This window comes from Deltaproteobacteria bacterium (assembly GCA_005879535.1).
In the GTDB taxonomy this organism is placed as follows: domain Bacteria; phylum Myxococcota; class Myxococcia; order Myxococcales; family 40CM-4-68-19; genus 40CM-4-68-19.
Window position 1 is genome coordinate 1 of record VBKI01000089.1, and the last position, 53,690, is coordinate 53,690.

Genomic DNA, 53,690 nt, shown 5'->3' on the forward strand with positions numbered 1-53,690 from the left:
AGCTGCTCGGTGCGGGCGCGGTCGATGATGAGGTTGTCGAAAGGCGAGAGCAGCGTCGTCCGCTCTTCCCAGCGGTCGCGGATCGCGACGTCCGCCGGAGCGTAATGCGGTCCCTTCCAGGCGGCGTCGGCGATCTCGACCGGCGCCGCTGCGCCCTCGCGCACCAGCGCGTCGAGCGCGCGCTGCGTAACGTATCGCGCGAAGGCGTAGTGCGAGCGCAATTGTTTCAGCGTCGCCACGCCCGTCGCGCGCAACGCCCGCAATGTCGCCTCGCGCTCGAGCGCGCGCATGGAGAGCGGCACCGTCTCCGGCAGCCAGCCATCTGCCAGCGTCCACAGCTTGCGTCCGCGGTTGCGTCCCGCGACGACGATCTCGCCGCGCCGCTGGAGGATCGCGAGCATCATCGTAACGTTCCGCTCGTCGTTCCATCCGCCCGAAGTCCAACTGACCAGGGCGCGATCCTCGAACGCGGTCAACGGCAGCGGGCCATCGCGCCGCAGACGCGCCAGGACGCTGCGCCGCAACTGCGGGTTGTGCGCGAGGAACCTCGCCGCGCGCAACGGCCAGGTGCCGCCACCCGCACCAGCAAGGCTGCCATGAGGCGACGGAGCGGCGCCGGCGTTCGTCGCACGGCGGTAGGCGCGCATCGTGGCGCGGTGAATCGCCAGGTCGCTGGTCGGGACGATCAGCGAGACCGTCTCGAACAACTGCCGCTTCGCGAGCAGGCCCTCGAGAAGCGTCGGATCATGGCGGCCCAAGCGCGTCCAGAGTACGAGTTGGGGATTCCGCGCGACGACGTTCGTGGGGTCGAGTTGGAGGTACCCGATGTCGCGGATGAGCTGGAGAATCCCGTTCCGCTTCGGCGGCGGGGCTCGCACGATCCGCTGTGCCGCGATCGCGAGCCGGCGCGCATCGCTCGCCGTGATCCGGATTGGAAGAGGGGTTCGTCCGACGGGCATTCGCCGAGGGTAGCCGTGATACCGTTCCTGGAGAAAGCTGGTTCGAGGGGGACGCATGATCGGCTTCATCCTCGCCCGGGCGGTCACCTACGGGGCCCTGTTTGTCGGCGTGCTGCTCATTTACCTGCCGAGGATCGTGCTCTCACGCTCGGGAATGGTGCCGCCGTCGTCCACAGGAGCGCTCCAGATCGTCGGCATGTCGGTGGGCGCTTGTGGGGCGGCGCTCGCCCTCTGGTGCATCGGCACGTTCGCGTTCGTCGGAAGAGGAACGCCGGCTCCATTCGACCCACCGCGACGGCTCGTCGTTCGAGGTCCTTATCGGATGCTGCGCAATCCCATGTATATTGGTGCGAGCCTTGCTCTCACCGGCGCGGCGCTCTTCTATCCGTCGCTCGCTCTTCTCGCTTATGCCGGCTTGTTCCTGCTCGCTACTCACCTCTTCGTCATCTGGTACGAAGAGCCGACGCTGAAGCGAACGTTCCGCGGTGAGTACGAAGCATATTGCCGCGGAGTGCGCCGGTGGTTGCCACGGCTCCCTCGCTCCACCGTCCCACCCTGATACTCAGCTACGCTGCCCGCGGCGTCACACCCGCCGCTGTCTCCGCGCGGAATCCCTTGACCGCCGCGAATCCGAGCCAGACGAAGAGCGCGAGCACGAGCGTCTGCGTCAAGAAGAATGGCGGCTCCTTCTGCGTCGGCGCGAGGGCCATCAGGGCGGGAAGCCTCAGGAACAGCTGCGCGAGCAGGACGAAGACGTTCAGGTAGAGCGCGAGCACGGCGCCGACCACGTAGATTCCGCGCCACGCGCCGGCGAGGTGTTTGACGTAGCGGGCGACAATCGCGACGGGCAATACGACGAGCGACAGGATCGCCACTGCGTGTGACGGCAAGAAGGTCACGAATGGGAAGCCGAACCCGGTGACGCTCGTGGCGACTGTCGTGGCGAGAAAGACGCTGGTCCACCCGTCGAGCCGCTTCCCGGCGACGAGCCCACCCGCGACGACGAGCCCGGTGAAGATCCCCACGAGACTCAATGCAACGTGAATCAAGGTGAACGTCGTGATTCCGGAGGTCATGCGGACCTTCTTTCCTGGGACGATCGCGGGTGACAGCCAGCGTGACCTGACATATCGCTCACCGACCGGGACAGCAATACATTGTCCGCAGCCGCCGGAGGCGCGCGAGCGTCTGTGGCAGCTCAGGCCGGATCAGCTGACGCAAGCTCGGGAGTCGAGTTACCGCGTGCCTCTCAACGGAGAGCGCTGCTGGCGCGATCGATCAGGCGCTGCTTGTGCCACCGGGTGAGCTGCGCCGCCGCAATCTTGCCCAAGCGCTTGCGCATGTCTTTCTGGTCGCGCGCGAGCGCGGGCCTGGTCTTGACGAGATCGATGCGCGTGTCGACGTCGTGCAGCTCGCCCAGCGAGGCCTGGAGCGTCTTCAGATCCGACTCCAGCCGCGTCACCTTCTTCGGGAGCGACCCCCTGGCGACTTCGACCAGGTACCGCACCTGCTTTACCGAAATGCGGGCGGCATGGAGCGATCGGGGAGAGGGCCGGATGCGCGCCTGTTCCAGCCGCTCCTGCATGCGCTTCAACCGCTTGCGCATCAGCTTCGACAGATTGCGCGGCGGCGGCGCGGAGCCGTCTGCTGCCGCGCCCAGCAGGATGGGGAGCGTTTGCGACCGCCACTGTCGAAGCTCCCGCTGAAGCGCCTGCTTCGCCGCGCGCAAGCGAGCGCGACACGACCGGTAGAGGGCAGCATCCCGGCTCCGCAGCCATTCGATCTGGAGCTGGAGATCCCGCACGGCGCCAAGCGCGTCCTGAAGCGCCTTCACCCGCCGATCGAGCTTGCCAAGCCGGAGCACGCGTAGCGCCGCGCGCAGGCGCCGGGTGGCGACGCGCATGTCATGGACGGCGTCCTGTTCGGGCAGGGCGGCCTCGAGCTGCTGGACGGCGCGGGCCTGATCCGCGAGAAGACGCGCGCTCGCTCCGACAGCGCCGCGCTTCGCGCTTCGGTTCTTCGTCATCGTTGCCGGTGGCGCCGCAGGGCGTATCGGGTTACGAGCCGCTCGGCGTCCTTCGGCCCCTTCCATCCGAGCACGTGGATGTCCTTGCCCTCCAACGCCGTGGACGCGATGAAAAACGATTCCACCTCCTTCTGTACGCGCGGAGGCAGGTCGAGCGCGCTCACGAGCTCGTCTGCGCGCGGGGCTTTGGTGGGTACCACCAGCAGGCGATCGTTGCGCTGCCTTCCTCCGCCCTCCTTGGCTTGATCGACCTGCACGATTCCTAGTGCCCGGCAACGCAGTACGATTCCCGGCCACGTCGCCACGTCCCAGTAAACCACCGCATCGAGGGGATCGCCGTCTTCCGCGCGCGTGCCGGGCACGAAGCCGAAATCGAACGGATACACCATGCCTTCGGGCAGGGGTCGCGCGATCGTGAAGACGCGCAAGTCGGCATCGAGCTTCACCTTGACCGCGGACCCGCGGGGCGTCTCGATCACCACGTGGAGGGAGCGGTCCTCCGACCAGGGTGGAAGCTTCAGCAGATTTGCCATCGCTCACCTCGACCGGCGAGACCTGCCGCGTTCCCCGTTCTTTCCCTGAACGTCCAGGCGGCGTCCGAAGACGCGGTGGAAGAGCACCGCCTCACGTTCCACGTCCCAAAGCTCGAGGTCTACCGCAGCGCGGTGGCGAAGTTGAATGGAGACTGCCCGCCGGCCCGCGGACACTTCCATCGACCGGACCGGCTGGTGGTGGCTGCGATCGAGAGCGTCGGCGATCCGGAGCAGTGTGGACAGCTTGCGGACCATCATCGTTTCGCGCACGGTCAGACCCTTCATGCCTGGATGCGCCCGATCCGGAGCGCTTCGGCGGTGGAACCGTGCGATGCGAGCGCAGATGTCCCGCTCCCGCGTGGAGAGAACCGGAAGGTCCGCGTTCTGGATCAGGTAGCAGGAGTGTTTGTGATGCGCCTGTGGGCTGATGGCGCTGCCGATGTCGTGCAGCAGAGCCGCGACCTCGAGCAGCGGCCGCGCCGGCGGCGGTAGCCGATGGACCGAGCGTGTCCGATCGAAGAGATCGAGGGCAAGCCGCGCCACCTTCTCCGCGTGCCGGCAGTCGATCCCGAACCGGCGTGCCATGGTCAGCGCCCCGTCCGCCAGCGACTCGTCCCCTCCCATGTCGCGATTCCGGCGGAGAAGGTCGACGAGGATCCCGTCCCGCAGGCCGCGATTGACGGCTTGCACCGTGCTGAGCCGGAAGTGGTGCATCGCGCAGTCCAGGATGACGGCGCCCGCCACGATGATCTCCGCCCTGCGCGCGTCGAACCGATGGCGGCGCTCGTGCACCGACATCGCGGCGAGCTCCTCCGCCGCCCGGGCGACTTCCTCGCGCGTCGCGCCCTTGCCGTCGCGGCCAGCATATCCGACGACGGCATTGATCGTTCCCGAACTGCCCAGCGCCCGCTTGGACAAGCTGGCGTCGCGCGGTAACGAGTCGAACGCCTCGCGGGCGAACGCGCGCATCAGAGCGAGCTTTCGTTCGGTGACCGTCGCCGAAGAGGAGAACACTTCCGTCAAGCGCACGGCGCCGACGGGTACGCTCCAGAGCGTCGTCGGCCGCTCACCGAGGGCGGTGATGACCTCCGTGGATCCGCCGCCGATGTCGATGACGGTCCCTCGCGCATCCGCCGGAGCACCGTGGAGGACGCCCAGACAAATCAGACGCGCTTCTTCACGTCCGGAGATGATCTCGACGGGGACGCCGGCGCTGTCGCGGATCCTGCGGACGATCTCGCCACCGTTCGAAGCTTCGCGGAGCGCGCTCGTGGCGACGGCGCGGATTCGCGCGTGGTAGCGCCGGCAAAGCGCTCCGTATCGGCGGAGCGTCGACAGCAGGCGCTCGACGACTTCCTGGTCGAGGCGTCCGGTGGTGAATACGCCCTCTCCAGGACGGACGGGGTCACGCTCCTCATGGAGCGTTTCGAGCGAATTGTCGGACAGGGGCTGGGCGACCTTGAGACGAACGGCGTTCGAACCGACGTCGATGGCCGCCAGCACTTTGAACCTGCGCTCGGTCGCCACCGCTTGCAGTGTACCGGAGCTAGCCTGAAAGTCATGAACTTCGGGCGCCTACTCGCCATCCGATTTCTGTGACACGATTGTCACAGACGGCGTGGCACTGCTCGGGTATTCGAACGCCCCGCGTATAGTGCAGTAATACGGGAGAGAAGCTCAATGGAGCCGGCGATGCAAGCGACGACGCCTCCGCCCCAGCGCGAAGCGGCATCCGCCGCGGAGCAGGGGGCGCGGCGGATTGCCGAGCTCCACGACCCGCAATTGTTCCTCAACCGCGAGCTGTCGTGGCTCCAATTCAACACGCGGGTGCTCGAAGAGGCGGCGGATATCTCGCTGCCGATCCTCGAGCGGCTCAAGTTCCTGGCCATCGTTTCCTCGAATCTCGACGAATTCTTCATGGTGCGCGTCGCGGGACTAAAGCAGCAGCAGCTCGGGGGTGTGAGCGAGACGGCTGCCGACGGCCTCTTGCCGAACGAGCAGCTCGCGGCGATCAGCACGCACGTTCACTCCATGATGGAAGAGCAGCATCGGATCTGGTCGGCCGACATTCTCCCTTGCCTGCAGCGGTACGGACTGCACCTCGTCACGCCCGATGCGTTCGACGCGCAGCAGCGGACGGCAGCGCGCGCTCACTTCGCCCAGAACGTCTTTCCGACGCTCACTCCTCTGGCCGTCGACCCAGGACATCCCTTCCCACATCTGCGGAACAAGTCGATTAACGTCGCGGTGCTCTTGAGGAAGGAGGGCCGGCGCCGCCGAAAGGATCCGCGAGACTCCAGCCTCGCGGTCGTCCAGGTGCCGGCGGTCCTGGAGCGGCTCGTGCGGATTCCGTCTGCCTCCGGTCAGGCCTTTGCCCTGCTGGAAGACATCATCGCCGCTTTCGCGGGCGATCTCTTTCCCGGATACGCCGTCAAGCAAGCCACCGCCTTTCGCGTCACGCGGAACTGGGACCTGGACATCGACGAGGAGGAATCCGAAGACCTCCTGAACACGGTTCGCGACGAGCTCCGCCGCAGGGATCGCGGCGCCGCTGTCCGGCTGGAGCTGGCGGGAGACGCTCCGGCCGACCTGGCGCAAGCCCTCGCAGGGGCTTTGAAGCTGGCGGAACAGGACATCTATCGCGTCCGCTGCCCGTTGCAGCCCATCGACGTGCTCGCGCTCGCCGAGGTGGATTCACGGCCGGAGCTGAGGGTCGAGCTCCTCCAGCCTGCCGTCCCACCGGACCTGCAGGAGACGCCGTCGATGTTCGCGACGATCGCCGCGCGGGACGTGCTCCTCCATCACCCGTACGAGTCGTTCGAGCCGGTGGTCCGCTTCATCCAGGAAGCCGCGGACGATCCCAAGGTGCTCGCGATCAAGCACACGCTCTACCGGACCAGCGGCGACAGCCCCTTCGTGCAAGCCCTCTCGCGCGCCGCCGAGAACGGCAAACAGGTGACGGTGCTCGTCGAAATCAAGGCGAGGTTCGACGAAGCCAACAACATCGCCTGGGCACGGCGCCTCGAAGATGCGGGCGTCCACGTCGTCTACGGCCTGATCGGCTTGAAGACCCACTGCAAGATCGCGTTGGTGGTCCGGCGCGAGGACCGCATCCGCCGCTACGCCCACTTGGGCACGGGCAACTACAATCCGAATACCGCGCGGCAATACACCGACCTCTCGATCTTCTCGGCGCGCGAAGAGCTCGCGGACGATGCTTCGGCGCTCTTCAACCTCTTGACCGGCTACGCCGAGCCGCCGCAGTGGAAGAGATTTGCCGTCGCGCCCTTCGGGCTGCAGGAGCGGATCCTCGCGCTCATCGAGCGCGAGGCGCAACGGGCGCGTGGCGGCGAGCCCGCCCGCATCGTCGCGAAGATGAACTCGCTCGTCGATCCTTCCGTCATCCGCGCTCTCTATGCCGCCAGCACTGCCGGGGTCTCCATCGACTTGCTGGTGCGGGGTATCTGCTGCCTGCGGCCGGGGATTCCCGGTACGTCGGAGAACATCCGCGTGGTGAGCGTAGTGGATCGCTTCCTCGAGCACAGCCGGATCTTCAGCTTCGGAGCCGGAGAGCGCGCAGAGGTGTACATCTCCTCGGCGGACTGGATGCCGCGCAACTTCACCCGGCGCATCGAGGTGATGTTCCCCGTCGACGACCCCGCGCTGAGAGGACGGCTCCTGAACGACGTCCTCGCCGTGTCGCTCTCCGACGGCGTGAAGGCACGGCGGCTCGCTCCCGACGGGACGTACTCGAGGGTGCAGAGGACGGAAGGCGCGGTGCGCAGCCAGGAGTATTTCCTGCAGCGAGCGCGCCGGTGGATGGACAGCGCTCGCCGGAATCCCGCCATCCGCCCGGTCACGGCGCCGACCACCGCTTCGTAGCGGTTCGGCGACTGCGCCGCGACAAGTTTGCTTTTCTGTCACTGCAGCGTCACTTGCGTTCGCTATGAGCGATCCCTGTGGCGAGACAGCGGATCCTGATCGTCGAGGACGAGCCCGACATCGTGAAGGTGCTCGAATTCAGCCTGAAGCAGGCTGGCTTCGAACCCGTCGTTGCATACGACGGCGAGCAGGCGCGCTCGAGGATCCAGCACCAGGTGCCGGACCTCGTCCTCCTCGATCTGATGCTTCCCGGCGTGCCGGGAACGGAGATCTGCAAGCAGCTCAAAGGGTCGTCGAAAACGGCCAACGTTCCCGTCTTGATGGAGCAGGAAGTCGTCCTCACGGCGCTCGAGTTCAAACTGCTCGTTTCACTGATGGCGAGGGCGGGGCGTGTTCAGTCGCGCGAGCAGCTGCTCGACGAGGTATGGGAACTTTCTCCGGAGACGCGGACGAGAACGGTCGATACGCACGTCAAGCGCCTGCGGGAGAAGCTCGGGCAGGCACGCGACCTCCTCGAGACAGTCCGGGGGTCTGGGTATCGGCTGGTTGAACCCTCGGTGAAGTGAGCTTTCGCGCCGCCGCAAGCCATCGAATCGCTTCCGCTTCGTCACAAGCCTGTCACTCCAGGACTCTAAAAGGACCCCCTATGAAGAAGACCATCCTGACTGTGGCCGCTGCCCTTGCCGTGAGCGGTGCTGTGCTCGCCGACAAGCTCCTGATCAATGGCGCGGGGGCGACGTTCCCGTTTCCCCTCTATTCCAAGTGGTTCAGCCAGTACAACAAGCTCCACCCGGACATCCAGATCAACTACCAGTCGATCGGATCCGGCGGCGGCATCAAGCAGATCACCGAGAGGACCGTCGACTTCGGGGCCAGCGACGCACCGCTCAGCGACGAGCAGCTGCAGAAGGCCTCCGGCGTCCAGCACATCCCGACGGTGATGGGCGCGGTGGTCATCGTCTGGAACCTGCCCGGCGTGCAGCAGCTTCGCATCGCGCCGGAGACGCTCGCCGCCATCTACCTGGGCAAGGTCACGAAGTGGAACGACGCGGCGCTGAAGAACGATAACCCGACGGCGAAGCTGCCGGACACCGCGATCACCGTCGCGCACAGGTCCGACGGCTCGGGGACCACGAACATCTTCACCGACTATCTCTCGAAGGTCTCGCCGGACTGGAAGTCCGGGCCGGGGAAGGGGACCAGCGTCAACTGGCCGGCAGGCCTGGGCGGAAAGGGCAACGAAGGCGTCACCGGCCTGGTGAAGCAGACCGAGGGCGCAGTCGGGTACGTCGAGCTGGCATACGCAAACCAGAACAAGCTGCCGACGGCGGAGCTGAAAAGCCACGACGGCGAGTGGGTCAAGGCGTCGCTGGAGTCCGTCTCGGCGGCGGCGGCGAAGGCGGCGATACCGGAAGATTACCGCGTCTCGATCACCGATCAGCCGGGCGATGGCGCGTATCCCACCGCTGCGTTCACGTACCTGCTCGTCTACCGGGACCAACAGGACGCCGCCAAAGGCAGTGCGCTGCTGAATTTCATCTGGTGGGCCGTGCACGACGGCCAGAAGGAGGCGGCGGCGCTCGATTACGCACCGCTGCCGAAGCCGGTGGTCGAGAAAGTCGAGCAGACACTGAAACGGATGACCGTCAATGGAAAGCCCGTCCTCGCTTCCAGCAAGTGAAGTGATCGCGCCGGCGAGCGAGCCGGAGCGCAGCCCCGGAGATGTTTCGGCCCGGCGTAACGCTCCGGATCGCGCATGGGCAATCCTGCTCACGGTGCTCGGGCTCGGCGTGCTCGCTGCCGCCGCGGTCATCGTCGCCGAGCTCTCCCGCATCGGAGCCCCGGCCATCGCTCATGCGGGGCTGAAGTCGTTCGTGACGAAGTCGACCTGGGACCCGACCCGCGATCTGTTCGGCGCCGCGCCGTACATCTACGGGACGCTGGTGACGAGCGCGGTCTCGCTGGTCCTCGCGCTTCCCATCTCCATCGGATTGGCGCTGTTCCTCACCGAAATGGCGCCGCCCGCCGTGCGCTCGATCGTATCGTTTCCCATCGCGCTGCTCGCGGGCATTCCCAGCGTCGTCTACGGGCTCTGGGGGTTGTTCGTGCTCGTGCCCCTCCTGCGGAAGCCGGTGGAGCCGTTTCTCGCGAACACGCTCGGGTTCCTTCCCCTGTTCCAGGGCGCGCCCATCGGGCTCGGATATCTCGCCGCCGGCGTGATCCTCGCGATCATGATCCTGCCCACCATCACCTCGATCAGCATCGAGGTGCTGCGGACCGTCCCCGGCCAGCTGCGCGAGGCTGCGCTGGCGCTGGGCGCAACGCGGTGGGAAGCGATCCGGACCGCGGTGCTTCCTTATGCGCGAGCCGGAATCGTCGGCGCCACCATGCTCGGGCTGGGGCGCGCGCTCGGAGAGACGATGGCCGTCACGATGGTCATCGGGAACTCGCCGACGATCCGCGCCTCGTTGTTCGCGCCGGGATACTCGCTGCCGGCCGTGATCGCCAACGAGTTCGCGGAGGCGAGCGGCGAGATGCATACCGGCGCTCTCGCCGCTCTCGGCCTTCTCCTCTTCGCCGTCACCGTGCTGCTCAACATCGCCGCGCGCGTCCTGGTGCGGATGTCGCGGCGCGGCCCGGCTCGGGTGGCGGCATGATGCTCGCCAAGCGGCGCGCAGTGAATCTGATCATGACCGGCGTTTGCGGGCTGGCGCTCGCCGTCGCGCTGGTGCCGCTCGTGTCGCTGCTCTGGCTGGTGATCTCGCACGGGTTCAGAGGGCTGTCGTTCGATTTCTTCACCGCCGTTCCCGCGCCGGTCGGCGAGGCGGGCGGCGGCGTGGGCAATGCGATCGCCGGAACGCTCTACATCGTCGGCATCGCGTGCCTGATCGGCGTCCCGCTCGGCGTCGGCGCGGGAGTCTTTCTCGCCGAGCGAGGCGACGGCCGCGTCGGCGACGCGATCCGCTTCACGGCCGAGGTTCTCTCCGGCGTCCCGTCGATCGTGGTCGGAATCGTTGCCTACGGCCTGGTGGTCCTGCCGATGCGCCGCTTCTCCGCGCTCGCCGGTGGAGTCGCGCTGGCCGTGCTGATGGTCCCCACGCTGGCCCGGAGCACGGAAGAGCTGGTGCGGCTGGTGCCGCGATCGCTGCGCGAAGCCTCCCTCGCGCTGGGAGTTCCACAATGGCGGACTTCGTTGCGCGTAGTGCTGCGGACGGCGCTCGGCGGGATCATGACCGCGATCCTGCTCGCGGTAGCGCGGGCGGCGGGCGAGACGGCGCCGCTGCTGTTCACCTCGCTGAACAACCAGTACTGGAACTTCAGCGCCGATCAGCCGACGGCATCGTTGACCGTGCAGATCTTCAACTACGCCGTCAGTCCCTACCAGGACTGGCACGACAAGGCCTGGTCGGCGGCATTGGTGCTGCTGCTCCTGGTCGGATCGCTTTCCCTCGCGGGACGGCTGCTGTCGCGGAGCCGGCTGCGATGAAGGCGAAGATCGACGTGCGCGCGCTGAACGCCTGGTTCCGCACCACGCATGCCTTGCGGGACGTTTCCCTGACCGTTCCCGAAAACTCGGTTCTCGCCATCATCGGCCCCAGCGGTTGCGGGAAGAGCACGTTCGTGCGCTGTATCAACCGCATGCACGAGCTCGTTCCCGGCGCACGGCAGTCCGGCCAGGTGCTGGTCGACGGACAGGACCTGCACGCGCGGCGCGTGGATCCCGTCAACCTGCGCCGCCGCGTCGGGATGGTCTTCCAGCGTCCCAATCCGTTTCCGACCATGTCGATCTTCGACAACGTGATTGCGGGCCTGCGGCTGAACGGGGTTCGCGGAGACTACGCCGAGGTCGCCGAGAACAGCCTGCGGCAGGCGGCGCTCTGGGACGAAGTGAAGGATCGCCTGCAGCAGAGCGCGCTCTCGTTGTCCGGCGGACAGCAGCAGCGACTCTGCATCGCGCGGGCGCTCTCCATCGAGCCGGAAGTCCTGCTCATGGACGAGCCGGCGAGCGCTCTCGATCCCATCGCCACCGCGAAGATCGAGGAGCTGATCCACGAGCTGCGAGCATCGCTGACCATCGTGATCGTCACCCACAACATGCAGCAGGCGGCGCGTGTCTCCGATGCAACGGCGTTCTTCTACCTCGGCGAGCTGATCGAGCATGGTGCCACGGAGCAGATCTTCACCAACCCCCGCGAGCCGCGCACCGAGGACTACGTGACCGGGAAGTTCGGATGAAAGCGCATACCGACAAGACGTACGACGCGCAGCTCGACGACCTTCGCAACAAGCTGCTCAGCCTGGGCGGCAAGGTGGAGATGGAGATCGCCACCAGCGTCCGCGCTCTCGCCGAGCGCGACTCGAAGCTCGCGGAATCGGTGATTGACCAGGACCGGGAGGTAAACCGGCTCGAAGTGGAGGTCGACGACGCCTGCCGGCGCCTTCTCGTTCTCAGGCAGCCTGCGGCCAGCGACCTGCGCTTCATCACCACGGCGCTCAAGATCGTCGTGGACCTCGAGCGCATCGGAGACCTGGCGGTGAACGTGGCCGAGCGCGCCCTCGATTTGAACCAGAGCCCGCCGCTGAAGCCGGTGCACGATCTCACGCGGCTCGCCGAGCTGTGCCAACGGCAGGTGCGGGCGGCCCTGGATGCCTTCGTGGACGGCGACGTGGCGAAGGCGGAGGCGGTGATCAAGAACGACGATCTGCTCGACTCCGTCTATCACAACCTCGTCAACGAGCTGCTCGCGCTGATGATGGAGGATCCGCGCAACATCCGCCGTGCGAACAGCCTGCTGTTCGTCGCCAAGCATCTGGAGCGGGTAGGTGACCACGCCACCAACGTCGCGGAGATGGTCATCTACATGGTGCGCGGCACCGACGTCCGGCATCCCGGAAGCCGGGCATCGAAGAGCGTACCCGGATAAGGCTCAGGCGCGAGGCACGCGTCTAGAGCGGGTCGCAGCGACGTACGCCGAGCCGCAGGTTGGACTCGGTTGACGTGAACGATGGCGCCGGATTCCGCCAGCGGCTATGGTGCCTGGCTCCCTGAGGCCTTTGGGAGCGGACATGATGGAGATCTACGTCGTCCGGCACGGCATCGCCGTCCCCAGCGAAGCGGGGATTCCCGACCGGTTCCGCCCGCTCACCAGCAAGGGCCGCCGGCGCTTCCGCAGGACTGCCCGGAGATTCGCCCGCCTGGGACGCGAGCTCGACCTGATCCTGACCAGCCCTCTGGTCCGGGCCGTTCAGACTGCGGAGATCCTCGTCGGGGCCGTGAAGAATGCGGAGGTCGCGGTGCTGGAGGAACTGGATCCGAAGTCCGGCGTCGCGCCGTTGCTCGAAGCGGTGGCGCGTCGCGCCGACTTCCGATCCGTCGCCCTCGTCGGCCACGAACCGCAGCTGTCGGGTCTCGTCGCCTTGCTGACCGCGATACCGGGCAGCGAGATCGAGATGAGGAAGGGCGCAATTGTCCGTCTCGACGTGGCCGAAGCGGTGGAACCCGGATCCGCGGAGCTGCGCTGGACCCTGAATCCGATGTCGAAGGAAGTGGAGAAGGGAGGCCGCGGGCTCGGCTCTCCTCGCGAACCAGCGTAGGCAATGGCGAGCTGGAACGCTCGCGAGCAAGAAGCGCAAGCGCCGGTAGCTCCGCGGCGACCTTGGTCGGATTCAGTTGCACCAGGACAGCATTGACAGCCGATACGGCTGCACGATAACCCGCGTGACCGTGGCGGAAAGAGAGAAAAGCGGCTGGCTCCTCCTCATCCACCAGATCCCGCCGAAGCCGAACTATTTTCGGGTGAAGATCTGGCGACGCCTCCAGAAGCTCGGCGCAGTCGCGATCAAGAATTCCGTGTACGCGCTGCCCAGCACCGATCAGGCCGTCGAGGATCTGAACTGGGTCCTTCGTGAGATCGTCGAGGGCGGCGGCGATGCGTCGCTGGTCGAGGCGAGGCTCATCGAGGGACTCGACGACGAGCAGGTCAAGGAGATGTTCCGTGCCGCGCGCGATGCCGACTACCACGCGATTGCGAATGACGCGCGCGGGCTCGCCCGACAGCTCCCGCGAAAAGGGGAGCTCGACGAAGACAAACGCAGCGAGCTCGCGGCCGGCCTCGCCCGCCTGCAGAAGCGGGTCGGCGAAGTTGCCGCCCTGGATTTCTTCCACGCGCGTGGCCGCGAGGCGGTCGAGGGATTGCTTCAGGAGTTGGAGGACAAGGTCGCCGCCCGCGTGCCCAGGATGGGCATCTGGCACGAGCTGTCGATGGACATGGTCGGCAATCACATCCAGGTCTTCTTCGACGGCAGCAAGGTCATCGACGACCGCGACGACACCTTCAAGGACGCCGGCAAGTTCGGCGTCTGGACCAAGGCCGATTCCATCGTCCAGTTCGACGACCTCGTCGCCACGCCGAAGTAAGCCGGTCAAAGGAGAAGCACATGATCGCCATCGCCCTGGTGCTGGCTGCAACGCTGAACACCGCGAAGATCGAGGAGCTCATCGGCCTCAAAGGCAAGCTCGACGAGAAAGAGGGTGCGTTCAAGGTCTCGTATCCGCGTTCCGACATCGCTCCGACGGCGGCTGGCGTGAAGCTGACACCACCGCTCGGCCTCACCGCTTGGGCTTCCTTCAGCGGCGGGGGAGCGCACACGATGGTCATGGGCGACATGGTCCTGACGGAGGACCAGGTGAACGCGGCGATGAGCGCGGCGCTGGACAGCGGCCTGGAAGTGACCGCTCTGCACAATCACTTCTTCTGGGATTCGCCGAAGGTGATCAACACCATGGGCGTGAACACCTGGGCAGCGCTGGCCGGCTCCCCCGAGAAAGCCGTCGTCGACGGCGACTTCGCCATGCTCGAGTCGGAGATGCAGGAGATCCTCAAGACGCTCCGCCACGCGAACATCAATATCGTCGCCATCCACTCGCACATGGCGGGCGAACAGCCTCGAATTCTCTTCCTGCACTACTGGGGAGTCGGGCCGGCGGAACAGCTTGCCAAGGCGGTCATGTCGGCAGTGGCCAAGACGGGGGGAAATGATTCCCGGGTCAATGTTTCCGATCCGTGTCGGCGATGAACCTGCCTCGAGTCCGCGTGTCCTTGCCGTTGCCTGCCGTAGTGCGGCGGGCAGATCGGAGGGCGCGAATGGATCGCAGTCCGATGCCGGTGAGCGCTTTGTTCGAAGTGCGAGTGCTGGTGGTCGAGGACGATGCGGATCTGATCGAATCCGTCCGCCGCGTACTGCCCCGAAGCTTCCGGGTCACCGCCTGCCGATCGGCCCGCGCGGCGGTCGCCATCGTCGAAGCCGGGAAGTTCTTCGACGTCCTGATCTGCGGGTACGAGATGCTCGAGATGAATGGCCGCGAGCTGCACTCGTCGATTGCGGATCTCGACGCTGTCCTGGCGCGGAACGCGCTGGTGATCGTGTCCAGCCGCCTGTCGCCGGAAGACGAGCGGTACTTCGGGGATCGCCGCGTCCGTCTCATCTACAGCCCGTTCCGGTCGGAGCGGCTGCGCGAGGAGGTCGAGGTGCTCGCGACGCATGCGATGCTCGCGCTGTATCGCCTCGAGCGCTACGTCATTCAATGATGTCTGCGTCCTACCCTATCTGGTCATCCAGGATCTCGAGCGCACCGTGAGTGCCGCATAGGGGAAGATCCAGAACAGTGTGAGCGCCGAGAAATACGAATACAGCAGCCCATAGAGGACGTCGCTCGACCGGCTGCTACGGACGTACACGAGGATTCCCAGGACCGAGATCACCCCCAGCGCCGCGAGCACGCCGACCAAGGCGTGTGGCTGCTGGCCCATGCGCGACAGCGTGTGGCACCAGCTCAGATATCCCACGGGATAACGCAGGTTCGTCACCACGCAGTCGAGCAGCGCGAACATGCGCGCTGCAGGAGGACGCTTCCAGACGATACGAGCCAGGCGCAGTTCCTCGCGCACGTAGCTGCGCTCCCAGCGCAGGTACATCTTGACCAGCTTCGCGTACGTGGACGGCACCACCGTGCGCACGATTGCAGAGCCCTGGTAGACCGTGTCGAAACCGCGGTTGAGGATCGAGTTCGTCAGCGCGCGGTCCTCGCCGTAGGTGCAGGGTGCGCCGAGAAACGTTTGCGAAGTCCACTCTTCGAGCACCTCCCGAACGACAGCAAGACGATACGCGGCGAGCGCCCCGGGACAGCAGTAGACGGTGCCGTAGACGGACTGCACGGCGCGCAGCAGGTCGAACGACAGCGCGAACCGGACGTCGAGCATGCGGGGCAGCATGCCGGCGCCGGCGTTGTAGACCGCCACACGGCCGGCAACGGCGCCGACGCGCGGGTCGCGGAAGGGGCCTCCCATGGCGAGCAAGGCGGCCCGGTCGATCACGCTGTCGGAGTCGATCGTGACGACGATCTCTCCACGGGCGTGGAGAAAGCCCGCTTCCAGAGCTGCGCGCTTGCCGCGGTTGCCGGCGAATCGGATCGTCGTGATCAGGCCGGGATCGCGCGAAGCAGCGCGCGACACGTACTCCCATGTGTCGTCGGTGCTGCCGTCATCGACGACGACGATCTGCAGACGTGAGCGGGGGTAGTCGGCCGCGGCCACCGACTCGATCGAGCGGGCGACCATCGGACCCTCGTTGTACGCGGGGATGATCACCGTCAGCGGCGGCGCGTCGGCGAATGTCGCCGCGGCAGCGGGGCGATACCGCAGCCAGAGCATCGTTCGGAACAGCAGGAGGAAGAGCCCCATCGTCGCCCAAACGACGCCGGGACGAGTCCAGATCCACGCGTGGTCGAAGATCGCCATTGGCGATCCTCGGGACACCAGGGCAGGTACCACCGTTCATGGCGGACACCAGATAGAAACGTGAGATCCGACGCAGGTCGCAAAAGTCGGCGCGAAGGGCCTTGCTAGCGCTGGAAGGCATCAGACCACTGCGCTCGATGGTACCGAAAGAGGTCGCACAGGCTCTCGCCGATGGAATATGCCGGGGCGAATCCAAGCCCCTGAAGGCGCGACACGTCGGCGACATGCCGCCGGACGCCGGCGGTTCGATCGTTGCGCCGGACAACCTCGACCTGGCCGTTCAACCCGGAAATGCGAAGCAGCTCGGAAAGGATGGCGTGAATCGGGGTCTCGCGCCCGCTCGCGAGGTTGTACACGTTGCCGCCATCGCCCCTCTGCGCGAGGAGGAGAAGGGCGGCCGCGACGTCGCGTACGTCGATGAAGTCGCGAGTCGTATCGAGTGCCCCAACCTCGAGTGCGGAGTGACGCGAGGCCGGAACCGACGCAAGCTGGGCGGCAAGACGCGCACAGACATGACTCTCGCTTTGCCCCGGCCCGACCACGTTGAAGATGCGCGCCGTCACGAAGGGCAAGCCGCCGCGCTCGGCATGGATGCGCACGACGTGCTCGGCTGCCAGCTTCGTCAGTCCGTACATGTCCGCCGGATGGCAGGTATCGGACTCGCGAATCGGCAGCGCTTCCGGCTCTCCGTAGACGCTGCCGCTGGACCCGAGGATCACCAGCGCGTCGAGCCCTGGCGCATCGGCGACCGCGTTCATCAAGGAAGCGGTTCCCTCGACGTTCGTTTGGAGCAGATCGCGCTGCGACGCCGTATGCAGCGCGGATGCGAGATGAAAGACGCAATGCGGCCGGAACTCGCGAAGAAGGTCACACAATCCGGGCGTATCGAGCAGCGAGACGGACCGATATCGATGGCGTGCGGAGATGCTGGCGAGCAGCTCCGCGGGCAGTGGAGCCCGTTCTTGTCCACCGCGCGTCGAGATCGCATGCGTGAAGAAGCCATCGACGCCGCCCGATCGGCCGATGCCCAGCACCTCCGATTCGGGCTCCGTATCGAGGATGCGCGCGGTGAGATAACGCCCGACGAGTCCCTGGGCGCCCGTGATGAGGTACCGGCGGGTCACCGTTCGACGCCCGCGATCGTCAGGCGCAGCCCTTCTTCGAGCGCAATCGCAGGCTGCCACCGGAGGATCTCGCACGCCCGCCGGTTGTCGGCGATCAGCTCGTGAATCTCGCTCTTGCCTGGCCGATCCCGTTCCCCGATTTCCTGGATCGGGCAGGTCAGCGCGAGCGCCTCGAGGATGAGCTCCGCGACCCGCCCGACGCTCGTTCCGCGCATGGTGCCGATGTTGAAGATCTCCAGCTCCGGGCGCTCGAGAAAACAGGCGCTGGCAATCGCCTCAGCGACGTCGGTGACGAAGCAGTAATCCCGGATCGGCCGCAGGTCTCGAAGGATCACCGGCAGGCCGCGGCGCGCCATGCCGACGATCGTCGGGATCAACGATTCCGGAGACGCCGCGGGACCGTAGATCGAGAAGGGCCGGAGGATGACGGCGCGCAGGTCGAACGCATGGACGTAGGACTCGATGAGCCTCTCGGCCCCGATCTTCGCCGCGGCGTACGGAGATCGCGCGCTGAGCGGATGGTCTTCGCCGACGAGTGAGTGAAGCGGCCGGCCATAGACTTCGGCCGACGAGACGTACACCACCTTCCGCACGCCCTCCGCGCGGCAGGCCTGCAACAGCGCAGCGGTTCCTTCGCCGTGGACCCGCACGTATTTCGACGGGTCCTGGAACGAAGCGCCCACCGATGCAGGTCCCGCGAGGTGCACGACGGCGTCGGCGCCGGCAACCAGCTTCCGCATTGCCGTCGAGTCACAGATGTGGACCTGGGCGACGTACGCAGCGCCGGGCGGGATTCGCGCCGCCTCGTTCGGAGGCCCGATGACGGCCTGGACGCGGGCTCCCTTGCGCGCCAGCGCATCGACGGCTGCGGGCCCCAGGAATCCTCCTGCGCCCGTGACCGTGATGCACCTGCCCTGCAGCGGGTTCTCCATCGTCTCGCCCGGTCAATGCACTGGCGCACGGCGCTTGCAGTGCGTCTCGATCATGCTCTCGAAGCAGCCTTCCACCTGGCGGGTGGTCACCTCCGGAGTGAAGCGTTCGAGATAGCGTTCGTAGGCGCCCCGGCCCAGCCGCTCGGCGAGGCGGGCGTCTCCCAGCACTTGCATCAAAGCCTGCGCCAGTGCGCCCGGGTCGTCCGGCGGAACGACGAGGCCCGTCCGGCCATGCTCGACGTGATCCGGAATTGCTCCGACGGAAGAGACCACCGCCGGCTTTCCCAGCGACATCGCTTCGATGATCGCGTTGGGAAGAGAATCGATCGACGAAGGGTGGACGTGAACGTCGATGACATTCCAGACGTCGGCGATGCTTCCCGGATAGCCGTGGATTCGAACGCGGTGTGCGATTCCCAGCTCCTCCGCCTGCCGACGCAACTGCTGCGGATAAGTCGGACCCTGGCGCTCGTAGCCGACGCAGAGGACGTAGACGTCGTGCCCGCCGTCGATGATGCGCCTGGCGGCTTCGAGGAGCACCGCTTGCCCCTTGAAGGGAACGAGGCCCGCGACCTGCCCGAGGATGGTTGCGCGGGTGTCCTCGGGGATGCCGAAGTCCCTCAGCACCTCGCTTCGCGAGCGGGAAGGCTTGTCCAGGCGCACGCCGTTCGCGATCACGTGCAGCGGCGGCGGCGATCCGCCGATGTAACGCGCGAGCTCGGTGGCCCGAATCTTCGCGTCGGTGATGATCGCGCTGCAGCGGCGAAGATTGAGCCGGCGAATCGGCGGAAAGAGAATCTGCCGGATGGAGCGGCTGTCCAGGATCTTCCAGAGGTCCAGCTCGCTGTAGAGGGTGATGGACACAGGAACGCCGGCGCTCACGGCCGCGGGCACCGCTGTGTAGAGCGCGGTCTCGAGGTGTGCGTCGACGACGTCGGCACGGCTGGAGATGATGAGGCGCCGCAGCTTCTGGATGGCGGCCGCGAGCGTGGTGGCGGTGTTCGTGAGCCTGACGATGCGCGGGCCTCGCGCGCCGGCCGGATGCGGCACGCCGAGGTCGTGCACCCTCACGCCCGCGTCAGCGAACTGGCGCCGCATGGAGCCGCACTGGCTGCGAAGCGCGTGGTCCGCCGGGTACAGCGTGACCACCGTGTGGTCGAACCGGTTCGTATCGATTGTGCGGGCAACATGGAAGAGGCGGTTCTCGCCTCCGCCAAAGTTGAGGTCCGAGATGACGGAGAGGACCCTGATCACGGCTGCACCCGTCCGGGTTCCGCAGCGATCGCGCCCGGCCAGCGGTCCGCATTCTCGACGAGGAGCCGTTCCGCATGGACCAATGCCGCCTCGTCATTGACGTCGATCCAGGGCTCTCGGTGTGGGTAGGCGGCGACCGTGTCGTCCGCCTGGAGCAGGGCATCGATCAGCGCGGGCACGTCGAATCGGCGGCCGGCGGGAACGCGATCGATGGCCCTGCGGTTGAAAACGTATGTCCCGCTCGAGACGGGCACGGACAATTTCGGCTTCTCGCGGTACGCGACGACGCGCTGCCCCGCCAGGTCGAGCATGCCAAACGGAATCGGAAACGGCTGATCGTGAGTGGCGATCGTCGCGGCGGCCTCGCGTTCCCGGTGGTAACGGGCGAGCTGTCCCAGGTCCAGGCTCGTCAGATTGTCGACGTTGACGATCAGGACGTCGTCGATCCATGGCGGCAAGGACGCGACCGCACCGATGGTGCCGAGTTGTTCGGTCTCGACCAGCGCCTCCAGCGTGGCAAACTGCGATTTGGCCAGTGGCCGGCCGTGCGCGTCGATCCACGCGGCGAGAGCGCGTTCCTGCGCGCTGACGGCGACGTAGAGCTGCTTGAACCCGAACCACAGCAATGCCCGCAGATTGCACTCGATTAGAGGCACCCCAAGCACCGTCCGCAGACTCTTGTGTCGACTGGAGCCTCCTGCCCTCATCCGTTCCGATCGACCGCCGGCCATGATCAGCGCGGCGACTGAAGAGCTAGCCATGGGAGGTCCCGCCCGTGAGTTGGGAAACGATCTGCGGCAAGGTGATGCTCCTGCCGCATGAAGGCCAGTGCCGGCTCCTCTCGACGGTGTGAAATCCAGCGCCGCGCGGCAAGCAATCCCGATAAAAAATGAACTCAATGACAAGCGCGAAAATGTAAGCGTGAATGATGCGCTCGTTGCCGCTTGCGCGGCCTGAGCTTCCTGCTCACATTCGCGCGCAGGGCGTGACGGGCGGCGGGGCGGATGGCGACTCTCGTTTTCGATATCGGTGGAACGAGGACGCGAGTCGGCCTCTACGATTCCCGTCATTCGAAGATCGTCCGGTCCACCGCTGCCGCGACACCCAATCATCTCGACCTGCCGGAGGCGCCGTTCGAACGATTGCGCGACGGGCTTCTCTCGCTGATGGGCAGGCTGGGCGACGAGCTCGTCGAGCAGCAAACGGTGCGGGAAGTCGACGTCGCCTTCGCGGGGCCGATCGATCCCGCCGGAAACGTTCTCGCTGCCCCCACGCTCTGGGGCGCCCGTTTGACCTCCCCGTATCCGCTGGGACAGGACATCGCGCGCCGCTGGCCCAACGCGCGCGTCGGGATCCTGAACGACGTCACGGCAGCCGGCTATCGCTATTTGCGATCGAGCGGGGATGACTTCTGCATCGTCACGGTCAGCTCCGGAATCGGCAACAAGGTGTTTGCCAACGGCCGGCCGCTGGTCGGCAAGAATGGGTTGGGCGGAGAGCTGGGGCATCTGCGCGTCGACGACTCCGAGGGAGCGCCGATCTGCGAATGCGGCGGCCGCGGACATCTCGGTGCGGTTTCTTCGGGCCGGGCGGTCCTCGCGTACGCGCGAAAGCACGCGCCGCAGAGCTCTTGCATCGAAGGTTTGACGAGCGGCGATCTCGTCGCCGCGTTCCGCCGCGAAGAGCCCTGGGCCATGAAGATCGTCGAGCGCGGCGCCGGCCCGCTCGGCTGGGCGCTGGCAGCGATGCACCTCGGCCTCGGGATCGAGCGGTTCGTGCTCGTCGGCGGCTTTGCGCTGGCGCTCGGCAACGCCTACCGACAGCTCGTGGCCCGGGCGGCAGATGCCCGCTGCTGGGACGCGCCGGGCGGTTGGGATTCGCGCGTGGAGTTGGGCGTGAACGACGACTTGTCGGGACTGATTGGCGCCGGAATCGCAGGAATGGTGCGGGAGGGGTCCGTATGAAGGTCGGCCGCTACAATTATGCGCATCAGCTCGGAACGGACATCGAGCCGCTGATCGCGGACCTGCGGGCGATGCTGGTCGGCGGTCGGTACGAGCTGACACCCGAAGTGAAGCAGTTCGAAGCGCAGCTCGCGGAATTTCTCGGCGCGAGATACGTCCGGGGCGTCAACACCGGTACCGACGCGCTGGTGGTCGCCCTGCGGGCCCTGGGCATCGGGCCGGGCGACCAGGTCGTCACGCAGGCGAACACGTTCCACGCGACCGTCGGCGCCGTCGACCTGGTCGGCGCCGAACCCGTCCTGGTCGACGTGGATCCGGAGACGTTCCTCATCGACAAGCGGCAGCTCCGCGATGCGATCGGTCCGAGGACGCGCGCGCTGATGCCGGTGCACCTGTACGGCAAGCCGACGCCGATGGCCGAGATCGTTGCGCTGGCCGAAGCGCATGGGCTCTTCGTGATCGAGGACGCTGCACAGGCGATCGGTGCCCGCATCGAGGGGCAGTCGGTGGGCACGTTCGGCCACTTCGGATGCTTCAGCTTCCACCCGAGCAAGAACCTCGCCGCGGCGGGCGACGGCGGAGCAGTCGTGGCGAGAAATGCAGAGCTCGACGAGGCGCTCCGGCGGCAACGCGAGCTCGGACAGGTAGGACAGAACAACCACGTGGTGGTCGGATTCAATACCAAGCTCGACGCGCTGCAGGCGAGGATCCTGTCCTGGAAGCTGCCGCGCCTCGAAGAATGGAACGAGCATCGGCGCAAGGTCGCCGGATGGTATCGCGAACGGCTCGCCGGCCTGCCGCTCGGATTCCAGGCGCGCACCGAGGGCGAAACCCACATCTATCATCTCTTCCAGGTGCGGACGGCCGAGCGGGACTCGCTTCTCGCGCATCTGCGCGCGCGCGACATCGACGTGGTCGTCCGCTATCCGACTCCAATTCACCTGCAGCCGGCATTCGCCGCGAAAGGCTGGAAGGCCGGACAGTTTCCGGTCGCGGAACGACTGGCAAGAGAGCTTCTTTGCCTGCCGATCCGGCCGGACATCGGGATCGATGAGATCGATTACGTCACCGATTGCATCCACGACTTCTTCCAGAACGTGGCGGTCGGGTGAAGCCGATCGTCACCATCCTCGGCGGGAGTACGCCCTTCACGGCCGCGTTGGTGGAGGCGCTTCGCACCGCGTCGGCCGGCATTCCCGCCTGCGAGCTGCGCCTCTTCGGCCAGGACGTCGATGCCCTCGAGAGAATGGCACGCTACGGCGATCGCAGGCTGGCCGCGCTCGGCTGGAGCGTCTCGTCGAGCCGCCGGCTCGACGAGGCCGTCGACGGCGCGGCCGTCGTCGTGAACCAGATCCGCTTCGGCGGCCTTGCGGGCAGGGCGCGCGACGAGGACCTCGCCTGCCGGTTCCAGCTTCCGGCGGATGAAACGCTGGGTCCGTGCGGATTGACCAGCGCGCTGCGCGTCGTTCCCCGAATCCGCGAGCTCGCCGTCGAGCTCGGACGTCTGTGCGCCGATGCGTGGGTGCTCAATCTCTCGAATCCGTTGAGCATCACGACGCGCATGATGATCCGGGCAGGGGCGCCCGCCAGGTGCGTCGGGCTCTGCGAGCTGCCGACGGCGACCGTCGTCGAGACCTGCCGACTTCTGGGGATGTCGTTCGCGGACGTCGAATGGGATTACGCGGGGCTCAATCACCGCGGCTTCGTCTTTTCGCTGAAGCATCGGGGAGAGGATCTCCTCCCGTCGCTCCCCGGCATGCTCGAGGGCCGAACCATCTTCGGCGTCAGCGGAGAGGAGATCCGGCGGGTCGGCGCGGTCCCGCTGAAGTACTTCCGGCTGTCGACCTCCGCCGGCAAGCCGGCCGCGAAAGGTCGGGCTGACTTCCTGCAGGAGCTCAAGGCGACGATTGCGCGGGAGCTCGAGCAGCGGACCGCTCCACCGCCCAGCCTGGCCATGCGCGATCTCTCCTGGTACGACGGCGCGGTCGTTCCGATGATCGCCGCGATCTTCGCGGATGACGGCCGCCGGATGATCGTGAACTGCTTGCGCGACGACGGCCTCGTCCGGGAAGTCCCGGTCCGCGTCTGGCGCTTTGGCGTGGACGTCATCGGGACCGAACCACCGGCTCACCTGGCGCCGTGGCTCCAGCGGTGGGCCGCTCACGAGCGCGCTCTGGTCGAGGCCGTCGAATCCCCGACTCCGGAACGCATCGAGCGCGCGCTGGCGCTCGACCCGGCGGTGCCCGGCGCGAGGGTGCGCGAGATCGGGCAGGCGATATGGGCAGGATATGAGAACTGACAAGCGACCGGATTCATTGCGCATCGCAATCGTCGGCTGCGGCCGGATGGGATTGCAGCACGCCCGCAGTGCGTCGCAGTTGGGCCACCGCATCCGCGTGGCGTGCGACGTCGACGTTGCGCGAGCCTCGGCACTTGCGAGCGAGCATCCCGACTGCGAGGCGGTCACCGACGCCGCGACCGTCCGTTGGGATGAGGTGGACGCCGCTTTCGTCTGCACGCCGCCGTTTGCGCGAGGCCCGGTGGAGCTGTTCGCTGCGCAGGCGGGCGTGCCGCTCTTCCTCGAGAAGCCGATTGGCCTCTCGGCGGCGCAGTGCCTCTCGGCGCTGACGGCCTTTCGCCTCACGGGCACGATCACGTCGGTGGGGTACATGAACCGGTATCGCGCTTCCGTGAGGCGCGCCAGGAGCCTGCTCGGGGGCGAAAGCGTACTCGGCTTCGCCGCGCACTGGGTGTGCGCCGCGTACCGCGTCCCGTGGTGGGGCGATCCGACGCTCTCCGGCGGACAGCTCAACGAGCAATGCACTCACTTGATCGATCTCGCGCGCCACCTCGTCGGGGAAGTCAGCGAGGTGAATGCCTTCGCGCAGCCCAGCCCGAACGGGGGCGGCGGTACCGCAGCGGTCTCCATCCTGCTGCGCTTCCGCAACGGCGCCCTGGGGACCGTGATCTGCGGCTCCCTCGCGAATGAGAAGCAGATCGGATGTCGCGTGTTTACGCCGCGCGGACAGGTCGTCCTGGACGGCTGGGACTTCAAGTGGTCGCCTTCCGCGGCGTTCGGCGACGGAAGCGATCTCGCGCCAGTCGAGGACGTTTTTCTCGCGGAGTGCAGGTCGTTCCTCGACGCCGTCCGCTCCGGAGACGCGAGCGCGATCCGCTGTGACCTGGCGGAGGCGATGAGGACGCAGCGGGTGGTGGATGCGGCGCGCGCGGCGTTGGGTGGGAACGGTCCCCAACCTCTCGTGCCGGAACGGACGGTGGGGGAGGCGGGCCATGCGATCGACTACATTTGACGGAGCGCTGAAGGTCGAGGAAGGCGTTTCCACCAGCAACCTCACGTCGATCGCGACAGCGCGGATCGGCCCTCGGCCTCCGCCTTTGGATTGGGCAGCGGTCTCCATGGATTGCGTGGCGCGCACCCGATACGAGGTCCTGTTCTGCGAATCCCTGCTCGAGCCCCACAGCGCGCTGATCGACGCGATCGGCGACCGGAAGGCCCTGCTCGTCACCACTCCGACGGTCGATCGGATTCATGGCGCCGCGATCCGCGCGGTGTTGCAGAAGACGAATACGGTCTCGACGCTGGTGCTGAATGCGCGTGAAGAGACGAAATCGATGGAGCTCGTCGCGGCGGTGTGCAACGAGGCCCTGTCGCATGGGCTGAACCGGACGGGCGTGTTGATCTCCATGGGAGGAGGCGTGTGTTCCGACATCGTCACGCTTTCCGCCTCGCTCATCCGCCGCGGCGTCGCCCACATTCGCGTGCCCACCACCCTGATCGGGCAGATCGATGCCGGCATCGGCCTGAAGGGCGCGGTGAACTTCTGCGGGAAGAAGAGCTTCGTTGGGTGCTTCCACCCGCCGGAGCAGGTGTTGATCGATCCGGCGTTCCTTCAGAGCCTGCCGCGCAAGTATCTCGTGTCCGGCGTCGCCGAGGCCATCAAGATGGGGATTGCGCGCGACGCCACCCTGTTCGAATTGATCGAGGCCCGGGCGTTCGACCTGGTGACCTCAGGTTTCGACGAACCCGCCGCGGAAGGTCGGGAGCTGCTCCAACGGTCCGTCTGGGGCATGCTCGACGAGCTCCGCCAGAACCCCTACGAGGATCAGGGATACGAGAGGCTGGTGGATTTCGGGCACACCTTCAGTCCGACCCTCGAAGCGGCGCTGGGCTTCGACATCCAGCACGGCGAAGCCGTGGCGATCGACATGGCGATGTCGACGACGATTGCGCGATCGCTGGGATTGATCGGGGCGGATGTCTGGCAGCGCATCGTCAACGTGTTGAGAACCGCTTCCCTGCCCATTTTCGCGAGCCGTCTCGACCTCCAGCTTTGCCGGGATGCCCTCGTCGAAGCGCGCCGGCACCGCGGAGGGTCGATGAACCTGGTGGTACCTGCCGGCCTCGGCCGGGTGGTCTTTCTGAAGGACGCCAATGACCTTCCGGACTCCATACTCGAGAGCTCGCTGGCGTCGCTGTCCTCCTGCGCGGCGGGGATTTCGTGAAGCGTAGAGGACCGGCCGTGGAACGGCAGTACAGGTTCGAAGGATGCACCTTCGAGCGCGTGCGGGCGCACGGCGGCTCGCGCGAGATTTCATTCGCGCGCGTGGTGGCGCGCAATCGAGGGTCGATCCGGTTCATCGATCTCTCCGTGCTCGGGCCCGGAGCGGACATCGGTTGTCATACCCACGACGTGGACAACGAGGAGCTGTACGTCGTGGTGTCCGGACGAGGGCTGATGACGCTGGACGGTCACGAGTTCGAAGTGGGCCCCGGCCACGTCATCCTCAACCGGCCCGGAGGGACGCACGGGCTGAGGAACATCGGCGAGGAGGAGCTGCGCATCGTGGTGATCGAGGTCGAATCGGAGCCGGAAAATCTCCGGGACGGGCCATGAGCCAGCGCGGAAACGGATGGAAGGTCGAGCTGCTGGATACCCTGACGAGGAATCCATGGTTCGGCGTCCTGCTGCAGAAGGTCACCCAGCCCGACGGCTCCAGCGAGCCGTATTACACGATCGACTTTCCCCATCGCGCAGTCGGGGTCGTCGTGCGGCGCGGCGACGAATTCCTCTTCATTCGCCAGTACCGATTCATCGTCGACGAGCACGTCTGGGCCATTCCCTCCGGCGGAGCGGAGAAGGGCGAAAGCGCCGCCGCCGCCGCGGCCAGGGAGATGGAGGAAGAGACGGGTTACCGGCCGTCCAGGCCCCTCGAGCACGTCGTCGGATACTACCCGTCGTACGGATGCGGCAATCAGCGCTTCGAGCTGTTCGTCGCCGAGGATCCGGTGCGCATCCGGGAAACGCACGATCCGCAGGAGGTCATGTCCACGCGCTGGTTCCACAAGGCGGAAGTGCTGGGAATGATCCAGCGGAACGAGATCGTCGACGGGCTTTCGCTGACGCCGGTGCTGCTGGTGCTGCTTCGCGAGGCCTTGTCAGGCGCGAAATCGCCTTGAACCGGCGCCCGGCCTGGCCGAGGGAAATTTTGCGCGTTTGTTTCGTCGCCTCGCGTCGGACTGGACAGTCGCCGAACGCGCGCTACCCATTGAGCGAAAGGATTGACCGTCATGGTGAAGACGTTCGTCTTCTTGCTCTCCGTCGTGCTCGCCGCGCCCGCAGTGCTCGCGCAAGCAGGACCTCCCCCTCCGCCGCCCGACGACGCCCAGCCCGTTGCTCCGCCGCCGGAATCACAACCACCGCCGCCGCCTGCTGCCGCACCTCCGACGTCGCAACCGATCGAGCCGCCGCAGGCGACGGGTAACACGTCGGCCGCTCCCTCGAGCGTACCCGGGGAATGGGTCTACACGACGCAATACGGCTGGGTGTGGATGCCGTACGACCAGCAGTACACGCACGTCGTCGAGACCAGCGGCGTCGCGTACATGTTCGTGTTCTATCCCGGGTTCGGATGGCGCTGGGTCCTGTCGCCCTGGGTGTTCGGGCTCGGCCCGCGGCCGCACTTCGCTCATGGCCCCGGCCGGTTCGCCTGGTATGCGCGCCCGTGGTTCCGGGCACATCCCCTGGTTCGCCGCAAAGTCGTTCGAACGCACCGCCGCTGAGCCGCTACTGCGCCCAGCGCCAGGCGTCGCGCCAGGCGCTGCCGCCGCGGTCGATCGCGGCGAACACCACGAAGGCCTGCGGAGGTACGGCAGCGATGTCCACCGGGTAGGGGAGGATGCTGCGCTCGCGGAGCGAGTGATCGAACTGGGGAAGGGGGAGCTCGCTCCAGTGCGCGCCGCCGTCGGTGGAGGACAGGAGCTCGAACGCTCCGCCGGGCGCGCTGCCTGGCCCCGGCCGTCCGGAACCGAGGGCGATCTCTCCTTCGGCGTCGCTTTCGTTCGCCATCGTATCGACGAGCGAGTCCCAGAACTGCTGCGTCGGCACATAGGCATAGAGCAGCTTGTCTCCCGCGATCCCCGTCAGCCGCCGCCCCGAGTTGAAGCGCGCGAGGAGTCGCTGCGGATCGAGGAGCGTGAGGAACATCTCGGACGGCACGGCGCGCGCAGCGGGCTGCGCTGGCTGCGCCGGCTGCGCCGGCGGCGCGCTGCCGCGGCCCCCACGACGGCCACGGCCGCCGCCAGCAGGTCCGCCGCCTCCCGCGCGTCCGCCACCGCGGTCTGATCTGCGAGGCGTGTCCGGTGCCCGTTCGACCGTCAAATGTGCCCGCCACTGTCGTTCCAGCACGGCGCGAACGGCCACGGGCGCCTCGTCCATGCGCGCCCACGTCGCGCCCTCGTCCGTGGAACGAAACGCCGGAGCGGCGATCGCGTGGAGCAGCTTGTCGCGGCCAGGGAAGCCGAACGAAGCGCGCAATGCGCTCGCGTCGATGCGAGCGCCGCGAAGCTGCCCGTCCAGCGCCGCAGCCAACTGCGGCGATCGCCGCACCAGCGCCGCTCCCTCGATCATCGGGTCGGCCGCGACGGCCCACACTTTGCCGTCCACCACGGCGAGCCACGCGTCGAGGGCCAGGGAGCTCCGCTGCCAGAGCGTACCCCCGTCGTGCGTGACCCACACGGCATCCAGGCCGGCCCGCCTGGAGTCGCGGCCATCGACGAAGGTCAGCGCCGCCACCGCCGCGTCAGAGGTCGCATCCAGGAGCGTCGTCAGCGGTGGGGTCTCGCGCGCGGCCCGGACGGACATGTAGATGCTCTGCCGATCGACGGCGATGCTGCGCGCGCGCCAGCCGGCGGGGATCTGCGGTGTCAACGTCTTCCAGCTCTGGGCGCAGTCCTGCGACACGTACAGGTGTCCGGCCGACGCTGCGTAGATGGCTCCTCCCGCCACGGCGAGCGCCTCGACCGCCATCTCGTTCGAGGAGCGCCAAGTCTTCCCCCCGTCCCTCGAACAATGGATGTGTGCTCCCCCGAGGCCGACGATGATGGATCCGTCGAACATCACGTCGCGAAAGCGTCCGTCCGTCTGCGCAAACGTCCAGTCCGCGCCGGCGTCCGTGGAGACGAACACGCCGTCGTGCGGCTGGGAGACGACCGTCGCGATGGTCGTGTCCGACCCGAAGACGGCCTCGATCCGCGCATCGTCCCGCGTCGAGGTGAAGAGATGGAAGCGCTTCCGCTCGTAGCGCAGGGTCATCGCCGAGGGTCCCGGCGGCGGCGGATCCAGCGGCAGGGCGCGATAGGTGGCGCAGGCGGCCAGCGCGACGAAGACGATCCGCCACATGCCGCCACGGACTCGCGTGCGAGAGTCGAAGTTACGTTTCGGATTGTGTCTCACAAGCCCGGACATCGCGATCATCCGCCTCGCATGCGCGGTCGGCGCGTCGAACTGACGTGACAGCATGCCGCAATCGTGGCATCCCGGGGCCGATCCGCCGTCAAGGAGACCCGAAATGCAAAAGATCACGCCGTTCCTTTGGTTCGACACACAAGGGGAGGAAGCCGCGAAGTTCTACATCTCGATCTTCAGGAATTCGAAGATCACCGGCACGACCCGATATGGAGAGGCGGGCCCCGGTCCGAAGGGCTCGGTCATGACGGTGGCGTTCAACCTCGACGGGCAGGACTTCGTGGCGCTGAACGGCGGCCCGCAGTTCAAGTTCACCGAGGCCGTCTCGTTCGTAGCGAACTGCGAGACGCAGCAGGAAGTGGACGACCTGTGGGAGAAGTTGTCCGCGGGTGGGGAGCGGTCGAGATGTGGCTGGCTCAAGGACAAGTTCGGTCTCTCCTGGCAGGTGGTCCCCACCGTTCTGGGACAGCTGTTGCAGGACAAGGATCCGGCAAAGTCCGGGCGCGTGATGGAGACGATGCTTCAGATGGACAAGCTCGACATCAGGAAGCTGAAGCAGGCGCACGCCGGAGGCTGATTACCGAGGGAGCTCGACCCGGAATGTGGAACCGAGGCCCGGCTCGCTCATGAGCTGGATGGTGCCGCCGTGCGCCTCGATCACCTTTCTCGTGATCCAGAGGCCGAGGCCGAATCCGCCGAATCGGCGGCGGGAGACGGCGCGCTCGAAGCGCTCGAAGACCCTTCTCTGATCGGCGGGATTGATGCCGATGCCGTGATCGCGGACTTCGAGCACGACGCGCTCCCCGTTCTCGCTGAGCTGGACTTCCACCGGCTTGCCGGCGCCGTACTTCACGGCATTGCTGATCAGGTTGTCGATCACCTGGTCGAGCCGCAGCGGGTCCCAGCGCCCGGTGAGCTTTCCTTCCGACTGCATCTCGACCCGACAGCCAGCGGTCGCGAGTTGTCCCTCGAATCGCGCGAGGCTCTCGCGCACCGACGACGCCAGATCCACCTCCTCGCGCTGGAGCTGGAAGGTGCCGGTCGCCACGCGCGACACCTCGAGCAGCTCGCCGATCAGTTTCGCCATCCGGAAGAGAAGCCGATTCGCGGTCTCCATGCTTTGCAACGTCTCCTCACGACTCGGTCCTGCTTCGGATCGCTGCAGCCGATGGAGGAGGTTCTGTACATGGAGCGAGAGCGCCGTCAGCGGCGTGCGCAGCTCGTGGGAGGCGATGGAGAGGAACTCGTCGCGGGCGTCGACGGCGCGATTGCGCTCGGCGATGGCCGCGCCGAGGACCAGCGCGGTTGCCGCCGCGATGCCCATGAACGCCTGCAGGCCGAGGAGCGAGTCGGCAAGGACGGCCTGTGCGAACGGGCCGAAGCCCATCACGGTGCCCGCGGTGGCGATGGTGGAGACGAGGAAGACCGAGACGGCCGCGCCGTACTGGCCAAAGCGCAGCGCTGCCCACGCCAGCAGCGGGAAGAGCAGGTACGGGTGGCGATACAACGTGATCGAGCCCGGAAACAGGTTGCCGAAGACTAGCAGCGCGAACGTGACGAGTGCGCAAGCGAGAAACACCCCCTCCGTTACGATCGCCGGCAACCTGCGCACCGGCGGCCTTGCCCAGAAGACGAACAGCAGCGGCGCCACCACCAGATCGCCCAGCGTGTCGCCGATCCACCACGCCCGAAGCGTTTGGCCCACGTCGGCGGCCTGGACGATGCCGCCGACGCGAAGGCTCTCGACGCCGATGAACGCGCTCAACGCCGTGCTTCCGATCGCGGCGGCGAAGATCAGGACCACCACATCGGACACGCGGTCCAGCCGGGGCTGGAAGCGCATGCGTTGGAGAAGCCACGCGCCGACCACCGCTTCCAGCGTATTGCCGCAGGCGATGGCTAACGCGACCAGGAGCGGGGCGCCGTGGACCAGGTTCACGAGGAGCGCGGCTGCGAACACGGCGGGCCAGAGTGAAAACCCGTAAAGGTAGAGAGCAACGAGCGCGATACCGGTCGGCGGCCAGACCAGCGTGGCGAATCCCGCCAACGAACAGAAGAGCGCAGCCCAACAGCAGCTTCGTATTGCCCTTCCCCGCGCCCATGCGCCGCAATCTCCCCGGTTGGAGCGCGGTGTCTACCAGCATCGGCGTGGAGTCGCATCTGGTATGTTCCGGCCGGGAAGGGAGAGAGCGAGCGATGCCGACCGGATTCGTCGAAGCCGATCTGAAGAGCGAGGTCGCATCGCTGGACGAGTTGCTCAGGGTCACCCGCGTCCGCTTTCGCCGGGGCGAAACCGGGTTTGCTTCTTCGCAGAAGCTCATCGATCTGGACCTGGAGATTCGCAATGCGCTGCAGCGTCCGCTCTCGGCGGATCTACAGGTCGAAGTCCGCCGCTTGACGGCGCGTCTTCGCGCCCTCGATCCTCACTGAGCCAATCGCCGTTCAGGGAGCCGCGGCGGTACCCCCGATCGCATTCGGGCATCGCGCAAACCGGCGATCCGGTCCATAGTGTCTGCGTGGCATCGTCCGTGGTCGAGGATTTCCCGCCTTCAACCCGAGCGGCATCGCGGCTCATCGGCGGGGAGCTGCTGGCTCTGGCGGCCTCGTCGCTGCTCTATCCTTTCGGACTCGATGCCAGCCGGAAGCGGACGGCACGACGGGCGGAGCAGCGCACCGTCGTCTTCGTCCACGGCTACCTGGGAAATCGCTCGTCGTTCTACCCGCTGGCCTTTTTCCTGAGGATGCTCGGCATCGGTCCGCTGCTCTCGTTCAGCTACTCCGCGGCGCAGGGGATCGAGGGCGCAGCCATCGAGCTGCGCAACTCGCTGCGTCACCGCGTTCGCGGCGGTCGCATCGATCTCGTCTGTCACAGCCTGGGTGGCCTGATCGCGCGGACCTGGCTGCAGCTCCTCGGCGGCGCGCGGCGCGTCGATCGCTGCATCCTGCTCGGCACGCCCGACCGGGGCACCTACAACGCCTACTGGCTCCTCTCCCGGATCGGTCGCGAGGTGCGTCCCGATTCGCCCCTCATCCGTCGGCTGGACGCCTCGCGCGCAGCCGCTTCGTCGGTGCGGTTCTCGTCGATCGTCGCCGGCTCCGACAACATCGTCATCCCGCGCGTGTTCTCCGCGGCGGAGGGCGAGGTCATCCACCTGCCCGACGTCGGGCACATGGGTCTGCTCTTCTCGCCGGCGGTCTTCCGCGCCGTCCACCAGCGGCTGCTGCTCGCCAGTGGGCGACCGGAGGATTGAAGAGAGCATGGTCAGCGACAAAGAGCGCCGCATCGCCCTGTTCATCGATTTCGAGAACCTCGTGACGAACACGGGGATCAGCCCCTCGACGTTCGATCTGCAGCCGGCGATGGACCGGCTGCTCGAGCGGGGCAAGGTCGTCTTCCGTCGGGCGTATTGCGACTGGTCGCGGTTTCGCGAGGCGACCCGCCGGTTGCACGACTTCGGAGTGGAGTTGATCGACGTTCCACCCTCGACCCGAGCCGGCAAGAACGGCGCCGACATGCGGCTGGTCATCGACGCGCTCGAGCTGTGCTACGCCCGCGAGCATATCGATACCTTTGCGATCGCCTCCGGCGACAGCGACTTCTGTCCGCTGGCGTACAAGCTGCGTGAGAACAACCGGATGCTGATCGGGCTGGGCGTGAAGGGAGCGACCTCGCCGTTGTTCGTGAAGGCTTGCGACGAATTCGTCTACCTCAAGCCGCCAACAACCACGACGAAGGCAGCTGCTCGCCGCGAGTCGCCGCGAAAGACATCCGGGGAACGTGCCGCGCGCGAGATTCCGCCGATTGCCCGCGAGGTCGTCGCCGGCCTGCTCGCGCGCGCAACGGGTCCGTTGAACCCGTCATTGATCAAGGAGACCATCGTCCGCAAGGAGCCCGACTTCGACGAGCGGGAGGCAGGATTCTCCACCTTCAGCAGGTTGCTGCAAGAGATGGAACGGCAGGGCCTGCTCAAGCGCCAGCAGCTGAACGGGCGCCAATGGTACGTACTGCCGCCGGATGCGGCGGGTTCCGAGAAAGAAACGGGTCGCGGTGAGGACCGGAACGATGCACCGTCGGATGCGCAGAGGCGAGAGAGTGACTAGCTTTCCTGGCGCTCCGGATGAGCGCGGTGCTCGGGAGGAGCGATGTCGGAACTACCGGTCAATGGGGGACCCAGAGTCGCGATGACGCAGGTCATCGGGGCCCGGGACGGCGGCAACGGCGCCGGTGAACTGCTTGGCGAAATCGAGTCCGTCGGCGTCAGCGTCGGATGGAACCGCGTCACGCTGTCGGAAACGGCCCGCGCCGCGCTGCACGCCATTCTCGAGCGCAATGGCGGCGTGATGGATCGTTCATTCGAGCTGAGGCACGGGGCGCTCAAGCTGCTTCGCTGCCGGATGCTCAGCGCCGGCACGCGCTCGCAGCTCACCTTCGACGGCAGCGAACGGCACGGACGCCGCTCCTGACGATTCGAGAATCCGCCGGATTCAGGAGATCCAGCGCGCCGCGTGCGTGGGGCACGTCGCGAGCCACGGCTGCTGCTGAAGCGCGTCGCGGTCGAGGTTCACCCCGCAGACCTCACATCTGCCGAACGCGTCGGTATCGAAGGCCTTGATGGCGCGGTCGATCTGCTCGAGGAAGTTTCGCAGCCGCAACTCGGGATCCTGATCGGGACCGGAGGGCACCGGCAGCGAGGCGAGGTCTACCTCCTTGCCGGAGAGAACTGCCTCGAGGAGATCCGCGACGTCCTGGCCCTTGTGCAGCAACGCGGACTTCCAGGCAGGATCGGCCCTCATGCAGGCTCCGGTGGCGCGCGCCGCTCGGCGCCTCAGCGCGGCCGCGCGTCGGCGAACGCGTCAAGCCAGGTATCGCCCTGGCCCTCGATGGATCGCACGGTTCCTCCCGCGCCGTTGCCGACCTTGCAGCTGTACCGGGCGAGGCGACCGCGCCGCATTCCGCGCCGCGGGCGAAATTCGATGGTGGCGCTCGCGCCCCAGCGTCTGGCCGCTTCGGCCCGGGCCTCGTCCGGCGTCATGTCCTTCATCGGGCTCCTGTCAGAGCGGACCAAGCACGCGCCGTAGCGTCGCGTGATCGTGCGATCCGGCCTCTGGCATTTACCACGAAGCGGGCGGTGGCGTCCTATCGGGCGATCGCGACGACCATGCTCGCCGCATACTCGTTCGCTACGGCTTTCGGTAATCGACGCCATCTGCAGCGACGGACGCGGCATCATCGCCGGGAGCGACAAACAGACGCAAGGCGCGTCTCGGAAGTGAAGCCATGACAGATCGGGTTGCGAAGTCCAACCGGGAGGCACATGCTCCCGCCCGCCGACCACGCCGGTCGGTGACGAGGTCATCATGCGAAAGCTCGCAGCCGCTGTCGCCATCGCGTTTGCCGCCCTGTCCGCGCAGGCCGTCTGGGCCTGCGACCAAAAGACGGACACCGCCGAGCAGCCGCAGCAGAAGCCGGCCGTCGCCGAGAAGGTGCAGAAGCAAAACAAGCAAAAGAAGGCGAAGAAGACCGAGAAGACCGAGCGGTCGGAAAACACCGCGGTCGCCCGCGCCGACAAGTAGCTCGCCGTCTCATCCGGCCGTTGCGCGGTGCGTTCCGGTCCGGGGCAGGTTATAGAGCCCGTCGGCCATGAATCGGAAGCAGACGGGCTTCAACCTTGCATTTGTGCTCATCGCAGTGATGGGCGTGCTGGTCGTGCAGGACTTCTGGGCGCGGCGGCAAGCGGTCGCTACCATTCCCTACAGCGAGTTCCAGAAGCTGGTCCGCGAAGACAAGGTTGCCAGCGTCGTCGTCGGGCAGGACCAGCTATCGGGCGAGCTGAAGGAACCGATCAACGGCAAGAAGCGATTCGTCGCCGTCCGCGTCGATGCGGACATCGCCAAGGAGCTGGACCAGCACGGCGTCGAGTACCGCGGGCAGTTCGACTCGAACTTCATCACCATGCTCCTGTCGTGGATCGTACCGACGGCCTTGTTCTTCGGCATCTGGGTCTTTCTCGGCCGCCGGATGGCGAAACAGCTCGGCGGACCCGGCGGCGGCCTGATGGCCATCGGCAAGTCGAAGGCCAGGGTGTACGTCGAGACGGACACGAAGGTCACCTTCGCGGACGTCGCGGGAGTCGACGAGGCGAAGGCCGAGCTGCAGGAAGTGGTCTCGTTCCTCAAGGACCCGAAGGAGCACGGACGGCTCGGCGCTCGGATGCCGAAGGGGGTCCTGCTGGTCGGTCCTCCGGGCACGGGCAAGACGCTCCTCGCCAAGGCAGTTGCCGGTGAGGCCGGGGTAGCGTTCTTCTCCATCTCCGGGTCGGAATTCGTGGAGATGTTCGTCGGCGTGGGCGCCGCCCGGGTGCGCGACCTGTTCGAGCAGGCCCGCGCCAAGGCGCCATGCATCATCTTCATCGACGAGCTGGACGCGCTGGGCCGCGCCCGCGGCGCCGTTCCGGGGCTCGGCGGTCACGACGAGAAGGAACAGACGCTGAACCAGTTGCTCGTCGAGATGGACGGGTTCGACCCGACCTCCGGGATCGTCCTGATCGCCGCGACCAACCGGCCCGAGATCCTCGATCCCGCACTGCTGCGGGCGGGTCGCTTCGACCGGCAAGTCCTCGTCGACCGGCCGGACCGCATCGGGCGCGAGGAGATCCTGAGGGTGCACACGCGCAAGGTGCTCCTCGCCGCGGACGTCAAGCTCGAGGAAGTCGCTGCGCTCACCCCGGGTTTCACCGGAGCCGACCTCGCGAACCTCGTGAACGAGGCCGCCCTGGTCGCCACCCGCCGCGGCGCCAACCAGATCGCCATGAACGACTTCAACTTGGCCATCGAGCGGATCGTGGCGGGGCTGGAAAAGAAGAACCGGCTGCTCAATCCGCGCGAGCGCGAGATCGTCGCCCATCACGAGATGGGCCACGCATTGGTTGCGGCGGCGCTTCCCGGCACCGATGCGGTGCACAAGATCTCGATCATTCCGCGGGGAATCGGGGCCCTCGGCTACACCATCCAGCGTCCCACCGAGGATCGCTACCTGATGACGCGCGAGGAGTTGGACAACAAGATGGCGGTCCTGCTCGGCGGTCGTGCGGCGGAGCATCTCGTCTTCGGACATCTCTCGACCGGCGCCGCCGACGACCTGGCGAAGGCCACGGACATCGCCCGCAGCATGGTGACCCGATTCGGCATGGGCACTGCGCTCGGTCCGGTGACGTACCAGACGGAGCCGAGCTCGTTCCTCGGACAGGCCTTCGGATCGCAACGGCTCTACGGCGAGGAGACGGCGAGGGAGATCGACGTCGCGGTCCGCGGCATCATCGAGGCGCAGTTCCAGCGCGCGCGAGCGCTGCTCGCGACGAACCGCGCGCTCCTCGACGAGGCGGCCCGCGTGCTCCTGGCGAAGGAGACGCTCGCAGGGGAAGAGCTGGAAGGCATCCTCGGGCGCGTGGGGAAAGAATCAGGCCCGCGCATCGCCGCTACTGCGTAGTTCAGCACGCATCAGATTCCCTTCCGGCGGAGTCGCCAGCCGATTCGCCGGTGCGCATCGTCCGCCCGTCAGCTCAGTTGGCTGCGGAGCGTCCATGAGCACGCGGTGTTCAGTGGTGACCAGGACATGGATCTGGATCGCCGTCGCATTGGCGGTGGGAGCATTGACCGGGGTCGTCAGCGCCGGTCGTTCCCCAGCGAACGCCGAGCCTGCGGCAAAGTTCTCTGCAATGCCCTGAGACTCAGCCCGTATCCGAACGGTGACATGACGTCTTGACGTCGAGGGCCGACGCGGATCCCATCCGCCGCAACCAGCGCACGTTGGCGGCGAGGGCGCTCCGCAGGGTAGGCTCGCAGCGGTATTGCACTCGATGCGCGGTGCAGGTCTCCTCGACGATTCTGGAGAGCGCCGGATAGTGCAGGTGGCAGACGCGCGGGAACAAGTGGTGCTCCACCTGGAAATTGAGCCCTCCGAGATACCAGCCCAGCAGCGTGTTGCCCCGCGCGAAGTCTACCGTCGTCGCCAGCTGATGCTCGGCCCAGTCGGACTCGACGTCGCGGCTGCCGATGAATTCAGCCTCGTCCACGCAGTGCGCCAGCTGGAAGGCGTTGGCGAGTACGTTGCCGAGGACAAAGAGGGCGAGAGCCCAGATCAGCACCAGCCCCCATGAGGGATGGAGAAGGGCAGGCAGCAAGAACGCCCAACAGATGAAGAGCGCCTTTCCCGCCAGCGCGATGACCAGCGTTCGCCCGCGCGCAGCCGGGAACTGGCGCCCGGCGATGCGGCCGGTGGCGAGCTCGCGAGCGTCGTCGACGAACCACCACTGGAGAGGGAAGAGGCCGTAGAGGAGCCATACGTACAAGTGCTGGAAACGATGGTGCCACCGCCGCGACTGCCACGGCGCGAGGCGCAACAGCGGGCTGCCGGCCTCGATGTCCGGATCGAGCCCGGACACGTTCGGGTATGCGTGGTGCATGACGTTGTGCTTGAGGCGCCAGAGGAAAGAGCTCGCGCCCAGCAGATCGAGCGTGAACGACATGATTCCGTTCACGCGCGCGCTCGAGGAAGTGCCTCCGTGGTTCGCGTCGTGCATGACCGAGAATCCCACCCCGGCCACGGCCAGCCCGACGGAGATGCTCAGCAGCGCCGCCTGCCAGGCGTAGAGCGGAACGAACATCAGCAGGCCGTAAGACATGGCGAGCCACGAGATCAAGGCGGCGGTCTTCGCGCCCATCGCCCAGCCGCCGTGACGCGAGCGCGCGGCGCCCTCGAAAAACTCCTCCACGCGACGCGTGAGATCGGTATGGAAGGGTCCCCGCGCCGGAAACCGGACGCGCTCGAACTCGTTCGGCATATGTCTCCAGGAAGCGATTGATCGAACGGGTGAATCTGCTTCAGACGATAGGTGCCGCCGGTCACCGGCGTGTCACCCTCGAACGGGGCGAGCGCTCGCCCGAGAACGCCATGTAGCAGGATAGGCGCTGACTCAGAGCCCGGCAAAGAAAGCGCCGATGTCCTGCGCGAGCAACTGCGGTTCCTCCGTCGCGGCGAAGTGACCACCCCGCGGCATCGGGGTCCAGCGCCGCAGATCATAGAGACGCGCGGCCCATTCGCGCGGCGGAATGCCTTCGCTGATGAGCTCGTTTGCGAAGATGGCGATCGCGGTGGGGACGCGGACAAGGTCCTGCGGCCCAATCGGAACGCGGAACCATCGGTTGTCGTAATAGTCGCGCATCGACGACGTGATGGTCCCCGTCGCCCAGTAGATGGTCAGATTGGTGAGAAGGAAGTCGCGTGAGAATCGCCGGTCGGCGTCTCCGCCGGAGTCGGCCCACGAGCGCCATTTCTCGAGGATCCAGGCGGCGAGCCCGGCGGGCGAGTCGTTCAGTGCGTATCCGAGCGTCTGCGGCTTGGTGCCCTGGATCGCCTTGTAGCCGTTCTCGGCCTGCCAGAACCTGTCGTTGCGCTCGACGTAGTCTCTCTCCGCGTCCGAGAGGGGTCGCGCATCGGGCCCGACGTACGGGGGGATCTCCAGGTTGCTGAGATGGAGACCGATCATCGGCTGCGGCTCGTCCAGTGCCATCAGCGTCGAGACTCCCGCCCCGAAGTCGCTCCCGTGGGCCGCATAGCGCGCGTACCCGAGCCCGCGCATCAGCCGATGCCACAGCGAAGCCGTGAACCGGTAGTTCACGCCCGTGCGCGGAGGCCGTTCCGAGAAGCCGTAGCCCGGCAACGAAGGAATGACGACGTCGAACGCCGGCCCCTCGATGCCGTGCGCTTCCGGATCGGTCAGCAGCGGCAGGAGCGGGAGCAGCTCGATGAACGTGCTCGGCCAGCCGTGCGTCAGGATGAGCGGAAGTCCCCGCCCGCGCCGAGCCTTCTCGTGCACGAAATGGATGTGCACGCCGTCCAGGTCGGCGCGGAAATGCCGGAGGCCGTTCAGCTTGCGTTCCTGCGCGCGCCAGTCGAATCCGTCAGCCCAGTACGCCAGGATTCGCTTCAGGTAATCGAGGTTGGTGCCCTGGTCCCACCCGGTTCCAGGCACCTGATCGGGCCAGCGCGTGTTCAGGATGCGCGAGCGCAGATCGGCGAGGACCGAGGCGTCGACCTCTATCTTGAACGGCTCGATGCGCATCGCGCGATCGTGCCTCGCTTCACAAATGCAAACAATCGCAAAACGCCGGCGCAACAACTTCGGCGCCGCGCCGCGTGTCCGGAAATGCAGACAGTCCGGCGCCGCATGACGCGGCATCCGCGGTTCACAGGAGGAACATGATGATGCGATCAGTGTTCGGCTTCCTTGCCGCAGCGGCGGTGTGCGGCTGCGGCACAGACAGCAGCTCCATTTCGAGCGCGCTCACCAGCACCGCCACGTCCGCGTCGAGCGACGGAGGAACTCGCGGCACACCGTCGGCCGAAGACATCGCCGCCTGCAGCGGCAAGGCGGCCGGCGACGCCTGTACCGACATCTACGACGGCGGCGATCCGGGCACCTGCCAGCTGGCCGCGGACGGAACCACCCTCGCGTGCAGCGAACAGCACGGGGACGGTGGCCACCCCTGCGGGCCCTGACGCTGCAGCACGAGTTGGGTCGCGGGCTTCCCCTCCCCTGACCCATACGGGGGCGGCGCCGTCCGGGGTCGGCGCCGCCCCTGGCTTTTGTGACAGACTGGCCCCATGAGGAAATCGTCGGAATCCCTCTGGCTTCGGACGGTTGCCGATCCTGGTTTCCCGGCCCTCACCGGCGATGCCACCGTGGACGTCTGCGTCGTGGGCGGCGGGATGGCGGGCGTCACCGCAGCGCGTCTGCTCCAGCGAGCCGGCAAGCGCGTCGCCCTCCTCGACCAGGGAAAGATCGGCAACGGCGTGACAGGCTTCACCACCGCGCACCTGACCGAAGCGCTCGATACCCGCTACTTCGAGCTGCGCAAGACGTTCGGCAACGATGGCGCGCGGCTTGCGGCCCAGTCGCATCGCGCGGCGATCGAACACATCGCACGGACCGTCGACGAGGAGAAGCTCGACTGCGGTTTCCGCTATCTGCCCGGGTATCTGTACTCGGAGGAGTCGCCGGATCAGATCGTCCAGGAGCACGAGGCGGCGCGGGCTTGCGGGATCGAGGTTGCCGTTCTCGACCGGGCACCGTTGCCGTTCCCCACGAAGAAGGCGCTCCGGTTCGAGCGGCAGGGGCAGTTCCATCCGCTGCGGTATCTGCTGCCGCTCGCGCGGCAGGTCGCGCAGCGGGGCGGCTTGGTGCACGAGCAGACGCGCGCGCTGGACGTCAGGGACGGCGAGCCCTGCACCGTGCGGACGGCGCAGGGCTTGGTGAGGGCGACGCACGTGCTCGTCTGCACGCACACGCCGGTGAACGACAAGTTCTTCATGCACACGAAGCTCGCCCAGTACCGATCGTACGTCGTCACGGCCCGCCCGGTGCAGCGCATCGACGGTCTCTTCTGGGATGATGCCGACCCGTACCACTACTTGCGCATGCACGATGGGCAGCTCATCGCCGGCGGCGAGGATCACAAGGTGGGACAGAAAGCGAACACGAACGAGGCCTACGATCGCCTCGGCGAGTACGTGCGCGCCCGATTCGACGCGGCGGTCGAGGGCGAGTGGTCGGCGCAGGTCGTGGAGCCGGTGGACGGACTGCCCTACATCGGTCGCAATTCGCTCAACGCGCACGTCTTCGTCGCGACCGGATTCTCCGGGAACGGCATGACCGGCGGAACGCTGGCGGCGATGCTGCTCGCCGACCTCGTGCTCGGGAAGTCGAACGTCTGGGAATCCCTGTACAAGGCAACGCGCCTCAGCGCCGGCGCCGCGCTCGAATGGACGAAGGAAAATGTCGACTATCCGTTGCACCTCGTGGTCGGGGCACTGAAGGGCGCCCCGGCGGACGCTCTCGAAAGCGTCGCGCGCGGAGAGGGGCGCATCGTGACCGTCGCGGGCAAGAAGGTGGCGGCCTTCCGCGACGAGGATGGCAAGCTCACGCTGCTCTCGCCGACCTGCACGCACATGGCGTGCACGGTGAGGTGGAACCCAGCGGAGAAATCGTGGGATTGCCCCTGTCACGGCGCGCGGTATGACGTCGAGGGCGAAGTGCTGAACGGGCCCGCGATCAAGCCGCTAGCGAAAAAGCAGCCATGAACATTGCCGCGCAGGTGCTGGAGGTCGCGCGACGGTTTCCCGAGCGCCCCGCGATCACCGCCGACTCCGCCACCCTGACGTACGCGCAGCTTGCCAGCCGCGCAGCCCGGCTCGGCGCTGCGCTCCGCGCGCGGTCCGGAGGTTCCGGAGCGCGCGTCGTTCTCTACCTCGAGAACTGTCCCGAGTTCTTCGAGATCCTGCTCGGTTGCTGGAGCGCGGGATTGTGCGCGGTTCCCGTGAATGCGCGGCTCCATCCGAAAGAGGTCGCGTGGATTGTCGAAAAGACGAAGTCGAGGCTCGTTTTCGTCACCCCTGCGCTTGCCGACGCCGTCGCGAGCGGTCCTGGACTGACGGTGATCTCCACCGGCGGCAGCGATTATCAGGCGCTCCTCGCTGCCGAACCGATCGTTCCCCCGCCTGCGGCAGCCGACGATCCCGCCTGGGTATTCTTCACCAGCGGCACCACCGGCCGCCCCAAAGGCGCTGTCCTGACGCACCGCAATCTAATGTCGATGAGCCACGCCTACTACGCGGACATCGATTTCATCGACGAGCACGACACGGATCTGCACGCGGCGCCGCTCTCACACGGCTCGGGCCTCTACGCCATTCCGCACCTGCTCAAGGGGTCGCATCAGGTCGTGCTCGGCGGGTTCGAAGCGGCGCGCGTGTGCGACGCGATCGCGCAACACGAGAACGTCAGCTTCTTCGCCGCGCCGACGATGGTGACGCGTCTGGTGCAGAGCGAAGCCGCGCGGACAGCCGGCTTCGCAAACCTCAAGACCATCATCTACGGCGGGGCTCCCATGTACGTCGCCGATCTGAAGCGCGCGCTGGCGCTCTTCGGGCCGCGTCTCTATCAGCTGTTCGGACAGGGCGAGTCACCGATGACGATCACCGGGCTCTCCAAGCAGTTGCACGCGGCGGCCGATCACCCTCGATACGAAACCTTGCTCGCGTCCTGCGGCTACGCCCGGACGGGCGTCGAGGTGAAGATCGTGGACGAGCAGGACCGCGAGCTCCCGCCTGGCGAAGTGGGGGAGGTGATGACGCGGAGCGAAGCGGTGATGCAGGGCTATCTGGACGAGCCTGCCGCGACCGCGGAGACGCTGCGCGGCGGTTGGTTGCACACCGGCGACGTGGGATCGATGGATGCGGACGGGCTGCTCACGCTAAGGGACCGCTCGAAGGATCTGATCATCAGTGGCGGCAGCAACATCTATCCGCGGGAAATCGAGGAGGTGCTGCTACGGCATCCCGGCGTGCTGGAAGCGGCGGTGGTGGGGCGGCCTCATCGGGAGTGGGGCGAGGAGGTGATCGCCTTCGTCGTCGCACGGCCTGGCGCGTCGGTGTCACAGGCGGCGCTCGACGCCATCTGTCTCGACAACATCGCCCGCTACAAGCGGCCGCGCGAGTATCGTTTCGTCGACGCGCTGCCGAAGAACAACTACGGCAAGGTGCTGAAGACGGAGCTGCGCCACAAGCTCGGGGAAAACGGGAAGCCGTAATGCCTTCAGCGCGGGTCCCACTCGCGCGCGGCTTGTGATACGCGGGGGCATGCAACGATTTCCCTTCCTTTCGCTTTTCATCCCCGCCCTCTGCCTCGCCTGCGTCACGACGTCGACGCACGAAAAGGGCATCGCCGATCTGAACGAGCAGCATCAAAAGGAGCTGGAGAAGACCCGTGCCGACGAGGCTGCGAGGCTCGCCGAGATGGAGAAGGCGCGCAAGGATCTGGAGACGAAGCTCACCGACGCGCAGAAGCGGGCCGACGAGCTGAACAAGGTCCTGCAGGGAACCGCCGCGGACAAGGAGAAGCTCGACAAGCTCCTGCAGGCGACCAACGCGCAGCTCGAGGACCTGGGTCGGCAGAAGGCTGCCGCCGAAGCGCGCGCGGCGACGTACAAGTCTCTCACCGACCGGTTGCGCTCGATGATCGATGCCGGAAAGCTCTCCGTCCGGATCCGCAAGGGGCGGATGCTCATCTCCCTGCCCAACGACGTGCTCTTCGACTCGGGCAGCGCGGTACTCAAGAGGGCCGGACAGGATGCGGTCGCCCAGGTGGCGCAGGCCCTCGCGGGATTCAGCGATCGCCAGTTCCTGGTGGCCGGTCACACCGACGACAAGCCCATCCGGAGCGCGCGATTTCCGTCCAACTGGGAGCTTTCCACGGAGAGGGCGGTGGTGGTGACGCGCTTTCTGGTGAGCAAGGGAATGAAGCCGGATTCGCTGGGCGCGGTGGGATACGGCGAGTTCGACCCCGTCATCGCGAACGATTCCGACGACCACCGCGCGCAAAACCGGCGGATCGAGATCCAGCTGCAGCCGAACCTGAGCGAGGTGCCCTCGATGGACGACCTGGCGAAGAAATCCGGTTAGTCACTGCCGCGCCGGAGGTGCGGCTTTGCGACTATTGCTTGAGACTGGCCAGCGCGACCCATGCCGCCAGGGCGCACTCGCGCTGCTCGGTTGCCCACGGCCTGCCTGAAGCAGCGCCGGCGGAATCGAGCCGTGCCCGCGCCGCGCTTTGCGTGAGTCCGAGGACCTCCTGCGCCCGCGCCGGAAGCGATTTCGCCGGAAGGCGCACGCGTCGATCGTCGGCTGGACTTCGTTCGCGGACAGGCCGCGCTCGTGGCCGACGTGATAGACGACGGCGGCCTCGAAGGTCTCGCGCATCGTCACGCGCTGCTTGGCGACGATCTCGACACTGCCGTCCGCTTCGGCTACGAGAACGCCGTAGGCCCACCCGATGTGGGCCTTGAAGGCGAGCGTGGCCCGTCGCTTCCGGGAAGGCGAAGGCACGCCTGCCATCGTACACCGCGCCGGGAGGCGAATCCCTGCGCCTTCACCGAGATCGAACGCGAATACCATGCGCTATCTCGAAGATTTCCATGAAGGCCAGGTCTTCGAGCTCGGGGAGGAGACCATCCGCGAGCAGGAGATCGTCGAGTTTGCCCGGCGCTTCGACGCGCAGCCTTTTCACGTCGACGCGGAGGCGGCCAAACGCTCCATCTACGGCGGGCTGATCGCGAGCGGGTGGCACACCGCGTCGTTCTTCATGGGGCTTCTGGTGCGCAGCCTCCTCCACGACGTGGCGAGCATGGGCGCAGGCGGCATCGACGAGCTGCGCTGGCTGAAGCCGGTGCGGCCCGGAGACACGCTGCGCGGGCGCCTGAACGTGGTGGGAACGCGGCCGTCAACGAAGCATGCCGACCGGGGCCTCCTGACCTGCGTCGGCGAGCTGTTCAACCAGAAGGACGAGCGCGTGCTCCTGATCCGCTGGTCCGCGATGATCGCGCGGAGGCGGCCGTGACCGCGCAGGTGCGCATCTGCATCGACGTTCCGGACCTCGAAAAGGGCATCGCCTTCTACACGCAGGTGTTCGGCCTCACCCTGGGGCGGCGGCTTGGCCGGGGCTGGGCGGAGCTCCTCGGCGCGTTGGCGGCGATCGATCTTCTCGCGGAGCCGGCCGGCAGCGCGTCGAGCCCGGGATCCAGCGCTGCACGGGATTACAAGCGCCACTGGACGCCGGTCCATGTCGACTGGCCCGTGCCCGATCTCGACGCGGCCGTCCGGCGCGCGCAGGCGGCCGGCGCCGTTCTCGACCGCGACGTACAAACGAGGAAATACGGCCGGCTCGCCAATCTGGCGGATCCGTTCGGCAACGGCTTCTGCTTCCTCGAGATGCGCGGTCGCGGCTACGACGAGCTAGTCGCGGCCGCCGAAGGCGGCTTAGTCGCGGCCGCCGAAGGCGGCTTAGCGACTACTTCTTGAGACTGTACAGTTTGTCGAGATGCGCTCTAGCCGCTGCCGCACCGAAAGGTGCAGCTTTGCGGCTATCGCTTCAGGCTGTACAGGTCATGAGATGTCGCGGCCGCGGGATTACCTCCAGCGGATCCTCACTTCCCGTGTCTACGACGTGGCCGTCGAGACTCCACTGGAGCGCGCGCCTGCCCTCTCCTCGCGGATCGGCAACGACCTCCTGCTCAAGCGGGAGGACATGCAGCCCGTCTTCTCCTTCAAGCTGCGCGGCGCTTACAACAAGATGGCCGCGCTCCCCGACGCTGCGCTGAAGCGCGGGGTGATCGCGGCATCCGCCGGCAACCACGCGCAGGGCGTCGCGCTCGCGGCGCAACGCCTGGGATGCCGCGCGGCAATCGTCATGCCCGTCACCACGCCCCGCATCAAGATCGACGCCGTCGCTGCCCGTGGCGCCGAGGTGGTGCTGGTGGGCGACTCGTACGACGAGGCGTATCGGCATGCGAAAGCGCTCGAACGGCGCCGCAAGCTGACCTTCGTGCACCCCTACGACGATCCCGACGTCATCGCCGGACAGGGCACCATCGGGATGGAGATCCTGCGCCAGCACCCGGCTCCCATCCACGCCATCTTCGTGGCGGTGGGCGGCGGCGGACTCATCGGCGGCATCGGCGCGTACGTGAAGCGGCTGCGTCCGGAAGTGCGGGTCGTCGGCGTGCAGCCGTTCGACTCGGACGCGATGTCGCGGTCGCTCCAGGCGGGCCGGCGCGTCACCCTTCCGCACGTCGGACTCTTCGCCGACGGCGTCGCCGTGAAGAGGGTGGGGAAGGAGACGTTTCGTCTCGCCCGCAGGTACGTCGACGAGATGATTCGGGTCGACACGGACGCGATCTGCGCGGCGATCAAGGACGCATTCGAGGACACCCGTTCGATCCTCGAGCCCGCGGGCGCGCTCCCCGTCGCCGGCGCCAAGGCCTATGCCGAGCGGACGGGGATAGAGGACGAGACGCTGATCGCGGTCGCCTGCGGCGCCAACATGAACTTCAACCGCCTGCGCTTCGTTGCCGAGCGCGCGGAAGTCGGCGAGCGGCGCGAGGCCATCCTGGCGGTGACGATCCCCGAGCGTCCCGGCAGCTTCCGCCGTTTCTGCGCCATCCTCGGACCCCGGAACATCACCGAGTTCAACTACTGGATGGCGGACGCCGAGCGGGCGCACGTGTTCGTCGGCGTCGGAATCAACAGTCGCGCCGAGACCGCCGCGATCGTGCGCACCCTGCAGCGGCACGGCCTGAGCACCCTCGACCTGTCCGATGACGAGATGGCCAAGCTGCACGTGCGCCATCTCGTCGGTGGCCACGCGGCGCTCGCGCGCGACGAGCTCGTGTACCGTTTCGAGTTCCCGGAGCGTCCGGGTGCACTGCTCCAGTTCCTTTCCCGCATGCGCACCGACTGGAACATCAGCCTCTTTCACTACCGCAACCACGGCGCCGACTACGGACGCGTGCTGGTGGGCATGGAGGTCCCCGCGGCCGAGATGCCCGAGTTCAAGCGCTTCCTTGGAACGCTCGGGTACCCCTGCATCGACGAGAGCGGGAACCCCGCATACCGGCTCTTCCTCGGATGAAGTCCGCTCACGTCGCGCCGAATGCCACCCTCAGCGTCAGCACCTCGACCCCGGGGTTGCGGGTCCCGAGGTGCGCGTTGGAGATGTGGCTGAAGCCGACCCCGACCCGGACCGTCGGATCCGGCGCGACCGAAAGCTCCAGGGAGGAGCGGAACTCGACGACGTGGCCGAGATCGCCATCCCCGCGCGCGAGCACGATCCCCGGTGCGAACGCAGGCGTCAGCCGCAGGCTGCCGGCGAGTGGGATCTCGAACGCGACGCCGGAGTAGACGTACGCGGCACCGCCGGTGGTCGTCAGGAGTCCGGCGACGGGGCGAACCACCGCCCAGTGCCAGGGGCCGCGCAGCTCCAGCTCCATTCCCAACGAGTGTGGGATCTCCTTGCGCATGCCGTACTGTCCGGTGGCGATCGCGACGGCCGCACGGTCCCCGCGCGCGGAGGCGGCCGCGACCAGCAGCAAGGCGGCCGAGACGGAGGCGATGCGACGGCGCGGCACTCTCCTTTGATGCACCATCTCAAAGTTCGGGTCCACCGAAGAGTCCCGGGGCAAACGCCCGCAGCAGGCCGAGGGCGCCGCCGGCAAGGACGACGGCGACGACGTTCAGCCGCCACTTCCAGAAGGTGAGGGCCGCGAACGCCGCGAGGCCGAGGACGACCGTGATCCAGTCAACCGTTCCCGACGCCATGAAGGCGACCTTCGCCAAGGGGATCGAGACGGAAAACATCAGTCCGACCACGCCGCAGGTCACGCCTTTGAGGAACGCCTTCATCCCCGGCCTCGAGGTGAGCCAATCCATGTGCCGCGCAGCGCCGAGGACGAAGACGAAGGAGGGAAGGAAGAGCCAGAACGTCGCCGCGACGGCCCCGAGCCAGGGCACGCCGCGGGCGTTGCCCGCGAGGTACCCGACGAAGATGCCGATCGAGATCAGCGGACCGGGCGTGGTCTCGCCGAGCGCCAGCGCGTCGATCATCTCCCGATCGCCAATCCAGCCATAGCCGGCGACGGCGCCCTCGCGGATGTACGGCAAGACCGCGTACGCGCCGCCGAACGAGAACAAGCCCACCTTGAGGAAAAACGACGAGATGTCGAAGAGACGCTGTCCCGTCGACTCCGCCGCGCCGGCCGCCGGCCACAGAAGGACGGGCAAGGCCGCAAGCGCCGCAGACCGCCGGCCGCGGACGAGACCGACGAGGCCGCATCCGAGGAGCACGAGCAGGAAGGGCGCATGTCCGAAGAAAAATGCGACGAAGGCGATGCAGGAGAGCAGCACGGAGAAGGTATCTTTCAGCGTAGCGCGCGAGATCCGGACCAGTGCGGCGAGCAGCAGCGAAAGGCCCACCGGACGGAAGCCCCAGAGCACGCCGAGCACCTGCGCTGTCTTGCCGAACCGGACGTAGATGAAGGCGAGCGCGGTGAGCGTCATGAAGCCGGGGAGGATGAAGAGCACACCCGCGAGCGCGCCACCGGCGTATCCACCCTTGCGGTACCCGATGTAGATCGCGAGCTGCAGCGCCTCCGGCCCTGGAAGCACGTGGCAGAAATTCAGCGCGCGGACGAATTCTTCTTCATCCAGCCACTTCTGCCGCTCGACGACCTGCAGGTGCATCAGCCCGATCTGGCCGACGGGACCGCCGAAGGCGAGCCACCCCAGCTTGAGGAAGTACCAGAAAAGCTCCCTCATCGTAGGCTTCAAGGCGGCGGCTCCGTGGCCGGATTGCCGCACTATACGTCGGCTGCTAAGAGTCGAAACCTCCGGGGAGAGTTGCACATGCGCTGGATTCGGATCGTCGCCCTTGGTCTGACCCTGATGCACTGCGGTGGGGAAGAGTCGAACTGGCGCGACCTCGCCGCGAGATGCGCGACGCCGCGCACGGGAACGGATCCGTTCACGGGTCAGGCGTACCCGGACAAGAGGGCGACGCTGACCGACGAAAAGAGCTGGCTGAAGGCTTGGACCGACGACACGTACCTCTGGTACAGCGAGGTACCGTCGGTCAATGCCGCGCAGTACACCAGTGTGACGGACTACTTCGATCAGCTGAAGACGCGCGCGACAACGCCTTCCGGAAATGACAAGGACCGGTTCCATTTCTGGTATCCGACCGCGGATTGGGAACAACTCTCCCAGTCCGGCGTCGAACTCGGGTATGGCATCACCTGGGTCGTCCTGTCGCCTCCGAAGACGCTGCCACGGAACTGGGTAGTCGGGTACGTGGAGCCTAACTCGCCAGCGGACGGAAAGATCATGCGAGGTGCGCAACTCAAGCTCATCGATGGCGTGAACATGGAGACCGCGAACACGCAGGCCGAGATCGATGTGCTCAACGCCGGCCTCTCTCCGGCCAACATTGGAGAACAGCACACGTACACGGTCCTGGATCCGGGCAGTACCCAGAACCGCGACGTCCCCTTGCAGGCTGCCGGCATCACCACCAATCCCGTCCCCATCACGGGCGTCGTGATGGCGACCAACGGGAAGAAGGTCGGGTACTTGCTGTTCAACGATCACATCGCCACCGCCGAGCAGAGGCTCGTCGATGCGGTGACTTCTCTCAAGGCGCAAAGCATCAACGAACTGGTGCTCGATATCCGGTACAACGGCGGCGGCTATCTCGCGATCGCGAGCGAGATCGCCTACATGATTGCGGGCTCGGCCAGGACATCCGGGAAGATCTTCGAGCAGCTCACGTTCAACGCAAAGCATCCGTCGACCGATCCGGTCACCGGAAAGCAGATCACCCCGACCCCGTTCTATACCCAGACGCTCGGATTCTCCGCCGCGGCAGGCACACCGCTGCCAACCCTGGATCTGCCGCGGGTCTTCGTTTTGACAGGCCCTGGCACGTGCTCCGCGAGCGAATCGGTCCTCAATTCGCTGGACGGCGTCGGCGTGCAGGTGATCCAGATCGGCGCGACGACCTGCGGCAAGCCCTACGGATTCTACCCGGAGGACAACTGCGGGGTTACCTACTTCTCGATCCAGTTCAAGGGCGTAAACGCGAAGGGCTTCGGAGATTACGCGGACGGCTTTGCTCCGGCGGCGACGGCTCCGGTCGCAGGCTTCACCGGTTGCGTGATGGCGGACGACTTCACCCGCCCCCTCGGTGATGCAGGGGAGAACCGGCTGGAGACGGCTCTGAACTACATCACGACGGGGTCTTGCGGAACGCCTGCCGCAGCCACGGCGCTCATCACCGCACCGGGACCACGCGGCGACGGCGAGGTGCTGAAGTCCGTCTGGCGCCAGAACCGCATCATGACGATGCCCCGGACCGGCCGCTAATCCATATCGATCGTCTGGAAGTTCCCGCCCGCGTCCAGCACCGTGCCCCACACCTTGTGGGACGCCTGGTGCTCGCTCATGCCGAATCCCATGGATGCGCCGACCCCGAGGTCCAGGCCGCGCAAGGACTCGAGGGCGTCGACCAGCGACTCGGTGGTGAAGTCGCGGCCCGCGCGCCGCAATCCCTCGATGAGCAGGGTGGCGGCGAGATATCCCTCGAGCGAAACGAAGTCCGGCTTCTCGCCGAGCGAGTATTTGGGCAAGAGATCCTGGTAGCGCATCACGGCCGTCGCCTTGCTGTGCGGCAGCGGGACCACCTGCGTGACGATGACGCCTTCGGCGACCTTTCCGCCGTACGCCATCAGCTCGTCCGCCAGCGCCTGGCTGCCGACGAACGAGACATTGCTGAAGACGATGTCCGGCCGCTCCGCCTTCACCTTGTCGATGAACTTCGCCGCCGCCCTGTACGTCGAGACCATCACCACCGCCCGCACGGGGCGGCGGCTCTTGAGCAGCGTGTCCACCGCCTCGGCGACGTCGGTCGTGTTCCGCTTGTAGCCGACGCGCAGCGTGCGCTCCGGGTTGCGGTTGTACTTGCGCATCATCTTCGCCACGCCGTTGAACCCCGCGTCTCCGTAGCCGTCCTGCTGAGCGAAGACCGCGATCTCGTCCGGCGGAATCCGCCGGACGTCCACCAGGTACCGGACCGTCGACGCCGTCTCCTCCGCGTAGCTGGCGCGGTAGTTGAAGACGTAGCGATCGGGCGGATCGCGCCGCAGCAGGCCCGCGCCGGTGAAGGGACCGAAGAAGAGCATCTTCTTCTCCAGCGTGTACGGCACGGCCACTTCCGCGGTGGGCGTCCCGACGTTCCCGACGAATCCGAACACGTTGCGCGCCTCCGCCAGCTCCTTCATCACCGTGCGGGTACGGTCGGGCTCGTAGCCGTCGTCGAGAGCGACGAGGCGCAGCTTGCGCCCGTTCACGCCGCCCGCCTCGTTCGTCGCGGCGAAAGCGAGATCGATGCCGGTCTTCATCCCGCGGCCCAGCTCCTTGGCGGGGCCCGAGAACGGCGCCGCCATGCCGAAGACGATCTCCGTGTCGGTGACGCCCGGAACGCGCGAGCGCGTCTCGGCCTCCCGGTGGACCACCGCCGCCGCCTGCTGGCGCGCGGCCAGCGCTGCCGCTTCCTGCTGCGAGCGCCACCAGAGCGCACCGCCGACGACGGCGATGGCCACCGCGGCCGACGCGACCACGATCAGCAGCATGGGGGAGCGCGGGGGCGGCGGGGGATGCGACTTCGGAATCATGATTTCCTCCGGTCCCGCGGCGGACTCGCCGGCGTCTTTTTTCGCGCCGTTCGACTCGTCGTCGGACACCATCTCCTCGAGCAGGAGCTTGTTGCAGGATTCCCAGATCGTGCGCTTCTCGGTGGTGACGTTGAGATCGACGTGGAACTCGCCCTCGCGCAGGCGCATGGCGCGGCGGACGGCGTCGAGGCCGGTCACGTGGCCGAAGCGGGCGTCGACGATCTCGCCCTTCTCCATGAACACGACCACGTCGTGCTCCGGACCCGCGGGTGACACGATCGTCACCGCCGCCGTCTGCCGGCTGATGCTGTAGAACTGAATGAGGTCGGTGAACGACGTCTCCGACAGGTTTCCGCTCAGCGCCACCCGTCGAGCGTACGACGGAGAGCAGGGCAACGCGAAATCCATCGTCAGTTGGCGCATCGCGCCGTCTATGACGGCCATCACGGGGGCGCGGTAGGCGTTTGTCGGGAATGTCCCTACCGGTACTTCACTGCTCCAACGTGTCGCAGGATGCCGCGGAACCTGTGTCGAGACCCGTCTTGAACCAGCGAGCGCGTTCGCGGGCGGAGCCGTGCGTGAACGATTCCGGCGAGACACGGCGGCCCGCCATCTGCTGGATGCGATCGTCTCCGACCGCGGACGCGGCGCGCAGGCCCTCTTCGGCATCGCCGGGATCGAGGAGCTGACGCTGCGCCGCGGAGTGGCCCCAGACGCCCGCGAAGCAGTCCGCCTGCAGCTCCAGCTTCACGGAGAGGGCGTTGCGCCGTGAGGGATCCAGCCGCGTCGCGCGCTCGACCTTGGCGGTGATGCCGAGCAGGTTCTGCACGTGATGCCCCACCTCGTGCGCGATCACGTACGCCTGGGCGAAGTCGCCCGGGGCTCCGAATCGGCGCGCCAGCTCCCGGTAGAAGCCGAGGTCGATGTACACGCGCTCGTCGGGCGGACAGTAGAAGGGCCCCATCGCCGCGCCAGCGCCGCCGCAGCCGGACTGCGTCTCGTCCCAGAAGAGGACGAGCTTCGCATCGCGGTATCCGCGCAGGTTCTGGCCCCAGAACCGCTGCGTGTCGTTGAAGGAGCCGACGGCAACTTTCTCCAGCGAGGCTTCATCCTCTCGCCGCTGTTCGGCCTGCGGTCCTTGCGCCTGCGTGGCCGCGCCATTGTCTCCCACGAGCGCGAAGAAGTTCTGGCGGAAAACTATGCTGAGGACGCCGAGGAGGAGGATGCCGCCGATGCCGAGGCGCCCGCCGGTGATCAGGCCGCGCCGGTCCTCCACGTTGGATCGGTCGTCGTCGCCGCCGAGCCGCATCCGGACAATCTGCGTCGGCGCCGCCGCGCCCACAACCTCTCAGCGGGGGAGCAGACGTTCGAGCTTCTCCTGCGCATCCGCCGCGAAGCCCAGCGTCAATTCGCCATCCACCTCGATGATCGGGCGCCGCACTCGGCCACCGTCCCCGGCGAGCCAGGCGATCAGCTTCTCGCCGGAGAGACCTTCCGATTCCTTGCGCCGCTTCGGCGCGACGAGCTGCTCCACACCGCCGGCCTTTTTCGACAGGGCGCGGAGCTCCGCCGCGGTGAGCGGCTCCTTGATCAAGTTGCGCTCTTCCACCGTCTGCTTCTTCCGCGCGAGAAACTCCCGCGCCTTCATGCAGCCGGTTCAGCCGGGCTTGCCGTAGTAGCGGATCATGCGCGCCAATCTATCCGGATACCTCTCGCAATGCATGGTCCCGAATTGCCAAGCTCAAACATAGCCGCTAGTGGCCTTCGGCCGCCGCGGCTACCGGAGCGCGAACGGCCACAGATGCAAAATCTTCGCGGCGACGGCCGCTGCTGCGACGAGCACCGCCGCGGTCCAGAACAGGCGGCGGCGCCTGCGCGCCTTGCGGTCCTCGAACGGATCGTCGAGAGAGCGCCTCGCGCCCCGTGGCAGCACCTTGAGATCCGTGAGCGCGGCCCCGAGTGGGATGTTGACGCGGACTCGCCCGTTCACCGCCCATCCATTTGCCTCCAGCACCGGCCCGAGCGTCCGCTGTCGCAGCTTGAGCCAAGCCAGCAACACCGAGGGACCCGAGATGGCGAGCATTGCCCCGAGGATGGCAAACGGTTTCGCGTACCAGGGTTGCAGGTTCATGAAGCCGGAGACGAAGCCGCCGAACAGCGTTCCGACCGCGCCGATGCCGACGCCGAGCGCCGCGACGATGCCCACCATCTTGCCCACGTCCACCGGACCGCTCGCCTGCGGAACGATGCCGGAATCCGCCGCAGCCTTGAGGCGCGCCTCGTTCTCGCGCTCTTTCGCCTCGGCGAACTTCTGCACCTGCTCCTCGATCAGGCGGAGT

General features: G+C 66.9%; 57 protein-coding genes and 1 pseudogene. 35 read left to right on the forward strand and 23 right to left on the reverse strand.

Annotated features, from left to right (window positions below; translation table 11 throughout):
• On the reverse strand, positions 1–1,028 hold a 1,028-nt coding region (locus tag E6J58_20755; protein ID TMB33294.1), incomplete at its 3' end, for a hypothetical protein.
• Between E6J58_20755 and E6J58_20760 the strand changes: the two genes are divergently transcribed.
• Positions 1,015–1,518 carry an isoprenylcysteine carboxylmethyltransferase family protein gene (locus E6J58_20760; GenBank protein ID TMB33295.1) on the forward strand — a complete coding sequence of 168 codons (504 nt, stop codon included), beginning with the start codon at positions 1,015–1,017 and terminating at the stop codon, positions 1,516–1,518. The genes E6J58_20755 and E6J58_20760 overlap by 14 nt on opposite strands.
• 7 nt (positions 1,519–1,525) lie before the next feature.
• Here the strand turns inward: E6J58_20760 and E6J58_20765 are convergent, their stop codons facing one another.
• The 4 genes from E6J58_20765 to E6J58_20780 all read right to left on the reverse strand — a co-directional run bounded on the left by E6J58_20765 (position 1,526) and on the right by E6J58_20780 (position 5,045).
• Positions 1,526–2,035 carry a hypothetical protein gene (locus tag E6J58_20765; protein ID TMB33296.1) on the reverse strand — a complete coding sequence of 170 codons (510 nt, stop codon included), beginning with the start codon at positions 2,033–2,035 and terminating at the stop codon, positions 1,526–1,528.
• A gap of 173 nt (positions 2,036–2,208) precedes the next feature.
• Positions 2,209–3,051, reverse strand: a complete 843-nt coding sequence (locus E6J58_20770; protein TMB33297.1) for a CHAD domain-containing protein — start codon at positions 3,049–3,051, stop codon at positions 2,209–2,211.
• The gene (locus E6J58_20775) at positions 2,982–3,518 is read right to left on the reverse strand and encodes an inorganic diphosphatase (protein TMB33298.1); all 537 of its coding nucleotides are present in this window, start codon (positions 3,516–3,518) and stop codon (positions 2,982–2,984) included. The genes E6J58_20770 and E6J58_20775 overlap by 70 nt, the downstream gene beginning before the upstream one ends.
• A gap of 3 nt (positions 3,519–3,521) precedes the next feature.
• A complete protein-coding gene (locus E6J58_20780; protein ID TMB33299.1) occupies positions 3,522–5,045 on the reverse strand; it encodes a Ppx/GppA family phosphatase in 1,524 nt (507 codons plus the stop codon).
• Positions 5,046–5,210: 165 nt separating this feature from the next.
• Between E6J58_20780 and ppk1 the strand changes: the two genes are divergently transcribed.
• The 11 genes from ppk1 to E6J58_20835 all read left to right on the forward strand — a co-directional run bounded on the left by ppk1 (position 5,211) and on the right by E6J58_20835 (position 14,989).
• Positions 5,211–7,400, forward strand: coding sequence for a polyphosphate kinase 1 (ppk1, locus tag E6J58_20785; GenBank protein ID TMB33300.1), 2,190 nt, complete (start codon positions 5,211–5,213; stop codon positions 7,398–7,400).
• 77 nt (positions 7,401–7,477) lie between these two features.
• Positions 7,478–7,966: a response regulator gene (locus tag E6J58_20790; GenBank protein TMB33301.1), complete on the forward strand. Its 489-nt coding sequence runs from the start codon at positions 7,478–7,480 to the stop codon at positions 7,964–7,966.
• 80 nt (positions 7,967–8,046) lie between these two features.
• The gene (gene pstS / locus E6J58_20795) at positions 8,047–9,081 is read left to right on the forward strand and encodes a phosphate ABC transporter substrate-binding protein PstS (protein TMB33302.1); all 1,035 of its coding nucleotides are present in this window, start codon (positions 8,047–8,049) and stop codon (positions 9,079–9,081) included.
• Entirely contained in the window at positions 9,050–10,057 is a 1,008-nt protein-coding gene (pstC, locus tag E6J58_20800) for a phosphate ABC transporter permease subunit PstC (GenBank protein ID TMB33303.1), read from the forward strand. Before pstS ends, pstC begins: the two co-directional genes overlap by 32 nt.
• A complete protein-coding gene (gene pstA, locus E6J58_20805; GenBank protein TMB33304.1) occupies positions 10,054–10,887 on the forward strand; it encodes a phosphate ABC transporter permease PstA in 834 nt (277 codons plus the stop codon). Before pstC ends, pstA begins: the two co-directional genes overlap by 4 nt.
• Positions 10,884–11,636: a phosphate ABC transporter ATP-binding protein gene (gene pstB / locus E6J58_20810; GenBank protein ID TMB33305.1), complete on the forward strand. Its 753-nt coding sequence runs from the start codon at positions 10,884–10,886 to the stop codon at positions 11,634–11,636. Before pstA ends, pstB begins: the two co-directional genes overlap by 4 nt.
• The gene (gene phoU, locus E6J58_20815) at positions 11,633–12,325 is read left to right on the forward strand and encodes a phosphate signaling complex protein PhoU (protein ID TMB33306.1); all 693 of its coding nucleotides are present in this window, start codon (positions 11,633–11,635) and stop codon (positions 12,323–12,325) included. Before pstB ends, phoU begins: the two co-directional genes overlap by 4 nt.
• Before the next feature lie 106 nt (positions 12,326–12,431).
• A complete protein-coding gene (sixA, locus tag E6J58_20820) occupies positions 12,432–12,995 on the forward strand; it encodes a phosphohistidine phosphatase SixA (GenBank protein TMB33307.1) in 564 nt (187 codons plus the stop codon).
• 124 nt (positions 12,996–13,119) lie between these two features.
• Positions 13,120–13,818, forward strand: coding sequence for a hypothetical protein (locus E6J58_20825; protein TMB33308.1), 699 nt, complete (start codon positions 13,120–13,122; stop codon positions 13,816–13,818).
• Between the two features lie 20 nt (positions 13,819–13,838).
• Positions 13,839–14,477, forward strand: a complete 639-nt coding sequence (locus E6J58_20830; GenBank protein ID TMB33309.1) for a DUF1259 domain-containing protein — start codon at positions 13,839–13,841, stop codon at positions 14,475–14,477.
• Entirely contained in the window at positions 14,474–14,989 is a 516-nt protein-coding gene (locus tag E6J58_20835) for a response regulator (GenBank protein ID TMB33310.1), read from the forward strand. The genes E6J58_20830 and E6J58_20835 overlap by 4 nt, the downstream gene beginning before the upstream one ends.
• Before the next feature lie 15 nt (positions 14,990–15,004).
• Here the strand turns inward: E6J58_20835 and E6J58_20840 are convergent, their stop codons facing one another.
• The 5 genes from E6J58_20840 to E6J58_20860 all read right to left on the reverse strand — a co-directional run bounded on the left by E6J58_20840 (position 15,005) and on the right by E6J58_20860 (position 20,620).
• A complete protein-coding gene (locus E6J58_20840; protein TMB33311.1) occupies positions 15,005–16,198 on the reverse strand; it encodes a glycosyltransferase family 2 protein in 1,194 nt (397 codons plus the stop codon).
• Positions 16,199–16,302: 104 nt separating this feature from the next.
• Positions 16,303–17,397: an NAD-dependent epimerase/dehydratase family protein gene (locus tag E6J58_20845; GenBank protein TMB33312.1), complete on the reverse strand. Its 1,095-nt coding sequence runs from the start codon at positions 17,395–17,397 to the stop codon at positions 16,303–16,305.
• Positions 17,319–18,254 carry an NAD-dependent epimerase/dehydratase family protein gene (locus tag E6J58_20850; GenBank protein TMB33313.1) on the reverse strand — a complete coding sequence of 312 codons (936 nt, stop codon included), beginning with the start codon at positions 18,252–18,254 and terminating at the stop codon, positions 17,319–17,321. Before E6J58_20850 ends, E6J58_20845 begins: the two co-directional genes overlap by 79 nt.
• 12 nt (positions 18,255–18,266) lie before the next feature.
• The gene (locus E6J58_20855; GenBank protein ID TMB33314.1) at positions 18,267–19,508 is read right to left on the reverse strand and encodes a glycosyltransferase family 4 protein; all 1,242 of its coding nucleotides are present in this window, start codon (positions 19,506–19,508) and stop codon (positions 18,267–18,269) included.
• On the reverse strand, positions 19,505–20,620 hold the full coding sequence (locus tag E6J58_20860) for a hypothetical protein (protein ID TMB33315.1): 1,116 nt from the start codon (positions 20,618–20,620) through the stop codon (positions 19,505–19,507). The genes E6J58_20855 and E6J58_20860 overlap by 4 nt, the downstream gene beginning before the upstream one ends.
• On the opposite strand from E6J58_20860, the gene E6J58_20865 reads away from it, so the two are divergent.
• From E6J58_20865 to E6J58_20895, 7 genes are read left to right on the forward strand one after another with little or no spacing between them, the layout of a single operon-like run.
• The gene (locus E6J58_20865) at positions 20,513–21,472 is read left to right on the forward strand and encodes an ROK family protein (GenBank protein ID TMB33316.1); all 960 of its coding nucleotides are present in this window, start codon (positions 20,513–20,515) and stop codon (positions 21,470–21,472) included. The genes E6J58_20860 and E6J58_20865 overlap by 108 nt on opposite strands.
• Complete coding sequence (locus E6J58_20870; GenBank protein ID TMB33317.1) at positions 21,469–22,584, forward strand: DegT/DnrJ/EryC1/StrS family aminotransferase; 1,116 nt, start codon at positions 21,469–21,471, stop codon at positions 22,582–22,584. Before E6J58_20865 ends, E6J58_20870 begins: the two co-directional genes overlap by 4 nt.
• The gene (locus E6J58_20875; GenBank protein ID TMB33318.1) at positions 22,545–23,771 is read left to right on the forward strand and encodes a 6-phospho-beta-glucosidase; all 1,227 of its coding nucleotides are present in this window, start codon (positions 22,545–22,547) and stop codon (positions 23,769–23,771) included. Before E6J58_20870 ends, E6J58_20875 begins: the two co-directional genes overlap by 40 nt.
• Complete coding sequence (locus E6J58_20880) at positions 23,761–24,783, forward strand: Gfo/Idh/MocA family oxidoreductase (protein TMB33319.1); 1,023 nt, start codon at positions 23,761–23,763, stop codon at positions 24,781–24,783. The genes E6J58_20875 and E6J58_20880 overlap by 11 nt, the downstream gene beginning before the upstream one ends.
• Positions 24,689–25,996 carry a sedoheptulose 7-phosphate cyclase gene (locus E6J58_20885; protein TMB33320.1) on the forward strand — a complete coding sequence of 436 codons (1,308 nt, stop codon included), beginning with the start codon at positions 24,689–24,691 and terminating at the stop codon, positions 25,994–25,996. Before E6J58_20880 ends, E6J58_20885 begins: the two co-directional genes overlap by 95 nt.
• Entirely contained in the window at positions 25,975–26,388 is a 414-nt protein-coding gene (locus E6J58_20890; protein ID TMB33321.1) for a cupin domain-containing protein, read from the forward strand. Before E6J58_20885 ends, E6J58_20890 begins: the two co-directional genes overlap by 22 nt.
• Entirely contained in the window at positions 26,385–26,951 is a 567-nt protein-coding gene (locus E6J58_20895) for an NUDIX domain-containing protein (GenBank protein TMB33322.1), read from the forward strand. The genes E6J58_20890 and E6J58_20895 overlap by 4 nt, the downstream gene beginning before the upstream one ends.
• Before the next feature lie 173 nt (positions 26,952–27,124).
• Here the strand turns inward: E6J58_20895 and E6J58_20900 are convergent.
• Positions 27,125–27,217, reverse strand: a pseudogene (locus E6J58_20900) (dicarboxylate/amino acid:cation symporter).
• A gap of 106 nt (positions 27,218–27,323) precedes the next feature.
• On the opposite strand from E6J58_20900, the gene E6J58_20905 reads away from it, so the two are divergent.
• Positions 27,324–27,554 (forward strand): hypothetical protein, encoded by a 231-nt coding sequence (locus tag E6J58_20905; protein ID TMB33323.1) that lies wholly within the window; start codon positions 27,324–27,326, stop codon positions 27,552–27,554.
• 4 nt (positions 27,555–27,558) lie between these two features.
• Here the strand turns inward: E6J58_20905 and E6J58_20910 are convergent, their stop codons facing one another.
• On the reverse strand, positions 27,559–29,172 hold the full coding sequence (locus E6J58_20910; GenBank protein TMB33324.1) for a hypothetical protein: 1,614 nt from the start codon (positions 29,170–29,172) through the stop codon (positions 27,559–27,561).
• 169 nt (positions 29,173–29,341) lie between these two features.
• Between E6J58_20910 and E6J58_20915 the strand changes: the two genes are divergently transcribed.
• Entirely contained in the window at positions 29,342–29,815 is a 474-nt protein-coding gene (locus E6J58_20915) for a VOC family protein (protein ID TMB33325.1), read from the forward strand.
• Here E6J58_20915 and E6J58_20920 read toward each other — a convergent pair whose 3' ends face one another.
• Positions 29,816–31,285 carry a hypothetical protein gene (locus E6J58_20920; protein ID TMB33326.1) on the reverse strand — a complete coding sequence of 490 codons (1,470 nt, stop codon included), beginning with the start codon at positions 31,283–31,285 and terminating at the stop codon, positions 29,816–29,818.
• Between the two features lie 149 nt (positions 31,286–31,434).
• Between E6J58_20920 and E6J58_20925 the strand changes: the two genes are divergently transcribed.
• The 4 genes from E6J58_20925 to E6J58_20940 all read left to right on the forward strand — a co-directional run bounded on the left by E6J58_20925 (position 31,435) and on the right by E6J58_20940 (position 33,702).
• Positions 31,435–31,668 (forward strand): hypothetical protein, encoded by a 234-nt coding sequence (locus E6J58_20925; GenBank protein ID TMB33327.1) that lies wholly within the window; start codon positions 31,435–31,437, stop codon positions 31,666–31,668.
• Between the two features lie 86 nt (positions 31,669–31,754).
• Complete coding sequence (locus E6J58_20930) at positions 31,755–32,489, forward strand: alpha/beta fold hydrolase (protein TMB33328.1); 735 nt, start codon at positions 31,755–31,757, stop codon at positions 32,487–32,489.
• A gap of 7 nt (positions 32,490–32,496) precedes the next feature.
• A complete protein-coding gene (locus E6J58_20935) occupies positions 32,497–33,339 on the forward strand; it encodes an NYN domain-containing protein (GenBank protein ID TMB33329.1) in 843 nt (280 codons plus the stop codon).
• Positions 33,340–33,420: 81 nt separating this feature from the next.
• Positions 33,421–33,702: a hypothetical protein gene (locus E6J58_20940; GenBank protein ID TMB33330.1), complete on the forward strand. Its 282-nt coding sequence runs from the start codon at positions 33,421–33,423 to the stop codon at positions 33,700–33,702.
• A gap of 21 nt (positions 33,703–33,723) precedes the next feature.
• Here the strand turns inward: E6J58_20940 and E6J58_20945 are convergent, their stop codons facing one another.
• Both E6J58_20945 and E6J58_20950 read right to left on the reverse strand, forming a co-directional pair.
• The gene (locus E6J58_20945) at positions 33,724–34,032 is read right to left on the reverse strand and encodes a hypothetical protein (GenBank protein TMB33331.1); all 309 of its coding nucleotides are present in this window, start codon (positions 34,030–34,032) and stop codon (positions 33,724–33,726) included.
• Positions 34,033–34,064: 32 nt separating this feature from the next.
• Complete coding sequence (locus E6J58_20950; protein TMB33332.1) at positions 34,065–34,280, reverse strand: hypothetical protein; 216 nt, start codon at positions 34,278–34,280, stop codon at positions 34,065–34,067.
• Between the two features lie 316 nt (positions 34,281–34,596).
• Here E6J58_20950 and E6J58_20955 point away from each other — a divergent pair, with 316 nt between their 5' ends.
• A complete protein-coding gene (locus tag E6J58_20955; protein ID TMB33333.1) occupies positions 34,597–34,812 on the forward strand; it encodes a hypothetical protein in 216 nt (71 codons plus the stop codon).
• A 67-nt stretch (positions 34,813–34,879) separates the two neighbouring features.
• On the forward strand, positions 34,880–36,724 hold the full coding sequence (hflB, locus tag E6J58_20960) for an ATP-dependent zinc metalloprotease FtsH (protein ID TMB33334.1): 1,845 nt from the start codon (positions 34,880–34,882) through the stop codon (positions 36,722–36,724).
• Positions 36,725–36,965: 241 nt separating this feature from the next.
• Here the strand turns inward: hflB and E6J58_20965 are convergent, their stop codons facing one another.
• Positions 36,966–38,078, reverse strand: a complete 1,113-nt coding sequence (locus tag E6J58_20965; GenBank protein TMB33335.1) for an acyl-CoA desaturase — start codon at positions 38,076–38,078, stop codon at positions 36,966–36,968.
• Positions 38,079–38,210: 132 nt separating this feature from the next.
• Positions 38,211–39,359 (reverse strand): epoxide hydrolase, encoded by a 1,149-nt coding sequence (locus E6J58_20970; protein TMB33336.1) that lies wholly within the window; start codon positions 39,357–39,359, stop codon positions 38,211–38,213.
• A gap of 137 nt (positions 39,360–39,496) precedes the next feature.
• Here E6J58_20970 and E6J58_20975 point away from each other — a divergent pair, with 137 nt between their 5' ends.
• From E6J58_20975 to ilvA, 7 genes are all read left to right on the forward strand, one after another.
• Positions 39,497–39,796 carry a hypothetical protein gene (locus E6J58_20975; protein TMB33337.1) on the forward strand — a complete coding sequence of 100 codons (300 nt, stop codon included), beginning with the start codon at positions 39,497–39,499 and terminating at the stop codon, positions 39,794–39,796.
• A gap of 105 nt (positions 39,797–39,901) precedes the next feature.
• The gene (locus tag E6J58_20980) at positions 39,902–41,377 is read left to right on the forward strand and encodes an FAD-dependent oxidoreductase (protein ID TMB33338.1); all 1,476 of its coding nucleotides are present in this window, start codon (positions 39,902–39,904) and stop codon (positions 41,375–41,377) included.
• Positions 41,374–42,885 (forward strand): long-chain fatty acid--CoA ligase, encoded by a 1,512-nt coding sequence (locus E6J58_20985; protein ID TMB33339.1) that lies wholly within the window; start codon positions 41,374–41,376, stop codon positions 42,883–42,885. The genes E6J58_20980 and E6J58_20985 overlap by 4 nt, the downstream gene beginning before the upstream one ends.
• Positions 42,886–42,934: 49 nt before the next feature.
• The gene (locus E6J58_20990; GenBank protein ID TMB33340.1) at positions 42,935–43,756 is read left to right on the forward strand and encodes a hypothetical protein; all 822 of its coding nucleotides are present in this window, start codon (positions 42,935–42,937) and stop codon (positions 43,754–43,756) included.
• A gap of 490 nt (positions 43,757–44,246) precedes the next feature.
• Complete coding sequence (locus E6J58_20995; GenBank protein ID TMB33341.1) at positions 44,247–44,690, forward strand: MaoC family dehydratase; 444 nt, start codon at positions 44,247–44,249, stop codon at positions 44,688–44,690.
• Positions 44,687–45,151 carry a VOC family protein gene (locus E6J58_21000; GenBank protein ID TMB33342.1) on the forward strand — a complete coding sequence of 155 codons (465 nt, stop codon included), beginning with the start codon at positions 44,687–44,689 and terminating at the stop codon, positions 45,149–45,151. Before E6J58_20995 ends, E6J58_21000 begins: the two co-directional genes overlap by 4 nt.
• A 91-nt stretch (positions 45,152–45,242) precedes the next feature.
• Positions 45,243–46,760: a threonine ammonia-lyase, biosynthetic gene (gene ilvA, locus E6J58_21005; GenBank protein ID TMB33343.1), complete on the forward strand. Its 1,518-nt coding sequence runs from the start codon at positions 45,243–45,245 to the stop codon at positions 46,758–46,760.
• A 7-nt stretch (positions 46,761–46,767) separates the two neighbouring features.
• Here the strand turns inward: ilvA and E6J58_21010 are convergent, their stop codons facing one another.
• Both E6J58_21010 and chrA read right to left on the reverse strand, forming a co-directional pair.
• Positions 46,768–47,292: an acyloxyacyl hydrolase gene (locus E6J58_21010; GenBank protein TMB33344.1), complete on the reverse strand. Its 525-nt coding sequence runs from the start codon at positions 47,290–47,292 to the stop codon at positions 46,768–46,770.
• Entirely contained in the window at positions 47,276–48,442 is a 1,167-nt protein-coding gene (gene chrA, locus E6J58_21015) for a chromate efflux transporter (protein ID TMB33345.1), read from the reverse strand. Before chrA ends, E6J58_21010 begins: the two co-directional genes overlap by 17 nt.
• 87 nt (positions 48,443–48,529) lie before the next feature.
• On the opposite strand from chrA, the gene E6J58_21020 reads away from it, so the two are divergent.
• Positions 48,530–50,044: a peptidase gene (locus E6J58_21020; protein TMB33346.1), complete on the forward strand. Its 1,515-nt coding sequence runs from the start codon at positions 48,530–48,532 to the stop codon at positions 50,042–50,044.
• Here E6J58_21020 and E6J58_21025 read toward each other — a convergent pair.
• From E6J58_21025 to E6J58_21040, 4 genes are all read right to left on the reverse strand, one after another.
• A complete protein-coding gene (locus E6J58_21025) occupies positions 50,041–51,519 on the reverse strand; it encodes an ABC transporter substrate-binding protein (protein ID TMB33360.1) in 1,479 nt (492 codons plus the stop codon). The genes E6J58_21020 and E6J58_21025 overlap by 4 nt on opposite strands.
• Before the next feature lie 322 nt (positions 51,520–51,841).
• A complete protein-coding gene (locus E6J58_21030) occupies positions 51,842–52,660 on the reverse strand; it encodes a hypothetical protein (GenBank protein TMB33347.1) in 819 nt (272 codons plus the stop codon).
• Between the two features lie 39 nt (positions 52,661–52,699).
• The gene (locus tag E6J58_21035; GenBank protein TMB33348.1) at positions 52,700–52,999 is read right to left on the reverse strand and encodes a hypothetical protein; all 300 of its coding nucleotides are present in this window, start codon (positions 52,997–52,999) and stop codon (positions 52,700–52,702) included.
• A 129-nt stretch (positions 53,000–53,128) separates the two neighbouring features.
• A complete protein-coding gene (locus tag E6J58_21040; GenBank protein TMB33349.1) occupies positions 53,129–53,668 on the reverse strand; it encodes a hypothetical protein in 540 nt (179 codons plus the stop codon).
• Between the last annotated feature and the right edge of the window lie 22 nt (positions 53,669–53,690).

Coding starts and splice junctions, on each gene's coding strand:
- E6J58_20760 (TMB33295.1), top strand. CDS start 1,015: ATGATCGGCTTCATCCTCGCCCGGGCGGTCACCTACGGGGCCCTGTTT.
- E6J58_20765 (TMB33296.1), bottom strand. CDS start 2,035: ATGACCTCCGGAATCACGACGTTCACCTTGATTCACGTTGCATTGAGT.
- E6J58_20770 (TMB33297.1), bottom strand. CDS start 3,051: ATGGAAGGGGCCGAAGGACGCCGAGCGGCTCGTAACCCGATACGCCCT.
- E6J58_20775 (TMB33298.1), bottom strand. CDS start 3,518: ATGGCAAATCTGCTGAAGCTTCCACCCTGGTCGGAGGACCGCTCCCTC.
- ppk1 (TMB33300.1), top strand. CDS start 5,211: ATGCAAGCGACGACGCCTCCGCCCCAGCGCGAAGCGGCATCCGCCGCG.
- pstS (TMB33302.1), top strand. CDS start 8,047: ATGAAGAAGACCATCCTGACTGTGGCCGCTGCCCTTGCCGTGAGCGGT.
- pstC (TMB33303.1), top strand. CDS start 9,050: ATGGAAAGCCCGTCCTCGCTTCCAGCAAGTGAAGTGATCGCGCCGGCG.
- pstA (TMB33304.1), top strand. CDS start 10,054: ATGATGCTCGCCAAGCGGCGCGCAGTGAATCTGATCATGACCGGCGTT.
- pstB (TMB33305.1), top strand. CDS start 10,884: ATGAAGGCGAAGATCGACGTGCGCGCGCTGAACGCCTGGTTCCGCACC.
- phoU (TMB33306.1), top strand. CDS start 11,633: ATGAAAGCGCATACCGACAAGACGTACGACGCGCAGCTCGACGACCTT.
- sixA (TMB33307.1), top strand. CDS start 12,432: ATGGTGCCTGGCTCCCTGAGGCCTTTGGGAGCGGACATGATGGAGATC.
- E6J58_20830 (TMB33309.1), top strand. CDS start 13,839: ATGATCGCCATCGCCCTGGTGCTGGCTGCAACGCTGAACACCGCGAAG.
- E6J58_20835 (TMB33310.1), top strand. CDS start 14,474: ATGAACCTGCCTCGAGTCCGCGTGTCCTTGCCGTTGCCTGCCGTAGTG.
- E6J58_20840 (TMB33311.1), bottom strand. CDS start 16,198: ATGGCGATCTTCGACCACGCGTGGATCTGGACTCGTCCCGGCGTCGTT.
- E6J58_20850 (TMB33313.1), bottom strand. CDS start 18,254: ATGGAGAACCCGCTGCAGGGCAGGTGCATCACGGTCACGGGCGCAGGA.
- E6J58_20865 (TMB33316.1), top strand. CDS start 20,513: ATGGCGACTCTCGTTTTCGATATCGGTGGAACGAGGACGCGAGTCGGC.
- E6J58_20860 (TMB33315.1), bottom strand. CDS start 20,620: ATGATTGGGTGTCGCGGCAGCGGTGGACCGGACGATCTTCGAATGACG.
- E6J58_20870 (TMB33317.1), top strand. CDS start 21,469: ATGAAGGTCGGCCGCTACAATTATGCGCATCAGCTCGGAACGGACATC.
- E6J58_20880 (TMB33319.1), top strand. CDS start 23,761: ATGAGAACTGACAAGCGACCGGATTCATTGCGCATCGCAATCGTCGGC.
- E6J58_20885 (TMB33320.1), top strand. CDS start 24,689: ATGCGGCGCGCGCGGCGTTGGGTGGGAACGGTCCCCAACCTCTCGTGC.
- E6J58_20895 (TMB33322.1), top strand. CDS start 26,385: ATGAGCCAGCGCGGAAACGGATGGAAGGTCGAGCTGCTGGATACCCTG.
- E6J58_20905 (TMB33323.1), top strand. CDS start 27,324: ATGCCGTACGACCAGCAGTACACGCACGTCGTCGAGACCAGCGGCGTC.
- E6J58_20910 (TMB33324.1), bottom strand. CDS start 29,172: ATGTGGCGGATCGTCTTCGTCGCGCTGGCCGCCTGCGCCACCTATCGC.
- E6J58_20915 (TMB33325.1), top strand. CDS start 29,342: ATGCAAAAGATCACGCCGTTCCTTTGGTTCGACACACAAGGGGAGGAA.
- E6J58_20925 (TMB33327.1), top strand. CDS start 31,435: ATGCCGACCGGATTCGTCGAAGCCGATCTGAAGAGCGAGGTCGCATCG.
- E6J58_20935 (TMB33329.1), top strand. CDS start 32,497: ATGGTCAGCGACAAAGAGCGCCGCATCGCCCTGTTCATCGATTTCGAG.
- E6J58_20940 (TMB33330.1), top strand. CDS start 33,421: ATGACGCAGGTCATCGGGGCCCGGGACGGCGGCAACGGCGCCGGTGAA.
- E6J58_20945 (TMB33331.1), bottom strand. CDS start 34,032: ATGAGGGCCGATCCTGCCTGGAAGTCCGCGTTGCTGCACAAGGGCCAG.
- E6J58_20950 (TMB33332.1), bottom strand. CDS start 34,280: ATGAAGGACATGACGCCGGACGAGGCCCGGGCCGAAGCGGCCAGACGC.
- E6J58_20955 (TMB33333.1), top strand. CDS start 34,597: ATGCGAAAGCTCGCAGCCGCTGTCGCCATCGCGTTTGCCGCCCTGTCC.
- hflB (TMB33334.1), top strand. CDS start 34,880: ATGAATCGGAAGCAGACGGGCTTCAACCTTGCATTTGTGCTCATCGCA.
- E6J58_20965 (TMB33335.1), bottom strand. CDS start 38,078: ATGCCGAACGAGTTCGAGCGCGTCCGGTTTCCGGCGCGGGGACCCTTC.
- E6J58_20970 (TMB33336.1), bottom strand. CDS start 39,359: ATGCGCATCGAGCCGTTCAAGATAGAGGTCGACGCCTCGGTCCTCGCC.
- E6J58_20975 (TMB33337.1), top strand. CDS start 39,497: ATGATGATGCGATCAGTGTTCGGCTTCCTTGCCGCAGCGGCGGTGTGC.
- E6J58_20980 (TMB33338.1), top strand. CDS start 39,902: ATGAGGAAATCGTCGGAATCCCTCTGGCTTCGGACGGTTGCCGATCCT.
- E6J58_20985 (TMB33339.1), top strand. CDS start 41,374: ATGAACATTGCCGCGCAGGTGCTGGAGGTCGCGCGACGGTTTCCCGAG.
- E6J58_20990 (TMB33340.1), top strand. CDS start 42,935: ATGCAACGATTTCCCTTCCTTTCGCTTTTCATCCCCGCCCTCTGCCTC.
- E6J58_20995 (TMB33341.1), top strand. CDS start 44,247: ATGCGCTATCTCGAAGATTTCCATGAAGGCCAGGTCTTCGAGCTCGGG.
- ilvA (TMB33343.1), top strand. CDS start 45,243: ATGTCGCGGCCGCGGGATTACCTCCAGCGGATCCTCACTTCCCGTGTC.
- chrA (TMB33345.1), bottom strand. CDS start 48,442: ATGAGGGAGCTTTTCTGGTACTTCCTCAAGCTGGGGTGGCTCGCCTTC.
- E6J58_21020 (TMB33346.1), top strand. CDS start 48,530: ATGCGCTGGATTCGGATCGTCGCCCTTGGTCTGACCCTGATGCACTGC.
- E6J58_21025 (TMB33360.1), bottom strand. CDS start 51,519: ATGCGCCTGCGCGAGGGCGAGTTCCACGTCGATCTCAACGTCACCACC.
- E6J58_21030 (TMB33347.1), bottom strand. CDS start 52,660: ATGCGGCTCGGCGGCGACGACGACCGATCCAACGTGGAGGACCGGCGC.
- E6J58_21035 (TMB33348.1), bottom strand. CDS start 52,999: ATGAAGGCGCGGGAGTTTCTCGCGCGGAAGAAGCAGACGGTGGAAGAG.